A 57,671-nucleotide genomic window follows, 5' to 3' on the forward strand; every position below is an offset into this window, starting at 1 on the left:
ATCAACACGGCATTTAAATGACATGCCCTGTATCTGATGTCTACTTCACCGCCCCACGACCCGGCCAATTAAATGGTTTGCCGGTACCAGCCCCCAAATGCGGCTGTCCGAAGAGTTGTCACGGTTATCACCCAGCACAAAATAGTGACCCTTGGGCACTTTGACATCGGTGAATTTAAAATTCCTGAAATGGTCGGTGTTCATATACATAACCTGATATCGCCGGTCTCCCAGCACTTCTTCGTAGACCGTTGTTCTGCCCTGATCCTGGTGTACCTTCAGCCAAACCACTTTACCATTGATGAACAGCCGGTTATCGATGAACTGTACATGATCACCGGGCAAACCGACCACTCGTTTGACATACATATCTGATGGGTTGGGCGGGTACTGAAACACCACCACATCACCGGCTTGGACCTGACAATCATCAGTGGGTTGCTGTTGCTTGATGACAAACCCAAAGTATTGATGGTTTCCACATCCCCATTTATTGACCTTAAAAATATCACCGGTATGGATGGTTGGCATCATGCTTTCTGATGGCATTCTAAAATATTGCAGCACAAAAGTATTGATCAAAAAGTGAGGAATGAACAACAGTAAAAACAGCCCTGTTATGGCATACCAATGACTGTACCAGGGACGTTCACTTTTGGATTGACCACTCAGGTAATAGGCATGTATAGCCGCCATCAATGGCAACACCCAGGACAATGCCTTGATATCAGGTTGAAAGAAAATGCCAGGAAAGCTAAAAGCTGTTGAGATCAAGGCAGTTAAAAGTATCACATAAAATGTCAGCCAACGAAGTTTGCCTATATACATCATCCCCAAAGGAATAAACAAAAATGTCAGCAACACTGCCAGCCATCGCTTTGGTTGCCAGTCGCTCATCACTTCTTCCTTATCATTCATATTTGTCTTGGTTAATTGTATTGGTGCTTAAATCCATGTAGAAAACAGTCATCAGGCCATCTGTCACCAGAGACATTCAATCGATATCTTTATCTGCAAGACCAGATGTGTTCTTATCATAAACGCTAACGCTGGACTTGTGTGTTCCAAAATCCATTTGATTAAGTTTGTTGCTCGATACAACATGAAACTGCTACGCTATGGGACATGGCCAAACCCAACAAAAAAGCACCCACAGCCACAGTGGACGTTTATTGCAGCCAATGCAAAACCCAGCTGTACACCTACCGCAAAGGCGGTAAAGGGTCGCTGGTCAAATGTTTCAAAGAACGCATCAGCAAGGACTTCACCAACACACCTGGCGTGTGCCCGGGCTGTGAACAAAGCTTTGCCCGGGATACGCTGATACGTGGCACCCCGGCTTTTAAGATGATTGGTGGCAAAGTGTTTTGCAAATAACCGGTCAATTCATCTGGATTCAATCAGTTCCTCTCGAGAAACCACCCTGACACCATCAACAATCTGATTTCCAGGATTGAGGATGATGGTGTTATTGACTTGCAAACCGGCAGTCACTTCAGCTGATAATTGATTACTCAGCCCCAATTGTATGATCTGTTGCCTGGCGACTCCGGACTGGACCTGAAACACCGCCCATTGTTCACCCACCCTGAATAAAGCACCGATGGGTACAGTCAGGACATCATTGAGCTCAGCAATGATGATTTTCACATCAACCTGAAACCCATGACCCAGTTTATCCCAATCAGCTGGCGGGCTGAGAAAATCGGCAATCACATTGACCCGCTGTTCTTCAATACCCAACGCTGAGACTTTGGTGAAGCCGATGGGCTCAATGCGGGTCACCCGTGCCCTGAGCTGATGATCCCCGCCCCAGTTGTTGATCAGTACCAGCTGGCCAGGTTCAACCTGCACAGCATCAGAGGACAACAATTCAATGACCACTTCCAACTTACCGGTGTTACCGATTTCCATGATTGGCGTGCCCACATTCACCACCCCTTCACTTTTATGCAGGATACGCAGGATGTGACCATCCACGGGGGCTTTGATGTCCAGACAATCACATATTCCGTGTAAAATCTGGGTGGCTGTGGGCGACAGCAAGGCTGCATTGGCACGTTCTGCTTCAAAATTACGCATTTGTAGTGCGGCCTGTGCTGTGGCCACGGCAGCCCGCCTGGTTTTGTAGCCTTTTTCAGCCATTTCCAACTCCCGATCTGAAATCGCCCCGCTGATTGATAATTCACGCATTCGGGCCAGTTCATTGAAGGCAAAATCCAGTTCAGCCTGAGCCTGACTGACTTCCGCTTCAGCCAGTTGTCTGGCAGATTCTGCAGCCTGCACATCGGCTTTGGCCTGCGCTTCACTGCGGGGGTCCAGAAACCCAGGATCCAGGGGTTCAATCTGCGCCACAGTGGTTGCTGACATGGTCACAGCGTCACCCACATGTGCATCCACCCGTTTCAACCTTCCGGTTACCGGAGCTGACAGGGTATAAATGTCATGCACCTGAGTTTTACCTTCTTCACGGATGCTGATGATCAATTGTTCAGGTTCTACCACATGCCAGTCAACCATGACTGCACGGGGTTTGAAGGCATACACCAAACCAATCAGCAACACAGCTGATACGAAGCCCCAGAACAGGGTTTTACGGTTTATATTTTTCATCACATCATTCTCTTGTTTTGAGTACTTTGATCAAATCAAGCCGCCGCACGCGGCCAGAGATCAGGGTAAAAGACAACATCGCTGCCAACAGCACAATGATCATTGACCAGGCTATGGTGGCCTCACTGATAACCAGTGGTACGCGGAATAATTCGGTATCAAAGGCCGCCGCCATTGACCACACCAGCCCCCAGCCTACCAGGCTACCCAGCAACAGACCCAGCAGAATCAACAGCGTCACTTCTCCCAGCAACACATAACTGGTCTCACCGTGGGTAAAACCCAGCACCCGCAGGGTGGCCAGTTCCCTGCCCCGTTCTGACAAAGCAATTCGTGTGCTGTTGTAGGTGACCCCAAAGGCCACCATACCAGCCAGCACGATGAACATGGTGATGAACACCATCAAGTGTTCGACCAGGGTTTCATTGAAGGCATCCAGTGCTGCTTGTTTGACCATCACCGAACTGACCATGGGGGTGTTTTTCAGGGCATAAAACAAATCAGCGGCTTGCAGTGAATCGGTTTTCAAGTTGGCAAACTGAAACAGTTCGCCATCCATCAACAGGCGATTCATGGCTGTCAGGTTGGCATATGCAGCCATACCCAAATAGGTTTCCACTGTATCCACCACCGGGATCAACAGGCTTGGACGACGACCTTCCAGTACATCGATCCTCACCAGATCCCCCTTACTGACCTGTAGTTTTTCAGCCAGCCGCTCAGCCAGTATCAGCCCCTCATCCGGCACCGGTACCGATTGACGCGCTGCATCATCATAAATGCTTTGCAGCTGGTTATCCGCTGCCATCGCGGTGATGCTGCCCCGGTGGCTGCGGTGTTCAGAGCGCAGATCGGCACTGATGTAACGCACTGGCTCTGCCCGCATCACACCGGGTAAATGCTCCAGATCATGCAGGGCACGTAATTTTTTTGGTTCTGCCAGACCAACCATCAAATCCTGTTTTTGGGCCTCAAAGAAATTCACCTGAGCCAGCAAGCCCAGTGAGTCATTCCATTGCAGGGTCATCACGATCAATCCCATAGAAAAGGCCATGCCGGTGCTGGTCAGGAATGACCGCAACGGCCAGCGACCAATCTGTCTGAAGGCAATGCGGGTGGGCTGATCCAACCATTGGGTCACCCAGCTTTTGGAAAACAAACCATGTTGATAATTTGGCGGTGCTGGTGGCGACATGGCCACCGCGGGTGGCAGTTGCACCACTTTGCTGACCGCCCCCATGGCACCAGCCAAAGCCCCCGCCACGCTGATCAGACCACCGAGTAAAAAGGATTGCATGCCAGGTTGGTAAACCAGTAATGGAAAACGAAACAAATCGGCGTACATTTGGGTGTTGTAACGACCCAGCATCAGGCCAAGCAGGCTGCCAAGTGTGATGCCCAACAAACAAATGACCACCACCATTTTTAAATAATGCCAGCTGACCTGCAGCTGGGAATAACCAAAGGCTTTGAGTAAGCCGATTTCGGTGCGTTCAGTGGCGATCAGCCGCGACAGAATCATGTGAGTCAGAAAAACCGAAACCGCTAAAAAGATGGATGGCAAAATGGTCGCCATGGTTTTTTGCTGGGCGATCTCATTCATCACAAACCAATTGGAAATCTGATCTTTGCGTTCAATGGCACTGATGCCACCAAAGGGTGCCAGCAAAACATCCAGCTGGTCCAGGATCGGATTGATGCTGGCCTGATGTTCTACTGTCAGCGTCAGGTCATTGAAAGCAGATTCAAGGTCGAATGCCGACGCCATGGCTTTGCGTCCCATCCACATCACCGCAAAACGCTGATCATCGGGTAGCAACATACCGGGTCCCAGACTGTAAATGTGTTCCGGTGACAAGGCAATGGCCTTGATTCTGAATGGTTTTTTCCGACCATTGAGGATCAGACTGATGACGTCATCGATGGCCAGCCCATGGGCTTCAGCAAAAGGCTCATTGATGATCACTTCATCGGTGGCCTGTGATGACAACCAACTGCCCTTGCGCAAAACCAATTGATTGAGGTTCGGCTGACGATCCTCAGGTACCGAACTCAACAGACCAATCACCGGTTCAGAAAATCCGGTCACATCCACGGTGGTGTAGCGGGTGATGCGGGTTTGTATGGTTTGCACCCCGGGTATGTCCCGAATTTGTGCAGTCAGCTTTTCCGGTGCGCGCTTGACCTGCGCAAACACATCAGCAAACCGATAGCGTTCATAATAAGCTGCTGACGTCTCTTCGAGTGCCTCAATGGTTGATAAGGACATCACCAGCGTGGCGATGCCTGAGGCAATCACCATGGCAATGGCAATGACCTGGCCTTTGATGGTCCACAACACGCGAAACAGTTTGCGATCCAATACCTTCATCACCATTCCAGTTGGCTGGCCGGCAGGCGCTGTTGATTGACGTCAATGCCGGCAATTTGGCCATCAGACAAGTAAATGATGCGGTCTGCCATCTGACCGACCACCGCATTGTGAGTGATCACTGCAGTGGTGGTGCCTAATTCCTGATTGATGTTTTCAATGGCTTGCAACACCATGATCCCGGTTTGCATGTCCAAAGCACCGGTTGGTTCGTCGCACAACAGAATGTCCGGTTGTTTGGCGATCGCCCGGGCAATCGCAATGCGCTGTTGTTCGCCACCTGAGAGTTGAGCCGGAAAATGATTCATTCGCTCAGTGAGTCCCACCAGGTCCAGGGCTTTGGCCGGATCGAGTGCGTCAGGAGTGATCTCGGTGACCAGGGCCACATTTTCCAGTGCAGTCAGACTGGGAATCAAGTTGTAAAACTGAAACACAAAGCCGACATGATCCCGTCGAAAACGGGTCAGTGCTTTGTCATTGGCATGACTGATGTCGTGATCTGCGTAAATCACCTTACCTTCAGTAGGCACATCCAATCCGCCAAGGATGTTCAACAGAGTCGACTTACCACTGCCCGACGCACCTAATAACACCACCATTTCATTGGCATATAAATCAAAATCCACCCCGCGTAACGCCCAAACATCAATCGCACCTGTGTGGTAAACCTTGGTCAGCTTTCGTGCTGACAGCACAGTTTTTGTGGATTGTTTTTTTACAGTGGTCAAGGGTCAGCTCCAGCATGATCATTGCTTTCATTGTACCCTCCTGTACTGACAGAAAACTTGATATGGCTCAATTTAGCGGCTGAAAAACTTCAGCTTCAAGCATGGATCATGCATAAGTCCTGCCATTAACCAGTGGCCATATCCAGAATGATCAAATCACTCAAATGGCCAATATCAGCTGCTCAAGCCATCAATTGCTGAGATCAGCATCGATTCAATTGTGATTAAAACCATCTGCAAAAATGAATTCGGCAGGATTGATCTCAACCACTAATGTGCCATTCAAACCATTGGCTCCGGCATTACTCCAACGTATTTTCAAGGGGCTTAACGGGTCCAGCCTTGTAGCATTGAAAAACAGGTTTTGGGTACCGGATTCGGTGGCTGGAACATCAATCACAACTTGTTCGCCAGGAGCCAGCGAAGACAAATCGCCGGCACATCCTTCACTGGTGCAGACCGTAACCGGATACGGGCTATGGGCCACGCCGGTGTTTTCCACCGTTACGGCCAGGTGATCTGCATCCAGCCTGGCCGCTGCCCTGGCGGTGAATTTATAACCCATCAATTGAGATGCCGCGAGCAATTGTGCCGTTGAAAACTGACCGCTGGTAAAGGCCGGTGAACCCAACATGTAATTCAAGCCAATCCGCAAAGCCTGGTCATCCAGGGATTCTCCATTGCCACAGTCATGAGGTGGGGTGACCCAGGAACCATCACTGTTGCATCCCGTCCAGAAGGCTTCCCCTCCCCAACCATGCTGTTTATGCAAAGCCAACTGAGCAGTTGGTATCACTTCCTGTCGCCAGTTGAGCGCATCATTGTGGTTGGCGATCAACAGACTGTCGTCAAAGAAACTGAACCGTTCTCCATCCAATGAGGTATCACCACTGCCAAAAAAGCCATGCGCCTGGGTGGCATCCAGCGACAATGCCGTGAGCAGACTGTCCTGGGTATTGCCAAACCCATTGATGTATCGACTGATCATGGTTTCCTGAAAAGCTGAAGAAGGAAAACTGCTGGCAGTGTATGGCCCACCATCAAGGTGATGTTCTCCCCACAGTCCTGCCAGCCCCATTTGTATGTAAGCGATTCGCTGATCATCTTTATAGCGCACAGCAAAAGCATCAATGAATTTCAGGATACAGTTTTGCACCGTTATTTCTGCCCAATCGGGGTTTTGATATGTATCTGAGTCATAAAGAAAGTCATTGGTTAACATATCAGACGGGGCAAAATCACCGGATCCGTAACCTGGACCGAACACCACAGGACGCAAGATGGCCTGATGACCCCGGCCATCCACCCGGCTGAGGAAATCATCCACTGATGACCAGTCAAAGCCTCCTGAACACAACGGCAATACATCACTCAAACCAATAAAAGCCCACTCCATGGACAGCACATCACTGTTCTGGCTGGTTTCCCAGGCCACGCCACCGGTGAACGGATTGACGAAATCGTGGTCGGCGAAGACCCATGGAGGTCCACCCTGGTTTGCCAATATTGGGGTCGACGTTAAAAGACACGCGATGATAAATATGAATCGATTGTGTATGGTTTTCATGTCGCTCTGTTGCCGTTTAATGTTATGCATTGTCAATGAATCCTGTTGGTCGTCATATACCCAGTTTATTCTTCAGGTAATCACTGGTCAGGTGTTTGCTGATGTCCATTGGATCACATTGGGTTTTACCAGACTCCACCGGAATCGGGCCCATGCGCCTGGCCACTTTCAAAGCCGCCTGATTCAGGGACTTGTTGCATTTACCCATGCCCATCAAGGCGCTGCCCATGGACAGGTGCACCGATGGATCTTCGGTCTTAAAAGTGTCATCGATGTGATTGATATACCACATAAAATAATCCTCATCCGGAGCCGATTTTTTACTTGATTTGGACAACTCGTAAACAAACCCATAAGCACACCGACGCCGCACGGAATCTTCACTGAGGACCCACTGTCTGGCCACCTGATCCACCTCAGCCGTTTTCGCCACCGGTGCTCCACAGGCTGAATAGACATGTACCATCATACCAAAATCCACATCTTCGACCTGAGTTTCCATCTGTTCGCGGGTGATCAGTTTAGGGTCATCTGTCAACACCCCCAGCACCTTGGCATCATAATTGTCAGTATCCCAAAGCTGTTGTGCCAATGTATGGTCTTTGCCTACCTGCTTGGCCAGTTTACGCAACACCGTAAGACCAATGCCAAAACTGGAATAAGGGCTGTCAGGATACATCTCCTCCCAGTTTTTGATGCCTCGTTCATTTTGGTACTCTTGGAGTAATGCCATCACATCGGTTTTGTTCATCTTCAGCTTCCGGTTATCGAATATTTAAAAAGCTTATCTCAAAACACGCTGGAATGCGATGGATTGTGATTCCTGTTGTATTTTGAGTGACATCAGCCTTCTGAATGATGCCGTGGACTGAAGTCCACGCTCCCAAATCGACTGCAGCCAATATCGCTGTTAAACTCAAATAATTTGATCCAGGATAAGACGCTGATCATCCCTGACCACAAAAGCGCGCGATTCACCGGTCATCGGACAGGTGAAAGAAAGACTCACCGCCTGAAGATGTAAATCAATCCCATCCTGCTCACCTTCACCATAAAGGCGATCACCGATGATCGGGAAATCCAGCCCACGGAGGTGTTTGCGAATTTGGTGCTTGCGCCCGGTGAGCAGTTGCACATCCAGCAAGCAGGCATTCTCGGATTGTGATGCCAGCGAAAACACAGTTGTGGCTTCTTTGCCATCAACTGGTTTGTTGACCTGTAGAGGCGAGCCATGGACCGAAAAGTCACCACGAACAATGGCCTGATAGCGCTTGTCCACCTGACCTGCCGCAAACAACTCACTGAAGGCCCGGGCCGAACGCTTGGAGTGACACAGGATCATCAATCCGGTGGTCGCCCGATCCAAGCGATGGACCAGATGCACCGGACGTGGTGCATGATCGGTGATTTCAGGTAGGTTGACTTCAACCCAGCGGGCCATGGCAGAAAAATCCCCCCAACGGCTGCCCTGACAGGCCAGCCCAAACGGCTTAAACCAAATGCTGTAATCACCCAGGTCACTGACCAACTGAGGTTCAGGCACCCATTGATCCAAAATCCTGGGATTGTAATTCAGCAGTAATTCATCACCAACCCGCAAGGCCTTCCCTGCCCGACGCAGTCGCTTTTGTCCCTTGCCACGCCGCAACCAAACCGCTCCCTTGTGCATGGCTTCTTTGAGTTTTGCCTGAGGTAATCCTGAAGCAACTGCCAGAATTTTTGAAGCCTTCTGATCTTGTTGCCCATCGCAGATGGTGATTTGAACCTCAATAATGTCAGTCATCAATCATTCAACAGTCATCAATTCAGCACAAAATCATCCGCATCGAGATAAGCCGGAAAGCTTTCTTTGTAGCGTTCCAATTCTGAAAAATCCAGTTCAGCAACAACCACGCCGGCTTTGTCATCAACGGCTGTAGCGACCGGTTCACCCACATAATCCAGCACCACCGTTCCACCAGAATGTGCCACCCCAAGACCATCAGCACCAACCCGGTTCACACCAATCACAAAAGCCTGATTTTCCATCGCCCGGGCTTTGAGCAAGGTGTCCCAGACATGACGCCTGGCGGCCGGCCAATTGGCCACATTCACCAATAATTCGTAGTCCTGTTGGTTGCGTTGCCAGACTGGAAACCTGAGGTCATAACAAACTTGAGGAAATATTCTTATGCCTTTGATATCAAATACCTTTCTATCATTCCCCTGGACCACGTAATCGCCTTCATTACCCAGGCGAAACAGGTGGCGCTTGTCATAATACTCCACTGCACCATCCGGCCATACCCAGTAAAAACGGTTGGCTTTTTTATCAGCTTGTCTGACAAATACGGAACCGGCCACCACACATCCATATTGGCTGGCCATCTGTTTGAGCCAAAACAGATCTTCACCCCCGTCATCGGTGACCGACACCGCCGGATCAGTGGTACAGAATCCGGTGGAAAAAGTTTCTGGCAACAGCAGCAGGTCAATGTGCTGATGTTCATTGAACACAGCAGAAATCATGTGCTCGAGGGTGCTGAAGTTGGCTGACTTATCCCGCCAACTGATGTCATACTGGATGGCCGCGACTGTTAAAGTTGACACAACAGCTCCGCCGCTTTTTGTAGGGTTGCATCATCTTTGGCAAAACACAAACGAACCACTTGGTGTTTGCGGTGGTATGCATCCAGGGTTTCAGCCTGATAAAACGGGCTCAGCGGGATTGCCGCCACGCCAATTTCTTTGGTCAGCCAATGACAGAAATCTGTGTCTTTCAGGTCTGAAACGGCCGCATAATCCAGCAACACAAAGTAGGTACCTTTGGCCGGCAACACCTCAAATCGTGACGGTTCCAGGGCTTGAATCAGCACGTCTCGTTTGCGTTGATAAAACGGCCCCAGTTCATCGATATGCGTTGGATGGCTTTTGAGCATTTCCGTGATGGCAAATTGGGCCGGGGTGAACGAACAGAAGGTCACATATTGATGTATCTTCCTGAATTCTGCCGTCATGGCTTCGGGGGCCACACAATAACCCATTTTCCAGCCGGTACAATGAAAGGTTTTACCAAAGCTGGAGATCACAAACGCACGGGCAAACAACTCAGGATAAGCCAATACACTTTCATGCCGCTCGCCATCAAAAGTGATGTGTTCATACACTTCATCACTGATCACATAAAGATCATGGGCCAAAACAATGTTTTGTAAGCTTTCCATATCTGCCTTCGACAACAAGGTTCCTGTCGGGTTGTGTGGACTGTTGATCACAATCGCCCGGGTTCGGTCATTGATGATGGCCCTCACTTGCTGCCAATCAATCGCATAGTCCGGGGCATGCATCGCGATGTGCCGGCAATGACCCCCGGCCAGTTCCACCGCAGGTTCATAAGAGTCATAGGCCGGATCAAATACAATCACCTCATCACCAGGTCGCACCAGGGCCTGAAATGCCACCCACAGGGCTTCAGTGGCTCCTGATGTGACGGTCACTGTCTGCATGGGATTCAACGCTTCGGCGTCTGCCTGCCGGTACCTGCGCTCAATCAGGGCACCAATTTGCTGTAACAAGTCAGGCAAACCCATCGACGGACAATATTGATTTTTACCAGCCGCAATCGCCTCACTGATGGCTTGTTTCAAAAACTCAGGTGTATCAAACTCAGGAAAACCCTGTGATAGATTAATCGCCGCATGTTTTGCTGCCAGCAGCGACATTTCGGTGAAAATACTGGTTCCCACATGGGGTAATTTGGATTGAAATTCAGCCACGCATATATCCTGCAGAAAAGTGATCAATAGTTTAACTGATTTCCAACAGCCGTGGAATCTCTCCACACAAAGCATAAACACCCGCCACCCTTGAAGATTGTTTCACGCCGTCTGCTGGATTCTAAAGACACTGGGTTTTGGTTTTCGCCACAATGACAGGCAAAGGCCTGTTTGTGCGCTGAAAATCTATCCAACCACCGTCGGACCGAACCGGGTTCGGAAACCAGCGTCTTGCCATTCAACTCAACTCAGTGTACAAATCCCGCCAAAGCGGGTTCAACTGCTCAATCAAATGAACTTTCCATGAACGCTTCCAGTTTTTAAGCTGCTTTTCACGTCTGATGGCTTTTTCAATCGAAGCATGTGCTTCGTAATAGACCAACATGTGGGTTTTGGATTGACAGGTGAAACCACTGATCACTCCCATTTTGTGTTGACATACCCGCAAGTCTAACTGGTTCGTGACGCCGATACAGATCGTACCATTCCTTCTATTGGCCATGATATACACACAAGGCTGCTTCATTGATTACCTCCATTTTCAAAGACACTGGGTTGTGACTTTCACCACAATCACGAGGTTAGATTTTCCATGATCAAGGTGGCTGATCGCTATGGACAATCTGAACACCCCATGTCAGATAAATTCCATACCAACGAATAAACACACACATCGTCATCCAGGACATCACTGCCATCACTTCATGTTCATACTGCACCATGCCATCCCTGGCAAAAATCCGGGTCTCGGTGTGTTTTATTCTCAGCGGGGGTGTTCACGCCACTGATGATCAGGCATTCATCAACTCACTCAATGGACCACTGATAGGCCTTATCATACGGACTAAATACTGCAATTTTCCAGGCCCCATCCACCCGTACCAACACATATAAAGACAAGGTTTCATAAACCACCTCACCCTGGCTGTTGGTGGCCACTCCAACGTTATTGGCCAGGATTTTGTGTTCGCTCAACGGCATGAGGTTGACTTCCTGCCAGGTCAGTTTGACTGCACCTTTGGCTTCCAGTTGTTGTACAAAACCATCAAAGCCACGGGTTAGATCAGCCCTGGTTGGCAGTAAAAACGGCGGATTATTAACCGGTAACATGATGAATGGATCATGGATCAGTGTTGACAATGACTCAATGAATGCAGCAGTTTGTGCTGGTTTGCCAAACCGTTGATTGTAGGCATCAAGGTAATGATCAAAAAACACCCTGGCCTCCTCAATACCCGTCAGTGGTGAATCTGAACGACTGTTTGACTGAGCGTTGATACCTGGAACGGACATCAACAATGACATATATATAATTGATTTTAATGATTTAAATAACATGTTTTTTCCTGTAGAAATGTAAAAAGAACATCAAGCCTGCTGATCAGCAACTGCCTTGACGGTGTATCCGTTTGCCTGATTGGTTTGCTGGTGTTCAAAGCACCTGCCCAGGTAAATCCCGGCACCCGCCCAGATCGCCGCCAACATCGAACCAATCAGTGACATGCCCAATAAGCCCAGGCCCAAACCATCAGTCAACAGCGCAAACAAAGAGGCACTGACCGCATCACCACCCCGATAAACCACCACATCGATCACCGGTTTGGCTTTGTATCGTTCATCTTGAGTGACCTGGGTGAAGAGCATTTCTCTGCCCGGACGGGTGATGGCATAATTACCCACCCGTCTGGTAACCTGGATCGCCAACAACACCACCACTGCCGGTGCAATCGCCAGAATCAGTAAACCCAGGCACATCAACAGCGGCACACTGGCCAGGGTCAGGCCCATACCCAAACGACGGACCATGCGTCCGGTGAGGGCAAAGGCAAACACAAAGGTCAGTACATTGACCAACCAATCGATGCCGCCCAGAATCCGTGTCCGGTCAGCCCGGCTGAAATCAGCCAACAGGTTTTTCTGTTGAAAATACACAAAGCCATTGAGTAACACATACAACACAATAAAAACTGCGATCAGCAACAGATAACGGTTATTCAGCACAGCAGTAAAGCCACTCCACCAGGAATCGGTCATGCCAGGTTGATCCCGACCTTCATTGATGATCGCTCCCGTTTGTCTGGCTGAACCGGTTCGACTGAGATAAAGCACCAAAGGAATCACCATCAACAACCCCATCGCTGACAACAGCATCAGATTGGCTGCTCCCAGTGTCCCGGCAAATATGGTCGGAATCGCCGGACCGATGATGGCCCCGGCACTGGCCCCTGCCCCGATAAATGGAAACAAGCGCTTGCCTTGATTTTTGCTGAAGGTCTCACTCATGAAACTCCAGAACACCGATAAGTTCAGTAAGCTGAAAGCCGTCACCCAAAGGTAAAAAGCCTTCTCCACCAGGATGGGATCACTCATGGTCTGGGTGATCAGATAAAACATCAGAAATGACAACGCGAACAGACCGTATACCATCGGCACCACCTGCTTGAAGCTGATCCTGGAGATGCACCAGCAGTACAGCATCACAATTCCGCTGCTGATAAAGAACTGGATGTTCCACAACAGACTCACTTCCGTATCTGACCAGTCACTGGCCATGGCATCCCTGACCGGCCGCAACACAAAATACACCGCCATTAACAGAAACACCATGGCAAATGCGGCATAAGCAGACCGTTGTTCAGCTGGCTTCATGAGCGTCACCAAGGCAATCTTTTGTTTGATGGTTGAGCCCATCACTCTGCACCCAAAAACTGTTCGACGGTCTTGAGCAACACGTCTGAAGCCATTGGAAAGCGCTGGCCCTGGTTGATCTCGACCAACCGTTTGGCCAGTTGCCGGATGGTCATGTCCGCTTCGGCCTGGTTGGGCGTGACCAGATAGCGAAATTGCGGGCGCTCAGTGGTCATGAAATCCACCACTGCTTCAGCCACCGGTATAGGCGCCGCATGGTGTGAACGATCGCTTTGGGTGAATCCCGCAAAGCGCTCTATTTCATCACGAAACCGGGTCGGATGAGCCCCCTGATCGATCTGTTCCAATCGTTTGGCCATGTTCTTCATGATGTTGGAGCGAAAATTGCCGGGCTCCACCACACTGACCGCCACGTTGAATTTATGCAATTCACTGGCCAGGGCTTCTGAATAGGCCTCCACCGCAAATTTAGACATCCCATAGGGGCCGAACAACCGACCTGAAAACAAGCCAGCCACAGAACCAATGGTGGTGATCCGCCCTTGTCGTTCAATGATCATCGGGGCAAAGGCTTTGGTCACCCGGTAAGGACCCATGACATTGACATCCATGATGAATCGCATGTCCTGCTCACTGACTTCAATCAGTGGGTCAAACAGAAACACCCCGGCGTTGTTCACCAGCCCATACAAACCGCGACCGCCCTGCTCAATCAAAGTCAGAGCCGCATCAATGTCACTTTGCCGTGTCACATCCAAACGAATTCCCTGCACATTATCCAACTCACTCAATACTTCGATGTCATGGTCTTTTCTGGCACCGGCATAGACAAAAAAGCCCTGATCTGCCAGTGTCATGGTGATTTGTTTACCGATGCCTGAACTGGCCCCGGTGACCAAAACCGCCCTGCCTGCTCCAATGGGCTGGCCCTTGTGAGATGCCATATCCAATGTGTATCCATTGTCTGAATAGCTCAGCGAGAACAAAAATAATGCACACATAAACAGTTGCAGCTTGATTAAATGATTCATGATTAACTCCGGTTATGAACGAATGAGTGTCAGCATAGCCAGCCAAAGCCCGGCGAAAGCAGAAAGTCGACCAACCCATTGAAGTCTGCTATCAACCATGAAGTTGCGTAAAAATCCGGATTCATCGACAAAAAACAACGGTTGGTCGACTTGTCCAACCTATTGATTAATTTCAACGCAGTCCTGAGGAGTTTTTCAGCTATACTTGAGTCGGTTTAAACTCTTCAGCCTGGTAAATTGATAGCCGAATACAAACCCAAATTCATGCTGCAACTGCTGTTCTGGACAGCGGTCTTCATGATCAACCTCGGTCCGGAGTGGCAACGACTCTCCGGCATTCGGGAAGCCATAGAGGTTGGTGGCCTGACCACTGTGCTGCAGGGATTGCTGTATGTACTGGCACATAACCTGTGGGTACCCAGATTACTGAATAAAGAAAAAATCGCGCTGTTTTTCCTGGCTTTCTTGCTTTCAGCCTTGTTCGCCGCTGAACTGTATATCCTGGTCAGTTACCTGTACCTGGAACCAGCTTATCCGCTCACTTATGGCGCTTTTTATCTCGACAAACTGGCTGATTACTCACTGCTGGAAAGACTGGGCTTTTCATTTCTGATCAAATACATCCTGTTGTCCAAACTCCCCACATTGTCGTTTCCTGCAGTGATCCTTATTGCAGTCAGCTTTTATCAACAACAAAAACAGCTGCTGGCCCTGAAACAACAAAAACAAGAAGCCGAATTGAATGCCCTGAAAAACCAACTCAACCCACACTTCATCTTCAATACCCTGAACAACATCTATTCCATGGCCATTAATGGCTCAACACACACCGCCGAAGCCATTGCTAAACTATCCGGGATCTTTGATTATGTGCTTTACCAGTGCAATGAACGTTATGTGTCTCTGACGGCTGAAATAGACATGATCAACAACTACATTGCCCTGGAAAGCCTGCGCTATGGTGACCGGGTTCAGGTCAGCTTTCATCACAACACCAAAAACACCTCAGCCAAAGTGGCCCCCTTACTGTACTTGTCACTGGTAGAGAATGCTTTCAAACACGGTGCCAGCCAAGCGTTGAATCAGGCTGAGATCGACATCGACATCAACGCAGATGATCATTGTGTCACATTCAACATCCGCAACACCAAACCCAATCATCCGGGTATCTCCCAAGCCAAAACGGCCATTGGTTCAGACAACCTCAAAAAACAACTGGAACTGTTGTATCCCGGGGTGTATCAATTACACATCAATGAAACCGATACCGAATATTTCGTCTCCCTTGAACTCCCCAGCAGAGGTGGCGACGGTGGCTGAATCAACGATTAAGTGCCTGATTGTGGATGATGAAAAACTGGCCCGTGATTTGATCGAGGCCCATCTGCAGCAGCTCACTGACTTTGAACTGGTGGCTTCTTGTGCCAGTGCCATTGAAGCCAGTCTATATTTAACCGATCATGACATTGATCTGTTGTTTCTGGACATTGAAATGCCGGTGCTCAAAGGCACCGATTTTTACCACAGCCTGAGCCACAAACCCAGTGTCATATTCACCACCGCTTACCGCGAATACGCGATCGATGGATTTGAGCTGGAAGCCGTGGATTACTTGCTCAAACCCATCACCTTTGCCCGTTTTTTCAAAGCCATTGAGCGATTCAAAAACAGCAGAAAAGTCCATACATCCGTCACCCAACAAACCGAATCAACACCTGAATACATCTTTATCCGCAGCAACCGCAAGTCGATCAAAATTAATTACCATGACATCAGGTACATTCAGGGACTCAAAGACTACCTGCAAATCCACACCAACAGCGGTACCTGCATCACCAAAACCACCCTCAAAGCCCTGCTCAGCAGTTTGCCTTCACAATTCATTCAGGTGCACCGTTCCTATATCGTTAACCGAGACCACATCACTGCATACACCAACCATGACATTGAATTGGGAGAAACTGAAGTGCCCATTGGTGAGACCCATCAAAGCCGCATCAAACAATGGCTTCAGGATTTGGCATAACGAAGCGAATCACCTACAATGAAGCGTATGCTGCTGAATGAACCAACAAACACATTCATCGGTGACAATGCTGACTGTTAATCACATGGAAATTTTTATATGGAATCAATCATTAAAACATCTGCCTTTTTGCTGTTATCCTTCTTCACCACCCTGACCATCGCTGACAATCAAGGGGAAAGCTCATTGCTTTGGAAAATCAGTGGCCCGGATTTACCACAACCCTCATACATCCTGGGCACCATACACATCATGTGTGCAGCCGATCGCAAAGCTGATCCCAGGTTGGCATCAACCATGAACCAGGTGGAACAATTGATTGTTGAACTCACCGTTGACACCCCTGAAAAAAATGCTCGGATGATGTCGGCCATGGTTAACGACCAACCCCTTGTGGAGCGACTTTCATCAATTCAATATGCACAACTCAGTGAAATCATTGAAAAGCACACTGATTTTGACATCAAACTGTTCAATAACATGGAAATGTTTGCCATTTCAGCAGCCCTGTTGGTCAGCAGTTTTGACTGTCCGATCGTTGGTGTAGAGGAAGGATTGGAAGCCATGGCCAAAGAAAAAGATATGCCCATTGGTGAACTTGAATCAATCGAAGAACAAATTTCCGTGCTCAAAGCAATGGAGCCACCCAAACGTGATGGCGCCTGGACAGAACAAGAAATGAAAGCTTTTGGCATGTTACCGGACATGTTCCAGGCCATCCTCAGTGCATATTATTCAGAAGACATCGACGCCATTTACCAGTTAATCATTGAGCAGTTGCAAATGGCCGAAAACAGTGCCGAACTGAGTGACGCAGTACTGGACGCCAGAAATATGAAATGGGTGGCTAAAATGCCTGCCATCATGGAAAAAAAGCCCACTTTATTTGCTGTGGGTGCCGGCCACCTGGGTGGGCCAAACGGCGTAATTAATCTGCTCAAAAAAGCTGGGTTCGAAATCACTCCAGTTTACCAAGCCACTCCATGATTCCAGAATAAGCAAGGCCACAACTTGTTTGATCATGTGACCCAATGAAAAAAGGCCAGCAGTTAATATCACGGCTGGCCTTGTAAGGTTTAACCAATTCAATCAATCAGTTTGTGACAAATTCCAGTTGAGACTTGTACTCAGTTCCAGCACCATAGCTGTTGGTTCTTGATTCTGTTTTCATCACATAGAGGAATCCTGCCTCTGATGTGAATGTAACTGATGAAGTGCCTGGGTTATTCGCACTTCCAACATGTTGCATCGCATTGATGATGAACCTGTTTTGATTTGGGTAGTTGGGGTTTACCACTATGTCGGTGACTTTATAGACCGCCACTTTGGCATCAGAGTTGGCACCGATCATTTCTGCACTGAACCGATAGTCCCTGACCGTTGATGACCACACCATGGTCCAGTCCTGATCGCCATTGTCGTGGAAATTGTGCCATTGCGTTTGACCTGCAGATAAGGATTGTGCATCACCCTCGTAGTCATCCACATATCCTCTGACTGAAACGTCGTCATACTGATCTGCTGCGATAGGCACAGCATTCAAAAAGACTTCATAATCTGTATCATTACCAAAACTGTTGGTTCTAGACTGGGTTTTCATCACATACAGAAAGCCTGCTTCAGAGTTGAATATGACTGAAGAATGTCCGCTGCCGGTATCACTGCCAACCAACTGCATGTTGTTGATGATGAATCTGTTTTGCCCCGGGAAGTTAGGATTGACCTCAATATCCGTCACTTTATAAACTTCAGCAATGGTGTCTGCGTTGGCACCAATGAGCTGGGTACTGAATTCGTAGGCCCTGGCAGCAGATGACCACACCATGGTCCAATCCTCATCACCCGCATCATGGAAGTTATGCAACTGGGATTGTCCAATAGATAAGGATTCAGCGTTGCCCTCATAATCATCGGTATAGCCCCGTAAACCAACGTCATCATAATCATCTTCATCGATCGGTGTTGGCGGATTGAAGGCCGTGACAATTGCAGATGTAAAACTTGTGGCATTGTTGTTATCTGTTACCCACAAACTAACCCAATGGGTTCCACCCCAGGGCACCCGGAAGAATTGACTCGGACCAAACAAATGACCAATGGGGGTATCCCATCTGTAATTCACAATTTGTCCATCAGGGTCCCAACTAGCAAAGGCATTGGCGTGACAATCAAGATAGATGCAATTCAGGCCGCTGATGATTGCAATCGGCAATTGATTGAACTTGCTGCCTTTGGGGTTCAATGATTTGATACTTGTTGTCTCAAATGCTGAATCAATCTCCTGGATGGGCTGATAAGCCTGTAAATCATGGTTGTAGTCCAAAAACATGATTTTTTCGGTTCCTGCTTGTAAACCATACTCATACAAGTGTTCTTCACATATCCCGGAATCCAAATCACAACCTCCTTTGATACTGACCTGAAAGGTATTCAATTCATGCGAACCTTTGATCACTTCTTCCTTGGCAAATGTATATGTGGTGAAAATACTTTCAAAACCCTGATCTTTGATTGCCGCAGATTTTACAAAGTTCTGAACAGGCGTGTTTTGATGGCTGGTTTCGATGTTGAGCACAGTGCCTTTAATGATCAATGATGCATTCATCATATCCTCAGTCACTGGTTCAATTGTGGCTACGGTTGCCCACAATGGTGTACTGATCATCACCAGCAGTAATGCACCGAATGATCGGCATGATTCGATGCCGGTTAGGTTGGGTTTTAACATGTTGATATCTCCTTATCAGTCAATTTAATGGTTAAGTTTGAGCGGTGAGTCATATCACGCGCTACACGACATATGATCCTTCAACAGTGTCATTTTGAGTTATTAAATTCAGGGCAAAAATTCTTAAAAACAGGTAAAACCAATGATTCAGAAACATTGGTTTCAATAATTCATAAGGCAAGACTTACTGAGAAAAAGGTGTACTGATATCAGAAGGTAGATAATCCGCTGGCTTCCATCAACCGATAGCGCCAATACCTCAACCAACCCTCGTCCATGTAATATTCATATGGCTGGCTGAAGTTTTGATCCGGCCCATTGTTCCAGTACCGTTCGAAATACCCCATTGCGTTGACGATTGCCGGTAATTGGCCATCTCCGGTCAGCAACACATTGGTTTCCAGGTTCAAATCATCCAGGTTGCGGCGGGTGAAATTGGCTGACCCCAACAGCAATTGACTGGCTGCATGAGTCCGGTGAAAAAGCATCATTTTGCTGTGGCATTGCTCGCCATGGGTATCGCACCACCGAACCGGGATCCCTACCCTGTGCAATTCAGCAGCTACCTGACGATTCGGAATGCCATTTTTCTTTTTGCCAAATGCATCTTCATTTGGATCCAGTAACACCCGCAGACTGACGCCTCGTTCATGCGCCTGGATCAGGGCTTGAATGATGGGCCGGTGAGAAAGATAAAACATCTTCAAGTCCACACGATCACCCGCTCTACTTTGCTCCAGGAGCTTAATAACCACGTCTCGTATGTTGCTTTCGGTCAACACCTGAATCAAGGCTGATGAGTCTGTTGAATGACTCAATGAATCCGGCTCCACCAATGCAGCAGAATGAGCAGCAGAAAAGTCCATCACCGCCTGTTCTGCCGCCAATAAATCAGTCACCGCATCGCCCATGAATTCGAGGGCCACGTTTCCATGAGCACTGCTGGCATCATGTGGGTTACCGGATGTCACCAAACCAACCAATTCCTCACCAGAATCTGTCACCATTACTTTGCGGTGATTGGCTTTGAAATTAAGTAATCTGAGCCAGGTTCTGAGTGTTACCTGATCATTACCAACCGGATTGGGTAACCAGCCCCCTGAGTTCGAATTGCCAAACCATTGGCAACACAACCTCCAGAAGCCAGACCAGATTGGGTTTGAATCACGCAAGCGATTCAGGTCTGTCATCACCACTTCGACACCCGCTGTGGCCAGCCGGGTCAAGCGTGCAGACCTCAGACCGCCGTATAAATGGTTGATTGGATCGGTGATCAGCACAACCCGCAGATCTGGAACCTGTCTCTTGCGTTCTATCAATACAGCAGCGAGTTCATCAGATAAGGGCCTAATGTTTGGGTCATCACCATTCGGATCTCCGGCAAAATCATTGAACAAAAACATGTCAAGCACCACCAGGCGTTCCGCCTGACTGATTAACTGTATGATCCGCTTGAAAATTTGTTGATCTGTGTGCCGCACACGTTGCTCATCGACCCAGGTGTAATCAGCCAGAAAGCGAACATTCAATGCTGGCTGGGCAGCAGACATATAACGAATGCCTTTCGGTAGTGGCTTAAAACTGTGATATACGCCCATCACGATCCAGGCCAGTAAAAAAACCAGGATCAGCCAGCGAATGGTGCCACGTACAGTCATGCGATTCATCATTGATGATTGTAGCCTCAAATCATGCCATGCAGTATTTTTGATGGACAAAATGTGTAATTTATAATGGCTTCATTGTGTGTCAGTAAAGACAAGGTCATGCGACCTTGACCACTTGCCTCTTTTGAAGCTTGTTTTAACGACCCATTGATCATTCTTGCGACTGACCGGTCATGACACGCCAGTGCACATGAAAGAAGGAACTTAAATACCAGGATGGATGAACCTGAGCATCAGCTCATTGGCCAGGAGGTTTTTTCGGGTGATTCTTGCGAAACCGGGTGATGCGTCCCAGGAGAAAACCGATTAACAGCAACCCAATGACCATTACTGATCGGGACATGGACACATCCCAGGTCAGAAATCTGACCTGCACGACTTCGGTATTTTGGAAGGTGAATATAATGACAAGTATGGTGAACACAGCAACAATGGCCCACTTGATTTTACGTTTAGTGATGTGATTCATAGGTATTCTGCCGCAACAATAATTGAGGTATTCAATCTTCCACAACCATTGTACAACCATACATCATCACAATGTCACAACATTGACAGGTATTTTAATTCCAGGTACTGATTAAAAGCACCGCAAACTTCCAGCTTTATCTGGTTTGGCCAATGACCCTGATCATAAAACGCACTAACAAAGTCAGCAAAGCACCTGTTACTGCCATAAAAAGGTCTTTGTGGCTGTCCCAGACATCCCCCTGTATACCGATGTATTCAACACCCAGCTCTCCTCCAAATACAATGGCCACAGCCCACTCCAGCAATTCATAGAGAGCTGATACAGCCACGATGACATTGAACGCCACAAATGAAGTCCATGAACTGTGACTCTGGCTGATCTGAACACACAACTCACGAACAGGCAAAACGATCAATAAGCCAAAAAGAAAATGAACCCAGCGATCATAATGATTACGTTGCCAGGCAGCCGAACGGACGATATCATCACTGAAAATGGCTGCTGACCATTGTTGATAAGGGACATGAGAATATGTGTAATAAACCCCCAACTCATGAAACATCAGGAACACCAGTATCATCAACCATGCCGGTTCAGAAAAGCACAGTCTGCGATGGTATTTAATCACCAACAACACAAATACAAAGACCAGTAAGTTTTCTAAAAACCAGACACTTCTGCTCGCCGGATTGATTGCCAGGAGGGTGAACTCCACGACAAACAACATCGCAAAAAGCCAAATAAACCAGTGATGTTTAATGATTGAATGTGACATGAGTTCCTGTCGATAAACGATGCAGCAGCGAATAAGCCTCCAGCCAGACCAGGGCAATCATCAGCAGAGGTTCAACCGACAGGCGACGCATGCCCTCAGGATGTGGTTTGCAACAACGGCAAACCACCATGTCGGTCGATAACAACAGCAAGCCCGGACTGAACCAAACTATTGCTCGCCTGGAGAATGAAGTTTTCATGTCCATGATTGTATCCCCAAAACACATTACATATTGTCACCTCATGAGAAAATTTTATATGACTCTGTGTATATGGATCATGAACCACTGTATTGTATGTTGAACTGATAAAAGATGAGGTCACATGGCCATGGGTTTGATTCACCCCTTGCGATTGACTGAGCACCATGATACCTGGACTGAACAAGCCAGCCGGCAATCATGACACCCAGTTCACCGATAAAGTGAGATTGCCATACCTGCGGTTCGCACTGGAGCCCCGTACTGACGTCATTCCATCCCTGCCACTTCCGCAGCACCGACTTCAGCCGGCACAAATCACGTACCAACCATTTGATTCATGCGAGGGACACTGTGTTGCAGCAATCACGCCAGCAGCCATGCACAGCATCCAAATGAGCACAACATCATGAACTTCATTTGCTTGTCTCAGTCATCTGTGGTTAGATAATTTCGTTTTTATCACCTGTACAGAGTTTAACCCATGATCAACAATCGACTTGCCCTCACCTTACTGTTCATCCTTCCCTTGTTCTCCAGCCCCCCATTGAGCGCCAAAACCGACCACACAGCAGCCATCACCAAAGCCGCATCGGGCCTTCCCATGCGCAGCATCGGACCGGCGTTTATGGGTGGCCGGATAGCTGACATTGCAGTGAGCCACACCAATAAAAGTACCTGGTATGTGGCAGTGGGCTCCGGTGGTCTGTGGAAAACCACCAACCGGGGAACCACCTGGAGCCCCATCTTTGACGCCCAGAAATCTTATTCCATCGGTACGGTGACCATCGATCCCAATCATTCAGAGGTGATCTGGGTAGGTACCGGTGAAAACGTCAGTGGCCGGCATGTGGCATGGGGCGATGGCGTTTATAAAAGTAAAGACGGCGGCCATAGCTGGCAGCACATGGGGCTGGAACAATCCGAACACATCGGGAGAATCCTCATTGACCCACGTAACAGCGATGTGATCCTGGTCGCTGCTGAAGGCCCGTTGTGGTCGGCAGGTGGAGAACGAGGGGTGTACAAATCCACAGACGCTGGGGAAACCTGGTCACTGGTGCTGGACCTTGATGAAAACACCGGCATCACTGATCTTGAGTTTCAACCTGGCAACCCTGATGTGGTGTATGCCGCGGCCTATCAACGCCGCAGAAACACCTGGTCTTTCCTCGCTGGAGGTCCTGATTCAGGGATTTATAAATCCACCAATAACGGAACAGCCTGGCGTCAGGTCACCACTGGTCTGCCCAAAGGCCACATGGGCAAAATCGGCCTCGCAGTGACACCGGCCAACCCTGAGCTGGTGTACGCCACCATTGAAGCAGACGACAAGGAAAAAGGCTTTTACCGCTCCATCAACCAAGGCGAAAGCTGGGAAAAACGCAACAGTTACACGTCAGGGGGGACAGGGCCACATTACTACCAGGAAATTGAGGCTTCACCCGTGGACCCTGATCTGGTGTATCAGATGGACGTGTTCTATCACGTCACCCGTGATGGCGGCAAAACCTTCAACTACCTGGGCACCGGCCGGGAAAAACACAGCGACAACCATGCCCTGTGGATCGATCCGAAGGATGGCAAACACTTGATTTCCGGCACCGATGGCGGCCTGTATGAATCCTGGGACGAAGGCACCACCTGGCGCCACTTCCCCAACCTGCCCATCGCGCAATTCTATAAACTGGACCTGGACAACAGTGAACCGTTCTACAACATCATTGGCGGCACCCAGGATCTGGGCACCCTGCACGGCCCTTCCAGAACCATGAACACCGAAGGGGTGCGTAATCAGGACTGGTATGTGCCGTTGGGCGCAGATGGTTCAGACACCGTGTTTGACCCCCAAGACCCTTTCATTTCTTATCAGCAAATACAACAAGGCACCCTGCACCGCCATGATCGCCGCACTGAGGAAGTCATTTACATCCAACCTGCCGCTGGGCCCAATGACCCGCCTGAACGTTGGAACTGGGACAGTCCGATTGAAATCAGCCCGCACAACCACAAACGGATTTATTTTGGCTCACAGCGCGTCTGGCAAAGCGATGACCGCGGCAACTCATGGACCCCGATCAGCCCCGACCTGACCACCAATACCAATCGCTATGAACTGGAGACCATGGACAACCGGGTATGGAGTGTCGATTCACTGTATGACACCGGCGCCATGTCCAAATACGCCACCCTGACCGCGATTGATGAATCACCACTCAGCGAGGGCCTGCTGTATACCGGTTCAGACGATGGTCTGGTGCATGTCAGCACTGACGGCGGAGTCAACTGGAAAGCCAGTCAATTACCCAAAATCCCAGCCCGCTCATTCATCAACGATGTGGAAGCCTCATCCCATGACGCCAACACCGTTTTTGCCGTGGCTGACGCCCATAAATTCGGCAATTTCCAACCTTATATTTTCATCAGCACCAACCTGGGCAAAAGCTGGAAATCAATCAATGGTGACCTGCCCAAAGACACCCTGGTTTGGGTTTTGAAACAGGATCATGTCGATGAAAACCTGTTATTCATTGGCACCGAGTTTGGCATGTATTTTTCACCCAACCTGGGAGAAAACTGGATCAAACTGAGCGCCGGCGTGCCGACCATCTCATTCCGGGACATTGAAATTCACCACCGCGATCATGACCTGGTCGGGGCTACCTTTGGCCGTGGTTTTTATGTGCTCGATGACTACTCACCGTTGCGACACATCAACCGGGTCATCGAGGACAAAGAAAATACCCTGCTGCCGGTCAGAGATGCCTGGTGGTATGTGCCCAGTGTGCCGATGCAGGCCACCGGCATGCCCGGTCAAGGCACCACCCGCTTTGCCAGCGACAACCCGCCTTTTGGCGCGGTCTTCACTTACTACCTCAGTGACATTCCACAAACCGCCAAACAACAACGCGAGGACCGCGAAAAAGAACTGGCAGCAGAACAATCCAATGTGCCATTCCCAGGTTGGGAAGCCCTGGCCACTGAAAGCAAAGAAGACACACCACAGGTATTGTTACTGGTCAGTGATTCCCAGGGTCAGCCGGTACGCTGGCTCAAAGGTGCCAGCCGTGCCGGCCTGCACCGCACCAGTTGGGACCTCAAGCGTTCAGCACCCAATCCCATCAGTTTTTCACAACCCGCGTTCAAGCCACCCTGGGTGAGCGACCCTGAAGGACCTTTGGTCGCTCCGGGTGACTACCAGGTGGCACTGTACCTGGTCGACAATGGTCAACTCCAGACCCAGGGCGAGTCACAAGGCTTCACCGTTAAACCGGTGGTCGATACGGTACCACCAGCACAATACGCCGCCGCCACCGCTTTCCAACAGCAAACCAGCGAACTCTCACGTCAGGTGTCGGCTGCCGGCAGAAAACTTCAGGAAGCCCGAAATCGTCTGAAACATCTGCAAGCCGCGCTGCTGGAAACCCCACATGCCAAAGCCACACATTTTGCTGCATTGAAACAATTGGAGGACCAATTGTCCGACTTGATCCAACAACTGAATGGTGACGCCGCACGACAAAGCCTCAATGAAAGCACGGCTCCATCCATTCGATCCAGAATCGGTACCGTGGCATACGGCCATTGGCGAACCACCCAACCCCCTACCACCGACCAGCAAAACCACATCCGGATTGCTCAGGCAGACTTCACACAATTCCAGCAAGACCTGAATACCTATCTGGATGCCCTGGAATCGTATGAGTCCGAACTGGATGACGCCGGTGCTCCTTATACCCCTGGCAGGGATTTGGATTGATTGAAAGAAAAATGCACACCGGGGCCTCAACCAGAGGCCCCAGCCTGCAATACAGGTCTTTCTGAAGTGGACTGAAGTCCACGTTCCAATGAATTGGATCACCGGCTTCAGCCGTTGTCTGGCAGAAATTTCATATTGAACGCGTCAATCAGTCAATAACCCAATAAAATCACAACACGTCCAGGCGAAAGCCGGAAACCAGGGTCTTATAAACCAAAGACCACTGCCCCGGAACAACATCAACCACCAAATCGAACCAATACACCAAAACCATTGACTAATATCAACCAAATCACTGCTTATTTTTGCTTATAATAATGGCCTCTTCTGATGGTTAGGTAAAACTGATTCAATGTTTTCATTCAACAACACGATTTCGCTCAGGTATCTGGAATACAAGATGCGCCAGGCACAGAGTTATGCAGCCTGGAAGGAGTCTGCGCTCAAACACGATGCGATCTCCGGTTTCGAAGCCTGGAAACACAAAGAAGAATCCAACAGTTATGATTATAAGAACATCCGCACCAGGCTGGATATCCTGAGAACACTCAGACGCCAACAGGACGACGTTGGACTGTTGTTTGCATTGAATGAAGGTATCCATGGTAATCAAGGCGGCATGGGGGCATCCAAGCTCCATCAGCTGGCGAAGTTTGGCACCAAACAATTGATCACTGATTACGTCGATGAAATTGTCGAAGCCCTGGAATACATTTCCACCATTCCTGCCTCCAAAGAAATCACGCAGCAAGACAAACTGGACTTTTTCGAACGCGCCAGCCATTGTTTTGGGCGTTCAGCTCTGATGCTCAGTGGCGCGGGTTCGCTGGGTCACTTTCATCGCGGGGTGATCAAATCCCTGTTTGAACACAAGCTGATCCCCAACGTCATCTCAGGATCCAGCGCCGGCTCAATCTCAGCAGCTTTACTGGGGACCCGGACGGATGACGAATTAACCGCCTTGCTGCATGACACCACCACACTGGATCCGCTGCAGGGCGAAATTGATAAATACCGCAGGCGGCTGATCCGCAAACAAACTGACTCAGAGTCATTGAAACTCTTGCTGGAGGCTGTCATTCCGGACATGACCTTTCAGGAAGCTTATGAAAAAACCGGCCGCATGATCAGTATCACCATCGCCCCTTATGAGGAGCACCAGAAATCCAGGCTGATGAATGCCATCACCTCACCCAATGTGTTTGTGCGCTCGGCGGTCATGGCTTCATGTGCGGTACCGGGCATCTTTGAACCGGTGATGCTGATGGCGAAAAACGTCTACGGCGAGGCCCAACCCTATCTGCCCGACCGATTGTGGGTGGATGGCGCGGTGACCGATGACTTACCGGCCAAAAGACTGGCCAGACTCTATGGCGTCAATCATTACATCGTCAGCCAGGCCAATCCATTGTCTCTGGCCATCATGAAAGGTGAAGATTATTTACCGGTCCCCGATGGCGTCAAGAACGTGGTCCGGTTGTCCACCCATGAAATGCTCAAAAGCGGCGAATACTTCAGCCGTCGCTACCTGCGTAAAATGCCCAAGGTCGGTCAGGCCATGAGTATGTTTCATTCAGCCGTTGCACAGGAATACAAAGGCGACATCAACATCGTTCCCAGTTTCAGTTTCGTCAACCCACAAAAACTCCTGGGGCAACTCAGTACCGAGGAGATCAATGAACTGGTGTTCGAAGGCGAACGCTCAACCTGGCCGTGTCTGCAACAAATCAAAATCTGCACCAAAATCGGCCACAAACTCGACGACATCCTCGACCACCACCGGGACCATGACGTCCAACACCTCTACAAAAAACGTGGTTGAAAGACCTCCCCACGTCATCCGCGGGTTTAAAAGCTGGTAAGGCCTTTTGACTTCAGTCATGGCGAGTAACGAAGCGAAACCCAATTAGGTTGATTGCTGACTGAGGCAAACTCATGATCTCGTTAGACTGATGGAATATGCGTGCCTGCGGTCCGCCATGACAAATGAACGCTTAAACATTTATCCCACACATAAAGCCATAAGCTCAACCTACACGAGCACTGAAGTCCACGCTCCCAGTATTGAAGCGCCGGCATCAGCCGCTCTATGATGAACTGATGTCACACCCACCCGGGAATTCTATTCCGATCAACTTGCTTCATGCCTCATCCTCGGGCGTGGTTTGAATGGCTGCCAATTTTAAAATCGAGGCCCGGGTACCCAGGTCTCCCAAGAGCATAAGCAATTGCCAGCCAATGAATCTAAGCCACCACACCCTGCTCAACTAATTGCATGATCGCTTCATCAGACATACCCAGTTCCTCTGACAAAACCTCTCTGGTCGAACCACCCAATTGCGGTGGTGGTAACTGATAACACAATTCCGCATTGGAAAATTTCAGCGGATTGGCCAGTTGCGGAATGATTTGATCATGTTCACCGGTCGACTCAAAAACCATACCCCGGTGTTTCACCTGAGGCTGATTAAGGGCCTGTGCAATGTCATTCACAGGTCCACACGGCACTCCAGCCTGTTGTAAAGCATCCAGCCAATAATGAACAGGCTGCGATAAAATCGCTTGGGCCAGAACAGGGACCAAACGGTTCCGGTGTTCTACACGGCCACGATTGGTCCCAAACCGCTCATCAAGCATCAACTCATCCAGACCCAACACCACACAAGCCTTGCTGAACTGTTCATCGTTACCAACCGCCAACAACAGCTCGCCATCAGCGCAACTGAACGTCTGATAAGGAACAATGTTGGGATGGCCATTTCCATGGCGCTGGGGAATGTTTCCGCTGACCAGGTAATTCATGCCCTGATTAGCCAGCATGGCAATTTGGGTGTCTAGCAGGGACAAATCAATGTATTGACCCTGCCCTGTTATATGGCGGTGATTGAGGGCTGCCAGGATACCGGTGGTGGCATACATCCCGGTCATCAGATCAGTGACTGCCACTCCAACTTTCTGCGCCTGACCGCCCTGTTCCACCGGTTCGCCAGTGACACTCATCAATCCACCACTGGCCTGGATCATGGCATCATAACCCGCCTCATGGGCCTGCGGACCGGTCTGGCCAAACCCAGTGATGGAACAGTAAATCAAACCCGGATTAAGCAATTCCAAGCGTGGATAATCAAGGCCATACTTCTTCAACCCACCCACTTTATAATTTTCAATCAGCACATCGGCTTTTTGTGCCAGCTCCATGATCAGGCGCTGCCCCTCTTTTTGGGAGATGTCGATGCACACCGAATGCTTACCGCGATTGGCAGCCAGAAAATAAGCTGACATTGATTCCTCAGTGAGCTCACCATCCAGATAGGGAGGCCCCCAATGGCGAGTGTCATCGCCTACCCCGGGCTTTTCAATCTTCCATACCGTCGCCCCAAAATCCGCCAACACTTGACTGGCCCAGGGTCCCGCCAGAACCCGACTGAGGTCCAGTACTCTGATGCCGTCAAGCAAGGAAGGAGGGTTATTTTCGGCGTGCTTGGGTGGCTTGTTTATCATGCCATTATTATTCATTGATCGGACGCAGGAATCAATGACTCTGACCCCATTGATAACGCCATTGATAACGATCAATAAAAAGCAGGTACCAGCGCAAAAGCCAGTGTGAGTGCAGATAGCACCAACAAAGAAATGATCGCGGCTTGGGTGTTTTTACGTCCACTGAAAAGATAACAGTAGATGGCTTTAAGTAAATTATCACTGGCAGCAGCAATCAGAATCGCAGTGGTGATTTGATGCGCATTGATGCCTTGAAAATGCCCGGTAAGAACGGACAAGATAAAAGGATCAATGTCAGTAAAGCCAATAATGAAGGACAAGAAGTTCAAGCCAACATACCCATAATGCGTAATGACAAGTTGAGTAATGACTGTCATTGCGATGAATAACACAGAAAAAAGCACCGCAACCTGAAGCTCAAGCGGGTTACTTTTGGACGTCTCAACGACGCCTTGACTGGTTGATTTATCCACTTTATTATTAATTAAAAAAGCAGCCACAAAACTTAAAAAAGCCATGACCCCTAGGGGCAAACTGGCATGCATTAAGATCAGAGGGTTAAAAATACTGATTAACACCAATAATCGGATATACAACATGCCAGTGGCTGATACGACACCAGCATTGAGACTGAAGTTTGCGTTTTTTAATCTCCTGGCTTTCTTCGCCAACACCAGGGTTGTGGCGGTGCTGGAGTAAACACCGCCAATGATCCCCATCAGCAAATAACCCTGTTTTTTGAAAACATATCGTTTGAGGATATAGCCCAGATATGAAATGGCAGAGATGACCACCACCGTCAGCCAAATCTTAAACGGTGATGTGGGAATGTGTTCTGAAATTTGCGCTGTTGGCATCAAAGGCAAAATGACCCCCATTAACAACAGAAACTTAGCCAGGGTGAAAATCTCATTGGGCTCAATGGCATTAACAAGTTTGGTTTCTAATGGTTTGGCATTAAGGGTAAAAATTACCACAACAAAAACCAGGACCAGCATCCATAAAGGCATTAAAACAGTGATGGGTCCATAGGTGAAAACCATTAAAACCATGATGGGTTGAATGCTGTGGGTGTGATCAGACTGCAGTTTTTTATAATAAAACAGTGCCAGTAAAATCGAAACAACCGCTAAACCCACCACATACAGAAGCAAGGTGGGATCTATGATAAAAAACAAGTAACCCAGTACAGCAACAAATGTATAAGTTCGACTGGTGCCAAATTTCAGACCAGGTTTGATCTTTATTTCGGCAGCACGTTGTTGCAAATATTCACGCAACTCAAGACCGGTAATGAACCCAAAAACAGCAACAAGAATTAACTGAAACCAGTTTTGTTGAAGGACTGAATGCATATCTGTCAGCATAAATAATTGAACCCAATTCGTGGCATTTTCTGTATCCTCAAATGCGTCATTACACAATGGCTTCCTGTCCAAAATCCTTATCATGGCAATAAGCCCGGTTTAGAATCATCCCTTGATGCTCGCACTTGCCAAACAATGTACTGTGATTGGGTTTTATGACTTCAATCCAGAATGACACCCCAATCATGTTCCTATATGAACTCAATTTCAAGCTGAAAAACCACTGAAACCTAAAACAGTGTTATTTTCTGTTGCTAATCAAGTGATTGGTTTGGATTTACCAATTGAATTTCAATGTTCCTGTTTATTGAGTGTATGGAACCCCCAAAAAAATTGAACCACATAAAACCTCACACAATGACCACAAAAGTAATCCAATGACGCTGAAAGCATTGATGAAATGAAGGTCTTTTCCATGTTTGGGAAACAAGTCACTTTATGTTTTGTTTTCAGCAAAACATTCTATCCCATTGAATTTAAACAATATTACAGCCAGTAAGGTTTCAGTAAGACTATTCAATAAAAGGGTAAGGACTTCCATAATATATTGGCGCATTATGGACAGTGTCATTGTACTCATATGAGCATATTAACAGCCGTAAGCTGAGCGCAGAACTGATACAGGACATCCTGAACCATCAACCAATAAAAAAGAGGAGCTATTTATCATGCGAAGAAACAAAATCATCACCGGCCTTGGCGTCTTACTGACAGCCATATATTTTAATCCTGTGCTGGCCCAGGATTTACCAACTGGAATGGTGTTTTTTGTGGCATCATCCGAATGCCCAAGCGGTACCAATGCTGCCAAAGATGCAGCCGGTCGTATTGTCATTGTGACCACAGATACATCACAAATAGGCAAGACCTATGGTGACGCCATGGAAGACCAAAAAGACAACACCCATACCCACAAGGGTTCAATGACGGTCAATTTGCCAGAGCATCATGTCGCTGGTGCATCCAGTTGCTGTAATGGTCAGGCCACTACCAAGGGTAAGCACACAGCCAGCATCACCACCGGTCCATCAACCACCAACCTGCCATTCATTCAATTACTGGCTTGTACAACCAAATAAGGAGCACACATCATGAAAAACCAATACCTCAAACTGACTCTATTGACGGCTTTCATTACTTGCTTTTGGCAGCCACAATTGATCATCAACGACGCCATGGCAGATGACGTCATGCCCATGTTCACCATTGCCTATTTTGAAGGCGCCTGTCCTGATGGCTGGGACAACACCTCACTGGCCTCAGCCGCCGGTAGAACATTGTTACCAACGCCAAGAGGTGGTGGTGCGGGTGGCTTTATTGGCGATGCACTGTCATCACAACAAGCCCCTGAGCATGCCCATGCCACTGCCAGCGGTAGCATCGATTCCCCTTCCAAAGAATTCATTCTGGTCGATGGGTGTTGTAATGACAGCTTGGGACACAGTGGTACCCACAGCATGACTGGTTCAGCAGAGACCGGCAACAGTGGGTTACCGTATATTCAATACAACGCTTGTCTGAAAACTGCTTCACCTAAACAAGGCAGCATGCCTTCAGGACTGTTGACCTTCAGCCTGATGGAGTGCAGTGGCGATTATTCACCATATAACGCGGCATCAGGCAGGTACATCGTAGGTTTGAACCCCAACGGTCAGCCAGCAGCCACTTTTGGTGGTCCAAACTTACAACCCAGTGAGATCAGAACCCATTCACATGACATGGGTGGCACCCTGGATTTCCCAAGCCATGACATTGCCGGTGGTTCAGGATGTTGTGCCCATGACTATGCGGCTTCAGGCAATGTCAACTTCACCGGTAAAAGTGGTGTTGACACCTCTGTATCCAAATATGATGCCGCAGTTCAGGCACCTTATTACACTGCTTTCTTATGCCAGGCCAAGTAACCACCACAGTTCGATTGAACCTCACCCCGTACAGGTGAGGTTCAATTGACCCACCGTCAATATTCAATCAAATAAAGGGGATGATCATGCCAAACTCAATACCAAAAATACAATCAATTCAGTACCACACGAGGGCACTCGTGATGGGTCTTTTCATGTTTTTAACCACAGCCGTTTCGGCTGACGACCAGGGGACCACCAACCCCATAGAAAACCCCAAAAACCTCACGGTTTTTCCGGTTGATGACATCGCTACTTTTCGTTCTCAACAAACTGTATCAACTTCTGCGCTGATTGATTATGTCGCCACCAATGCTGAATTAACAGCCTGGTCACAAACCGGCCAAGCCATGAAAAGCAATGACCCATGCGTACAAAGCCTGGGAAGACGCTTAACTTCAGGTCGGGTCTCCACTCCCATGTTTGAACAGGCCATATGTTCAACACCTTTGGGTTTAAGCTTGTACTACCAAAGCAAACCACTGGCCCAGGGCGAATTCATCAGTTACCAATTCCCCAAACCCGGTATTGGTACCGATGCCAGAAATTTCGATGCCCAAACCGGATTGTTTAACCGCACAGCAGGCACAGATGATTTGTTGCACATGGACATTGCCACAGCGCACCGCGACCTCAACGGCGATCTCACCATCAGCATCATCGGCTACGTACCAGCCACCCAATCGCAGCCGCAATCGTTGACATTGCGCGATAGCTGGACAGATAACAGCGGACGCAAAGTCACCGGTGATGTCACATTGGCAGTGGGTGATTACAATGGTGATGGGGCACTGGATTTATTGGTCTGGTCAAACACCTCAACTGGCACCCCTTCCAGCACCACAGGCAGAATCGACATGTTGTCTTTTTCGTATGATCCGATCAAGCAAAGCCTGACCCATGTCGACACCCTGGAAATTCAAACCCAAGGCATCCCTCAATCCATCGTCTCAGCAGCCGGAGATTTCGCTACTTTAGGCCATGATCAGGCTGTGATGGCTTATTACCTGGCCAATGGAAGCAAACCGATTACCCTTTCCTATTTTCAGCTCAATAACAAATTACAACCCGTGGCTGCACAAATCAAAAAGAATTTGTCTGGTCAACCCGCCAAAGAATCCTATTTTGACATGAGTCCCGGACTGTTTGCCTTTGATCCCAGCCAAACCTCACCTGAAAATGGTGCGCCTGGATTCCATACCAGACAATTGGCCATCAGTTGGGTCAATGACGCCGGCAAAACCCAGGCATCCATTGTGGCTGTTGAGCAAGGAGGCAAACAACTGAGTGAATCAGGTAAAACCACTTTAGGCAGCAGTCAATACACCACCCGATCACAATCCATCGGCCCCAACATTGCGGCTGGAAATTTCATTGGCTTACAAGACAACAGCGTCACCCCCAACAGTCAGATCGCCGTGGCCATTCCCACGGTAAGCGCCAATAACAACCAAGCCATCACCACTGAGTTGGTGACCGCCAAAGTCACGCAAAATGCCAACACAGGCCAATTCACCATCAAGACCACTGACACCATCATGGATCCCATTTATGCGGTTCAGGGACTGGTTTATGGACCTGGCCTTGCCGCCATGGACAGTTTAGGCCGGGCTTTTTTCCTCGGTAACCCGGCACACATCCAGGTACCATCGCTGATTGACCCACAATATGTGGTGTACATGCCACCGCATCATGTGGACTGTTTGCCCAATGCCAATAAAACCGACTGTGACGTGATCAATATCTCTGCTTACAACAATTTCAATGTCACACTCAATGACTCCTCATCATCAACCATCAAACAAGAGTCTACTGATACCAGCTCAACAGACTTTGGCCTGGGTGGCTCCGTCAGTGTTTCAGAAACGGTTTCAGCCAACGTGCTGGAAATCGCTGAATTATCTGCAACTGCACAGGTAACCGATGCCTTTTCATACCAGTCTAACTCGACAAAAAAAGAGATGAACTCGAGCTACCAAACCATCACCACAGAGAAATCGGCGACCACCAACATCGATGATCAATTGGGCTATAACCAAAGGATATTGAACATTTGGCGCTACCCGGTTTACGGCAAGGACCTCAAACAGCCGAAGAACTATCCGTTTTATGAAATCACCATCCCCGGCCCGCTGTTGCCTTACCAAAGTGATGGCTTAACCGTCAGCTGGTTCAATCCCACCCACATCAACAACAACGCCTTAAGCTATCCCACCATCGGCGACCCCGGCTTTCCTTCAGACCTGGGCACCTTCACTTATGATGAACAAGGTAGTGAAGTATCCAAAACCACTCCCTTGAATGACAAGACCGTACGCAGCTTCGCTGGCAACAGCCAAACCTACAGCCTGACCTACACCACCGGGTCCGGGGGTTCCAGCGAACGCAGCTATAACTACAACCTGTCAAACAGCCTAGACATCAAAACCGGTTTTTCAGCCAAAGTAGGCATTGGCATCGCCAGTTCTGAAACCAAGGTGGATACCAGCTTCAACCTCACCAACAAATCCAGTTGGGGCAATTCCACCGTGGCTTCCCGGTCGATGTCAGAATCCAAGGGCATCACCCTCAACCAACCATCGGTATCCGGTATCCAAACCAAAGCCTATAACTACCAGACCCTGATCTACATCACCGGTAATGGCGGCATCAAAGTAGCCCATGCGGTGGACTTCGATGTCAGCACCGGCAAAGCCTGGTGGACAGAAACTTACACCGAGGCTGACCCGGCACTGAACTTACCCCTGAGAATGGTCCAACCACCGCAAAACAGCGATTGGGTACTGAATACCGATGAAAGCTACCACTGGATGAGAGGCATCAGTCTCACCACCAACACCATCAACAAACTGACCAACAGCTATCCGTACTTGTCAGGAGCCGTAGAACATGGTGATAAAGTGCGGGTTTTGATTGATGTGTATAACCTGTCTTTGGTGACACCCACCGCCGACACCCAGGTACAGTTTGCCTATCAGGCCCTGGATCCCAAAACCTTCAATCCGGTGGGTCAGGAAGTGGTATTTGATACCAGCGCCAAGCTGAAACTTGCCCCCAGAGCCACACAACAAATCGTTGGCTTATGGGACACCAGCCAACTGCCCGCCTCCACCAGTACGCCTTACCGTTTTGTGATTACCCTGCTCACCGATGACAATCACGATCTGCATGGCGACCAGGCGCATGTGGGTGGCAACAACCGCGGTGTCTGGCCTTATAACAACACCGGTGTATTCGTGTTTCCCAAAGACAACTCAAACCAGGCAGCCATGCCAGCCACCAGTCTGGTGGCCGAACAAGTCATGCGTGAACAATCGACCGCTTCATTCCGCCAGGCAGCTGATGGCCATGTCTCCGCCAGCGTCAGCCTGGCCCCCAGAGCCGTGCGCAAAGCGGCAAAATCAAACACCCATCTGACGCATGAAGCCACCGTTCATTTAACCAGCGATGAGGATCACCGTGGCCTGGTTCACGTGGTGGTATCCCAACCCAGCAAAGATCCGGATGGCCGTGAAACCGTGGTTGCCAGCACCATGATCTGGGGCTTACCCGCCGGTGAACGCACCCTGAAACTGGCCGTGCCACACACCTTGCCCAACGGCACCAGCACCAAAGCCGTGCTGCAAAAACACAACAAGGGCCACCAACCCCTGAAGGTCCGCATCTTCAGTCACCATCAGCAGAAGTAAAACCATGGCCTGCCCACCTCCTGACTCACCTCAGGATGTGGGCTTTAGCCATACCCATCTCATTTTCTGTTCTCGTCCTCCCAGGCCCGACCCGGGATCCAGCGACTTGTTAATCATCAACTTCACGTCCAACCAACCGTCATCAATCCACCGGGATGTGGTGAATGCAGATAGTGGCCTGGAGTAACTTCCAGCCCGGACTTGATCAGGGACTCAGCTTATAACAACAGAAAACGTTGACTGAGCCCACTGAAGCCCATTTAATGAAATTCAACGGCTCTGACCCCAGTGATTAATTATGGCCCTACTGATTAAACATTGAAGCAAAGACCCTCAGCTTCAAATCTCTGATAAGACAAAAAGCTCAGTTTGTTTCCTGCCCATATTTAAACACTTGTTGTATTTTATTTGACATGTGTTTAATTTCTGCTTATGCTGAATAAAAAAAGAGGTTTATATGAACAAAGTAATTGTACTGTTTATGTTGATGTTCTCATTCGCCGTATCCGCTAACTGTCGGGATGCTGTGGTTTTGGTTCATGGCAATGGTGGCAACTCATCGGATTGGAACAATACCTACAATGAACTGCTGAATCGTGGGTATTCAAGCTCAGAAATACATCGACCCAATTGGGGCAGTACCTGTGTGGCCTGTAACAACCATTCAGGCAGTGAAGAAGTCCCGGTGGGTAATGCCTTATTAGATGCCCATGAAAATTCTTGCACCGGAAAAATTGATGTCATAGGTCATTCAATGGGCGTCACGTTAGCCATCAAACAGATCATTGATTTGGGCTTGGCCAACGACGTGGATGATTTTGTCGGTGTGGCAGGTGCTGTCAGGGGCTTGCGCAGTTGTGGCTATTACCCATTCAATGTGTACACCTCAACATGCGGCTACTGGGGCTTATCCATCAACAGCCCATTCTTAAACAGCATCAACAACCAATACATAGCTAACCAGGTTTATTCAATCAAGAGCTGGTACGATCAAGTGGTTTGTGCCGGCGGCTGCACAGTCAACGGCGTGCATTCATCAACCATCTGGGGCGAAGATGCCAGTTTCAATTATTACCTGGGACACTTTGGCTTACAAACCAACACCGCTGTTCAACAAGTTGATTTAGTCGAGTAAAACCAATCAATGAGGTCCAATCAATGGGGTCAGAGACGTTGATTTTTATACGCTTTCTACTTCCTGTCTCCCCCTTTGTGTCTAGGACTGGCCCTCCTGCCTGTTTGTTCTTCGGTTTGTGAAGTGGCCTGAAAACCATGTTTTGTTGATCGAATCACGAATTTCAGCCAATATAAAATCATATACTCTGACTCCATAGATTTTGACACCATTGATTTTGTACAGCATCAAAAACCCTGATTAAATCAGTTACTCTTACCCTGCTCATCCCTTTTGCTTTTCTATCACCAGGTGGATCTGTGTTTTTCAGGAAATTTTCAAAAGATATTCAGGTATAAAAACTGATGTTTACATACGATGAGTTTTTTAATTTGAGAATGTAGCCATGACAGAAAAGTCTTTCAAACAACTGTTAATCCTGCTCTTCCTGTTGAGCTTTTGTGTAACAGCTCATTCTTCAGAGTCAGTGATTACCAAAACAATTTTAAAAGCTGATTTCAATGACCTCACTCCAGGTGATTCTCTGGGAGAAGGTGGTGCGATTGTTGGCGAACCCATTGACTTCGATTTGTTGGATAATGAAGTTATTGAAGACATGCCTGGTGAAAATTACTTACGCATTTCTAACGCCAGCGGTCTCACCACTCCGATGAATGTGGTATGGCAGTTTTTAGACGACGAAGAAGTCACCAATCACTTACTAACCATTGCTTTCAAATTCACACCGACCACTTTAGATAAGTACAGTTTCCAGGTCAGGGAAAATGGCGATACGAACAAAGATTTTTTAACAGTTATCTATGATGAATCAGGAACCTTCAGCGCATCTGATGCGGCAGGAAATATATCATTAACCAACAACAGCTTTACGGCAAACACTGAACAAGACATTTCCATTGAATTTAATATGGAATCTGGAACCAGCCATATGATGATTAATGGTGAGTTACTCTTTACCGGTCGAAATCACGGTATCAGTGACCGTGGCGTGGGCAGTTTATTGACTGGGTATGCCGATTTTAATAACACCACACCCTTCTTGCTGGATGATATTTCTGTGATCAAGACTATACCTTTGTCATTGGTTTTAGATGCAGATTTAGAAGATAAACCATTGGGTAATGCTTTGGGCAATGGAGGCGCTGTCATCAATGAACCGGAGTTAATTAGCGATGATTTAATGACTGAAATAATTGAGTTTGGCACGGACAACAAAGCTGTCTTAGTAGATAACCCTACCTCAGGCGTTGGGGTGATACGTTGGGAGTTTTTAGATAACATCGAGATCCAAGAAGGCTTCATATCAATTGAGACTGATCTTTATTTTAATCAGCTTGATGATTATCGTTTGTATATCCGCGAATCATCGACCTCAGCTTCTTCATTTTCAACCGTCCGCTTTTTCAGCAATGGGAATATAACCCTAACTGATAGTACAGGATTTGCTGGAACCATAGGCACATACCAGGCAGAGCAACTCCACAAGTTTAAAACAATTTATCATTTAGACAATGACAGTTACAGTGTCTGGTTAGATGATGAGTTATTGATTGAAGACAGACTTCATGGGGTAACATCAGGTGACGGAATTGGTGCGTTTTTAATGGGTTTTCAGCCCAGCGCTTCAGCTGATGCGAGTTTTGTAGCTGATGATATAAAAGTGGGTGTGAGCAATAATCCGTTCATCATTTTTAACAACGGGTTTGAATAGTACATCACTACCAGATCGTCGGAGGACAATGAAAGTGTATCAATGAGGTCATATCAGATTCGATATCAATTTGATCTGACCCCATTGATTATTACCGCTGCCCCATAACAGATAAGAGTCAGGCAGACACTTTTTCACGAAGAAACACCCAATTTGACAACATTTGCAGTGTCAATGTGATGGCGGTGGCAGACACAATCCCGATGGCAGTCACACACATGATTTTGTTCGTCCCCGATAAAAAACCAAGGGTAAAAAAGCATCCAGCGGTAACCAGTGCTGACATTAGTCCGGCGTTCATATAGTTCAGATGGCTGAGCGGGTATTTTTGGAACCTGGAAAGGTCAACAAATAAACAAACGTGTTGGGTAAACAATAAAGCATAAATAAAAACCACAATTGCATTGGTGGCGTTAAAGGTGTTGAGTTGGTTGAGCATATTAATCTCCGTTGTGTTGTCATTCTGGGGTCAGCTTCTTTATGACCCTTCATTATTCGACGATTTTTTCGCTGTCAGCAATTGCCTCATAAGCATTGCTGACTTGGTTTAAATTGAATGAGGCAGGTTCGAATAACGAGTCTGTAATCAACCAGGAATAACTAAGGAATAATGAAGTCCCAAGCGGTTTCTTAATTTTCATATGGCCACCCAGCAGCAGATGGTTTAAACCTGCCTGCGGGCAATCATTATTGAGGGTACAGAATCGTTTTAAGAAACTTGATTACACAAGCGGAGGTGCACGGGCCGATTGACGGAGGTGATTGGAATAGAAGTGGTTTGAGTGGTGAAAAGCATACTGAGCTTGAACATATTTCGGTGATATCTTCCTGACTGGGTTGACCAAACACAGTTCCAGATCATCATCGGTATTCCCCTGACTTTGGACAGTGACCGTTTGAACACCAGCAACATGATCTGACAGAAAAACCAGCTCTTCAGATAAGACCGTGAAAGTTAAAACAACCAGGTACAGCAGAACATTGAATTTCTTAGCAGCGATCATGTTTATAATACCAAGTGTTCAAAAGGTCTAAGCGTACCGTTGTTCATAAAAATCAATGTTCCTAGCCATTGAGCCACAATCCAAATCATCAATCTATCCAGCATTAAAACGAAAAGCATAAGTGCTTGCGACAGTCGTATCACTGCTGTTGTTCCCATCATATATTCACAACACAAAAAATCAATAGCCATGACCCCATTGATTTCAAGACTTCACCGTCCCCGCGACAGGTTCATTCATAACACACGTCATCCTCAGGCTTGGCTTACATGGATGTAAGTCTTAGAATCGAGTCGGGAACAGAGATCGAGACCCGGGGATCCATATTAAACCATCTGAAAAAATCAAAGTCTCTGACCCCATTGATTCTAAGACAAAGGCCACAATCAGGTTTTTTTGAGTGTACAGCGTGACCTGCGCCAATGGTAATAACGCAACCAAAGCGAATATGCCAGGCTTCCAGCCCAGGACAGCGGTGGATAGGATAACAATTGAGCCCAGAACGCATATCGGGTGTGTTGCCAAGCCATTAGGTTGGCCTGATAACCAATCACCTCTTTTCCCTCAGAGGTCACCAGGTGCAAAGCAGCAAGCAGCTCTTGCTTCCTGGCATCAGACACAGGCAATTGATGAATATCAAGTAACTGCAAACTGTCATCTTTCAATGTCTTCAAATGGGTCATTTCTTTGGTACAAATCGGACAATTGCCATCAAAATACAAGGTATCAATGCCGTCAGGTTTTATTTTTATCATGCCGCCGAGTCAAAACAATTGAGTTGTGATCAATGACCCATGAATGGGTAAATTGAAAGTAAAATTTAAACAAAATCAATTCGATTCTAACTTGGTTGACGTGAAAAAATAGAAAGTTTTTCAATGATTTTAATGACCACTGTTTCATGGTCATAGTCAATCAAATCAATGTGGGCAGAGACATTGAATGACTGACCCCATTGATTCTGACCTCATTGATTGATTCTCTGATTTATGACCCTGCTAATTTCGCCGAAGCCCATTTAAAAAAATTTTACAGCTCTGAATCTATAAATACCAACCAGTAAAAACAAACCAGCCAATAACAGCATCAATTCAAAACCTAAAACTGGTACTTCAGCCAACTGCACAACTCGAAATTCCAAAAGTTCACCAATGGTCAATCGCTCAGAAGGGTCGCCCACTGGTAAGGCAGTCGAGCTACCAGCCCAATACATCTGCACCGTGTATTCTCCAATCGGCAAACGCCCTAAGCTGTAATACTGATATGGTGGATTATCTACTCCGATATTCAGGCAAGGCGATGTACCCAGGGCAACTATTGTGATGTCGATGAAATTGTCTTCATCCATCACAATGTATTCAGTCAAACCCTGAAAATTGGGCAATGCTCGAAGACACGGTGTTTGCAAAGGGTCATACCCAACAAACACTTCCTGCCCCTCATACACAACATCAGGTTGCACATCCGTGAATGGAGGGAAGCCTGCGTAGGAATCAAGCGAACAAAACATTGCAATAACCATAAGCGCTTTAATCGACATCACAAACCATCGGTTTTTGCATTATTTTGCACGGCTAATTCCAGCTCTATTTCCGGCTTAAACCTTGCCATTTAACTGTTTCCGGTCGAATCAATGGGGTCAGAGCCGATGATTCACTTGGCTGAAACATACATCTGAGAATTGTTCTTACGCATTTCAATTTCGAACAAATCACAAGTCCTCACAATATCACTTAATTTTTTATAGCCATAGTTCACCGGTGAGAAAGAACTGTTGTTTGATATATATTGTCCAACTTGGCTTAAGTGAGCCCATCCATCATCTTCGACGGACTGTTCAACCGCAGTCCTTAATAACTTGATTAGCTTATTATCTTTCCTCAATTGTGCTCTGGATTGTTTGACATTTCCGCTTTGACTGGATTCGGTTTTATTCTCAGCTTCTGATACATCTACTTCAACTAAATTTTCAGTAAAAATAAACTGTGAACAAGCATCGACAAATGGGCTGGGTGTTTTTTTCTCACCAAAACCATAAACCTTCATTCCATTGGCCAAAATTCTCGTTACCAGTGGCGTAAAGTCACTGTCACTGGTCATTAAGGCAAATGCATCAACTTGTTGGCTATAAAGGATATCCATTGCATCAATAATCATCGCTGCATCGGTGGCATTTTTTCCTTTGGTATAGGCAAATTGCTGAATGGGTACAATGGCAAAAGGGTGCAATTTTTCTTCCCACCCTTTCAATTGAGGGTTTTTCCAATCACCATAAGCCTTGCGAATATTAACCACACCATATTTTGCCAACTCACTAATCACCCCATCAACTGATTTTGAACTGACATTATCGCAGTCAATGAGCAGCGCAATTTTATTTTCTCTTGTCATTTTGTTGCCTCAATAATTCATCCATTAATGTATCATTTTTACCATTAAAAAAACCAATTCTATAGTCCATTAAATGAATTACCTCGTTAGCCCTAACCCTTTAATAATTGAATGGTTTGAACGTGAAGTCGATGGCTATAAATATCGGACAATTTCAAAGGACAATATGAATACAACTGGGAGAATCACTGTGGGATAAACACTATTCAGTCACTTCATTCGTTGAAGATTCCATCAATTTTACAGGAGAAAATTATGACATTATTCAACCTTGTTCAGGCCTTCATCAGAACACATCAGCGGGACAACAGCAAAGTTTTAACTTGTCAGGAAGTAAAAAAAGATCCGAATGACATCTATAAAAAAATCGCCGTCACCCATGAGGTTCCGGTTGGCGAGCACATTGCTGCTGGAGACGCCTTGTATTTTGAAAAAGGTAAAACCACCAGAAGTGTAGTCATGGTCATGAAGCCAAATGGACAAGACCCAGTTACCACAGAATTGTTTTATGTTGATCATGCTGACGTTTACTTAGGCCAACGGGACATTCATGGGGTGAATTATCAGTTAACGTTGAAGCTGTTTGAAACTGGTTTAGAGGATTATCTGTTACAAATCAGCTACCACAATTCTAATGACTTTGGTCACCACCACGCCTCACATGACGGCACCATTCACCCTTTACCTTGAGAGCAATCATGATAACTATAATTCTCTTATTTTTAACAAACCATCTTTCTCACGACATTCTTGGCGCAGAACAAGCAGCAGTTACTGCAGCAGTGACTGAGGTAGCCGCAGTGATCCCTGATCATGAAAAACAATGGCTGGGCTCCATTCACTGGCTTAACGATCCCAAGTGCACGGTCAGTCTGATACACCCCAGCTTCGTGTTAACCGCAGACCATTGCAACGCAGCAACCGGATCATCCATCCATTACAAACACCTTGAAGAACCCATGACAGTTGAACAAGTCTGTAAAATATGTCGTGATCAATCATGTGACATCATGATATTAAAACTAAATCAGCCTGTTACGACTGTGGATCCGATCGATATTGCCGCCTGGAGCGATTTTGAGTTCTTACCGAATGGGAAGCTCTACTCAACAGGCAGTCCTGACTACAGCAGAACAATGATGATGATAGAAAACAGTGAACCAAGCTCAGATATGACCTGTGGTGACGGTTACCAGGACGCCAATCAATTGATCAATACAAACCAAGGTTGTATGTGCCCCAAAGACAGTGGTGGAGCCGTCACTGTAACTGAAAACGACAAGGAAGTTCAAGTGGGCTTACTGAGTCATTTGTGCAAACGATCCGACCAATCACCCAATTGCACCTTGCAGGATGTTGGTGACTTCGCACGGAATCCTGGTGTAATTTCCAAGTGCTCTACCACAGGACGTGCCCAATCTTTCACTCAGGAGCACGTAGACAAAATTCGCTCAACCATTGAACGACTCATGTCAGGTGATAAATCCAACTTTCCAGATTACTGTCACTGAATTGAACACAACACACACCTTAACCACATAAGCTCATGTGGTTTTTTTGTGTAAATGAGAAAAGCTGCGACTGCAGGTGACACATTATTGGGATGTACAAAGTCCTTTTTAAACACCTTTACTTATTGGAGAGCTGATGATCAGCCCTCCGGTGAATAATTGACTATTAACAAGGACTTATTTGTTTTTAATATGGAAAGAAGCTGCTTTGATGTATGGCAATAACTCAGGCGGGAAATCATCGGGATTTGCATCTGGTGTGATGCGTCCATCGTTCAGTCCCAACACCAAATCCTTGAACTTTCCGTCTATGTTGTGGGCATCAGTTAAATCGATGTCGAGCACACGACTGTTGTGCCCATCCAAGATTCTTTGAATTGAATCTGCTAACTCTTGTAGTTGCTTGTGCGCGTGTTCCAAAGTGACCCCAGTGGCACTGCTATTGATCATTAATTCTGTCATTTTATTTCTCCTGGAAATTGTAAAAAACTCAGATGCTGTGTGTATCCAGCATTGATACAAAAAACATCAATCAACAGGTCAAACGCCTCTTCAAGCCCACATTCGAACCCATCCATTGATGCCCTTGATAACCCAGTGTTTTGAGGAGCAAAAAACTCGCAGCTTTTTTTCAAATTGGTGAGGGGTTTGTCTCATATGCTCAAAGGGCTGATCAGACATCTCCCATGACATAAAAAAGGCCACCTCATGGCAGCCTTTCTGAGCGTTTATTTATCATCAACATCACAATGCATCGAACGGCTTCGTGATGAACAATGATGCTGAAAAATCATCGTCCTCACTGTTCCAATCAAATTGAATGCCACCAGTCAATGCTTTATTGTCATCACGCACAAGCCAAACCGGCAGTTCAACACCTGTGACATCATTTTTGAAATCTCTGGATATTTTCACTCTCATTGCTGCTTTTTGTTTATTGAACAATCTTCCGTAGTCAAAATATAAAATATTCTTTTCTGTTTTATCAGGAGCTCCAATGCGCTTGGGGCCACAAATCAAATCAGTGCCCCCAGCTTGAAATACAGAACAAATTGTGACCTCTTGTGATTCATTGTAAGATTCTTCAAAAGTCAACCCAACAGTCCAACTTGAGTAGGCAATCGCCCCAAAGGTTTTTCGATAAAACACATCAATGCTGTAACTGGTCTCATCCAGCTCTTTTTTATCTGAAAGCGAATCGGCCACATAAAAAGTATAATTTTCAGGTGACAATGAAGCCTCTATCCCAAATACACCAAAAGAAATTTTACTTTTATCGACCAACACATCGATGAATGCATTGGCCAAGTCAGGATCTTCTTCAATGTTAGCTAATATGCATATTTGATCTACCGGAACTTCTTCTGCTTCAGAAGTGCCTGTTTTTTCTCTGTATTCATTTTCTGCCTGTATCTTTTTATCGGGGTATTGAGCCCAATAAGCGACACAAATGGATCGCTTCTCTTCAAAGTCAATGGAAGACCGCCATGGATTTTTATCTGAAGTATCTCTCTTGATATTCCAAAAAAAACTGTACTTGTTCTTATCCACCAGACCATCTAAATTTCCCAAAACAGCACCTGGATCATCTTTGTCAAACGGACTGGTCGCGGTGATGCCCCAGTTATGATTTTTGTATTTTCTCGCCAATTTTGCTGTCACGTACTTATTGTCGTTTCCGAAACTGACCTCCACTGTTTCCTCTTCTCTGAGCACAGAAGTCGGTTTTTTTGAAGCTTCATCGATTTTCTCAATGTTTTTCTTTTTTTTCTCCGCCAACTGCTGAACTGCTGATTCATTAAATTGAACCCCTGTACTATCTTCAGAATTAGTTAATGTCTCTTTGACTGCTGATTTCTCAGCTGTCAGGTCGAAATCATCACTGGCCGTTGCCTGCTGACCGAACAGGACAATCATAATCATTAGAACAAAGGCAGTTGTAGGGCTGATCGTTTCTGACTCATTTGGTTTATTGATTTTCATGATCACCCCCTTAGTTAAGAATAATTAAATTTCTGGCATTGATATCCACTGCTCTTCCTGGTGATACTTGGGTAGATTTGGGAATTTTGCCAAAAATAAAGTTTTTCTTGCCACTGGCAGTGATCGCCCCTTCAAGATGAATCAGGTAAGTATCGCCAATGGGCCCTTCTATTCTGTACATGATTTTGCCTGGCCCGGGATCCAAGCCTTCCACTTTTCCTTTGTTATTCGTGTTGGTGTCCCAAAATTTAGCCTGTTTCAGATCAGAAACCACGATGGCATGCTCACCTGAGGCTGAAACATTATCATCTACTGTTATGGTGATTGTAGTCACTTTTATTCTCCTCTCATCCAACAGCCATTGAACATGGCCATATGTAAAAAAATGTGTGTTGAGATAAGAAGTGTAGAAAACAGGGATTAACTCCCACTATTGGGAAGTATTTATCACTGGTGTTGACCTTTCCCCCAATTTTAGCGCCATGATAGGGATGAGATTTCCAAATAAACTAATCAAGCAATGGGGTCAGAGACGTTGATTTTTATACACATCAGCTTTCCAGTCTTTCAACAGTGAGGTATGTCAGAATTCATTCTTGATCGTTTTGGCCCAATTGCTGGCAACACTTATGTGAGGTTATTAGTTTGATTGGGATGCCAAGCGCATTATGTCGAAAACTTGACCATGCATATTCTGAGGGATGTCAGGAAGATTTAATCTGGGTAAACGTGCCATGGCCCCATCATATAGTCAATAAATCAATAGAAATAGCTGTCTTTTCGCATGATCGTATTAGAAGACATCAACAGACACTCGGGATCAAAGTAAAATCAACGACTCTGACCCCATTGATTGCCATTAATTTAAAGCAATATCAACGACTCAGACCCCTTTGATTGTAACAGCTAACCAAAAATTCTGGCTTCATTGATTCGATTGATTCATGAAGTAACGTCTGATGGCCTCATCTAACACATACAATTGCTGTTGTTGGTATTTAGAATGTCTTTGTATGTGTTGGTGCTGTTCATCTAGCTTTTCAATCAATGCTTTACAGTTCTTTTCTGATTCAGGATTGAATCGAATTAAAAGCTCATGCACCAACTTATTCCGGTGCCTTATCAGAAAATCATAATCCCTTTTATGAATGGCGAGGGCCTCTGTTTCAGTCGTGAATGAAAAAGACACCCAAGCCTCCTTTCTGTCATCAGGGTATTGATGTATCTGCTCAAGGTCAGAGTTGTAAGTTCTTAAGTAATCCTTTATCACCTGTCCCAATGTCATCTTTTCATATCTTTTCTTTTTCGCTTCCAGTGTGCTTTGTAGTTCATTGATTGGGCATTGAAAATTAACCCTGCTCAGAAACAGTTTAAGCATGCCTTCAATCTTGGAAAGATTAACCAGATTTCGGCCAATTTTTCGTAGTGCTTCATTCTTCCAATCAGACATAATCACTTCATAATCACAACTGGCCTTTGAACCAAATCACCCATCTATTCACCCAGTTCTACCCGGCTCCTGAAGTCCCATCTGAAGGGAGCCAAGTCCATGTTTTCAACATCACTCATGTGTCAGACTGCTCATCTTGCTGCTCCCTCCTCTCCCTGGCTTTTTGTCGCTCCAACTCCTTCAATCTTTTCTGAAGTTTATTGAGCTTTTTATTTCTGGCACTCTTTTTGGTGAAAATTTCGATCACCACATAAACCAAAGGCAAGCCAAAAACCAACCATATCAACCAAATTAATATAAACCACTCCTTTTGCTTATCATTGTCCTAAACTCGACACGGTCCATCTTAAATCAGAATTGAAAGTAAATTTGATTCCCTTAGAATCTTTCCTGCCCAATTCTTCTAAACCACATGGAGAAGTATAGAATTCATCTGGAATGCCACCATCTTGATTGTTTTGATAACCCCAAATGATTTCACATGTACCGATCAGCCTGGAATCCATATTAAGGCTGTGCGCGAAAACACCTTTGGAAAGATAGCCCACAGGTGGGTTGTGGTTAAACCCATTGACTTCTGAGACATAAATATCTCTTTCACTCATGTTGATGAACTGAAATTCATCGATGCTTGATTGACAGCCCACACAAAAGGCTGTGATTAAAACTAAAGTAACTATTTTCCACTCGTTTCCCATCAACTACTCCAATTTGAATCAAATAACGAGTGCTCATGTTGTGGCATGAAATCATAAGGGACTTTGGCGTTATTATTTTGGTGATTCATTTCCTGGAATAAAATCACCATCACAAATCCCTGGTTTTTTCTCTGATCTTTTGATGCATGGCATGCTCTTGTCCGTGTCTCACTTCCTCTTGTTGTTTGATCCTATGCTGTTCAATCGAATCATTAGACCTCTTCATCAATAAATACAGCCCATACGTGATTACCAAATAGATCAATAAAATGAATGTAGACTTACCCAACCGAGATAAGTCCATTGGAAATAGCTCAAAAACAAATGGCCAATAAACCTGAACGGAATCATTGGGTACCGGAGCCATCACCAACACAAATGGTAAGGCCATTAAGAACTTTACTTTGAGCGATATTTCATTCTTTTTATGATACGCATAAATAAATGTAGCGATGATCAAAGGTGGAACCAAAATAGCCAGATAAGCAAAGAAAAACAGTCCGGAAAAATCTGAGGCATATGCAACTTGCGGAAGAAAGCTGAAAATCAAAACAACAACCAAACTAATCAACCGTATGTTCATTCCATTCATATCTTATCTTTTTGGTTCAACACTGTGCGATTTCATTGCCGACCGAATTTCCATCTGCAATTGCACCATCTTATGACCAACAGTCACTTGGTGTATCGTATTCCAAAAGAATTCAAGACTATTGGCACTTTGATTGAAGTCTTCAGCATATTTCATCAAACTCTTGATTGCTTGAGAAACTTTTTTGTTGGCAATTTGATCATGGATCAGTTGGTATGACTCCTGATCAATTTCATTCAAAGAATGCAGGGATTCAAGACAGCTCAACAATCTGTTCTTTGATCGTCTGTTGAGTGTTATGAAATGAATGAGCTCTCTGATCAAAACAAATCATCCACCACTTTTGCCTGCATGAGTTTATTAAAACTGGTGTATCTGGGACTTTGCATAGTTCCTTGTTTGGCATTGCCATAATGAATGGGACCTACTTTGATGGCTTTGCCTTTGAAATTAAGCTTATATTTGTCGCCTTCTCCGTATGGCTCAATGGAATCCACTTCAGCATAATGGGTCACAGCTGATATAGGCGAGGTTTGATACGCGGCGATGTATTTAATCTTATCCAGCTTTCCGCCACCAATCCGAATGGCATACCAACAATCTTCCCCCAAAAACACTTCATTAAAACCATCTTCCTGAGCTGGGACCACTATGGTATTGAGTGGATCTGTGATGCCTTTGGGCTGAGCTTCGTCAAGCACAATTTTTTCAGGCTTTTCAAATACTTTTAGCTCGATTAATGGCAGGATAGATAAGATTTCCCGCAGAAATTGGTTTATATCAGCTTTCTCAAATTCGGACAAATTGGGTTCTTTCGGATTGTTACCGTTTTCCACCACCGATCTTTGGGCTTCATTGGCAATCTGCACCAATTTATATTCCAACCAGGTGATGTGTGCCCGATTCAGTTCATTGTTACTGGAAACAAACACAATGGCCCGGTCCCAAAAGTCTTTCTCAAGCACATGCTTATCAAACCGATCTTTGAAATTATCCGACTGACCAATATAAACCTTTGGCTTATCCTCTCCTTCTTCATAACCCACCAGGATATAAACGCCGGCATTCTTAAATTCCGGACGAGAACGGTGCAGTTTCCAATCCCGGCGTGCAAACTCCACACCCACTCCAGTCCAATTCATCTTCTCGATGATTTTCAAAGAACTGGGACTGCCTGTGGGCATGAAAAGTCGGATTGTGTAGGGGTTGGTTTGCATATCTGCCTAGAAACTGTGGAAATTTAGTATATTTTACAACTGGGCTTGATAATTAATCTGCTAAATCACTCGCTGGTAAAAAATATGAATGACACTTTTTCATACCTGGTTTAACTTTAAAACTTGGGACAATATAAGTGAAAATATTCATATGATCAGCTAAATGCTGAAGCATATCTTCCATGGGGTGTTCTTTTCCTATACACAAATCCGAATAAAATTCTTTTTTTGTATCTTTGATAACTAGAATCAAAAAAACAAATCTGTATTGAAGTCTATACATATACCCTTGACCAATGGCATCTTTCAGACCTGAATAATCCGTAAACTTCAATTCGATAGCAATTCCATTTTCATCCAGAGTCATATCTGGCCTGTGGTTCTTGCCAAAACAATATACGCTACTTACTTTTGTTTCCTTGTTAATCTGAGACATCACTGTGCAGTTAAACCTGTTCTTTCTGGCATCTAAAACTGCAGATAATCCATTCTCAAAATCTCTTTCGTTCTTGCCAGTGGTATTAAAATTATATTCTTTGATCATTTGATCCAACGTGATAGCGTCATCCCAATACCTTCCTGCTCTTCTTGATGCTTCAAAAGCCATTACATTCTCCTCTATTAATTACTAACTACTCCAACTCTGACTCAATGCCTCAGCTTGCTTTAAACACAACTCGATCGCTTCCTCTGCTTTATCAGGTGGATACTTCCATTTTCTCAGCGCGCGTCTCACCAGATTTCTTAATCTGGCTCTGACACTGTCCCTTACTTGCCAGTCTACGGTTGTACTTTTCCTTAGTTTTTTGGTGATGAAAATAGCCAGTTCTCTGAGGTTGTTATCCCCCAACTCCCTGACCGCAGACTCATTTTGTATCAGTGCCCGATAAAATGCGATTTCATCTGAATTGAGGCCAGAGTTCTTGGCCATCTCAGCATCCTTGACCATGTCCATGGCCATTTGAATGAGTTCTTCGATCACTTGCGCTGTTTCAATGGCCCTGTTGTGATATTTTCTTAAGGTTTCCATGATGCGGTCTGAGTATTTTTTTTCTGAGACCACGTCTGACTTCATTTTGTGTTTGACTTCATCACGCAGCAGTTTCTCTAACAGATTCACAGCCAAGTTTTTTTCTTCCATGTTGGCTACATCTTCTAAAAATTCTATCGACAACAGTCCTATATTGGGCTTATCTAAACCGACAAGTTTAAAAATATCATCCACGCCATCTGAATAAACGGCGTTATCAATGATTTGCTTCAGGGCTGAATTTTTTTCTTCCTCAGACAATCGTTTATCAACTGAGGTGTATTTAGTAAGTGATTTTTTAACCTCTTCAAAAAATGCGATTTCTTTGTGCAGAGTTTTGACCTCATCCATCGTGCCACACAAAGTATGGGCTGATCGGATCTTGGCCATGATGTCTAGAAAACGCTTTTTACCGTCTAATTCACCATCATTATTAACTGAAGACAAAATGTGACCCAAAACTTTAGGCAATAACTTCAAAGCTTTGGTTTCATACTCTCTGTAATCACACCCATGCATCAAGCCATGCAACTTATCCATGTTTTCCAGCAGAATGGCATAAGCCTCGCTTGTGCTGTGGGTGGGTTTGCCTTTGCCATTTGAGTTGGTATAGGTTTTGAGGGCTTCTTTCAGTTCATTGGCGATACCAATGTAATCCACGACCAAGCCACCTGGCTTATCTTTGAACACACGATTTACCCTAGCGATAGCCTGCATCAGATTATGTCCCCTCATGGGCTTGTCAATGTACATGGTGTGACAGTTGGGTGCATCGAAACCTGTCAACCACATATCGCGAACAATCACCAGTTGGAGCGGATCATTGACGTCCTTAAATCGCCGCTCAAACAGTTTCTTGGATTCTTTGTTGTATATGTGCGGTTGCATTTTGGCCTTGTCAGAAGCAGAGCCTGTCATGACAATTTTGATGGCCCCTTTCATGGGATCCTCATCATGCCACTCAGGCTTAAGGGCAATGATCGCATCATAATAGTCGACACAAATTTCCCGGCTCATACAAACGATCATACCTTTACCCTGAATCGAAGCCTGACGTTGTTCAAAGTGATTGACTAAATCGTTAGCCACCTGATCAATTCTGGCCTGACTGCCAACTATTTTTTCTAAAGCAGACCAGTTGGATTTGGTTTTTTCCCTTTGTGCAATGTCTTCTTCATCCTCAATCACCTCTTCCACATCATCATTCAATGCTTCAATGTCATCCACATTGATATCGAGCTTAGCCAATCGTGACTCATAAAATATAGGCACGGTGGATCCATCATCAACGGCATCCTGAATGTCATAAATCGACACATAATCACCAAACACCGCACGGGTGTCTTTATCTACTTGATCTATGGGCGTGCCAGTGAAGCCGATGAATGAGGCTTGAGGTAAGGCGTCACGTAAATGTTTAGAGTAGCCATAGGTATATTGTCCCGTTTCAGGATTCAACCTGGCTTTGTCGCCGTATTGGCTACGATGGGCTTCATCACTGATCACCACAATGTTGTTTCTTTCGCTTAACACAGGATGCGATGTCTCATCCTTCAACAGTGCAAACTTTTGAATGGTGGTAAATACAATCCCACCTGCTTGCCTAGAAGACAAAATTTCTCGAAGATCATCACGATCACCTGCTTGTATCGGTGTTTGTTTGAGCGTTTCCCTCGCCATTTTAAATGTATTGAACAGTTGCCCATCCAAATCATTGCGATCGGTCACCACCACCAAAGTCGGGTTGTTCATTTCTGGTTGAGCCAGTAACTTTCCGGCATAACAAACCATTGAAATCGATTTACCTGAACCTTGGGTGTGCCACACCACACCCGCCTTTCCAGAACCAGGTACCACATCATCACCATATGTGGCCCTTTTTTCCTGTATTTCTGTTTCCTTCTGAGCAGCGATGACCGTGGCTTTAACAGCCTCTCTGACTGCATGAAACTGATGATAGGCTGCTATTTTTTTGATGATGGTATCGCCATCGGATTCAAACAATATAAAATGCTTGATGTAATCCAGGAATAGATCCGGACGAAAAAATCCCTTAACCAAAGTTTCCAATGCGTATTTGAACAGCGGTTTGTCATCCTCATGACTGATGGTTCGCCAAGGCATAAAACGTTCTTTGTTGGCGGTCAATGAACCCACTCTGGCATTCAAACCATCGCTGATGACCAAAGCTTCATTGAATGCGAACAGATCTGACAATTCATCTTTATAGGTTTGTAATTGCTGAAAAGACTGCCAAATGTCTTCTTTCTCTCCGGTTGGGTTTTTTAACTCCAAAACCGCCAATGGCAAGCCATTAACGAACACAATCACATCAGGACGACGGTTGCCTTTTGAACCAGTGATGGTGAATTGATTGACCACCAAAAATTGATTATTACTGACATGCTCAAAGTCAACCAGCTGAATATATTTAGTTTTGGATTTATCGTTTTGCTTGAACTCAACTTTCACCCCATGTAACAACATCTGGTGAAATGCTTTGTTGTTCTTTATCAAAATGGGAGTTTCAGCTTTGCTTAATTGGAGAACAACTTGTTCCAGAGTGGCTAATGGAATCTGAGGGTTTAAAGCCTGTAAGCGATCAAACAACCGATCATTCAAAATAATTTGCCGATAATCAGTCCTTTCAGTGGCTATGCCGTTTGGGGATATGTCAATGCCACTGATGTAATCATATCCAATATCTTCAAACCATGACAGACACATTTGCTCTAATTTATCTTCATTGATTAAACTCATTAAAAGTCTCTCAATCTTTCTGAAGCCATATCTAGAGCCAATGCTAAATATTTTTCTACATAACTGTGATCATCATCTGGATACCACAGTGTTCTGATTTTCAATTCATTCAGCCTTGCTTCTTTTTGATTTTTGGTTTCTCCATCATTAGGCTGAGGAAGTAAACTAAAATGGTCAGGAACATCAAAGTCAGAATCTAAAATCACCTCAGAAAACAGCTCTAATGTCTTATCATGACTCATGCTACAACCCAAAAATAGCAATGAGCTTGTCACATAGATTTGCCTCAAAGCTTTAGATAAAGGCTTTGTAAAGTCCAATGGGTTCCCATATGCTTTATCATATTGTTCAGCAGTAAAAACATATGTCTCGTGATCTTCTGCATCACCATGAAGTTTAAGCAAGCATCTTTCACCTTGAACTAGCTTAGTAGAAAATTTATTCCCTTCTTGAAGACCATGCATATATCCAGTAATGTGACCTTTTCCAATTACTTTCTCTATCATTCCATCGAAATTAGTAGTGACTATGCACCCATCACACAATTCAGGCAGAAAATTTACTGCACCTACTGGACCTTCCATTGGCATTTGGCCATCAGAAAACTTGTTTCTTATATAACTCTTAACTTGGGCATTTTCAGCGTTCCATAGTATTTGCGCCACTTCAAAGTACTCGCATGCTAATAATTGTTCTTCAATTTTAAGCACATCTAATCCATCTATTCTTTCTGATATTTCATGTAAAGCCTTACCCCATAAAGGATAATTTGACGAACATGAAATTCCTGCACCTATGAAAGGAACAATCCTCTTTCTCTTAATGGATGCTACAAGATCTAGAAAAACTGGCTTAAGGTCATTTTGTTTGATAAATTCAATTGCAGACTCGTGGTGCTTTAACAAACAAAACTCCATTTCTTCGTAATAGGTATCCCTATCTATCCAAAATAAGGCCTCACTTCGTTCATAGGAATATGGAGCTCTTTCTGGAATCAGACTTGGTATTTTTATTGGTTCTTCGCCATTTAAATTGTTATGAATATCATTATTTTCTAAGTAGGCACTTTGTAAAGTCTCCTCAACACTTCTGATAACTTTTTCACTAATTAGAATCCACTCTTTACTCATAAGGCTTTTCCAATTTTTATTTCCCCATTTAGAAGATTTGGCAATAAGGCATCACGTAACTCAGCCAGAACTCTAGTTTCTATATCCAATGAAGAGCATTTTTCATACATCGGCCCCACTGTATATCTAAATTCTGCGAGTACATTTTCATCTGGGTAGGTCACTAATAATCTTTTCAAGTCTGCGACTGTAATGTGACCTAAACCTGTTGTTTGTTTATTCTCTGCTGTGGCAATTAGTGTAGGTTTCATATGCCTTAAAAGATAGTAGGTGAAGTATTTCTGATATTCAGATTCAAAGTTCAATTTGAAAATGTGTTGGTTCAACCACGCATCCCCTCCAAACCATTTAAAAACCTCTAAAGAAGTTTTAGGGCTGCCTGACCATGAATACAATACATCATCATTTTTAATTGAATACTTTTCTCGAAATTCTCCAATTGTAAATTTTGTTCCTTCACTCAAACCATTCTTCAGCTCTACAATTTTAACGATAGGTAAACCACTTCTATCACTTGAGAAGTCTTTTGCCTTGAAGGCATATCCATTCACAAATTCAGCTGTTTCGTACAAAGCTTTCTCAGACCAACCCTCAGGCACCTCTCCCAACTCTGAATCAACCAACGCATCAGGAAATAAAGCAGCGGTGGTTTTGAGTTGTACTTGTTGCTCTTGGCTGAGTTGGTCGAGTTCGTCTAAAGACTTACCACTGATGGCAGCCATGGCTGCACGTTCAGGGTCTTGGCCTTCTTTTTGGGCAGCTATTTTGGCCATGGTGGGTTCGAAATCGACAAACCAGCTTTTAAAGATGGCTTGGGCGATGTGTTCGAGGGTTTGGTTGGCTTGGCGGTTGATTTCGATTTTGTTATCAAATTGGTCTAACACATTTGCAATTTCATTCTGAATTTCGATATCAATATCAGGCACTAATACTTTTGCTAAATCTGAGCCACGAACTCCTGCTGCTCCCGCCCCCTGCTCTACAATTGCAGATATAGCCTGCTTACCGTGTCGACTAGAGAAGTAATAATAAAAGAAAAGAGGATTAGCTATTTTTTTATTTAATCGACATCTAATCAGATGAGATTCAAAACATACTTTTTCTTTATCTTCGATAAAAATTGAACATTGACCAGCACCTTCAACAACAAGTGACTGTCTAGCAAATAATAAATCACCTGGTTCGACCAATGAGTTCGCATATTCTTTTGCATTCAGAGGTACACGGTCCATTGGGATATTTTTAATTCGAGGGAATTTAAACAGTTCCCCCATGTTTATCATCTTGTACCCTTCACCACGAATTCTCTTGGGCTTGGTTAAGCCATTACGCAGAGGAATCTCAAACAACTCCTCAAAAAATTTAAACGTCATAACCTAACCCCAACAAGTTCTTTTTAATCTCGGCTTCTAATCGGTCAGATTCTTTAAACTGTGTTTTTAGTTGTGTGGTTAGGTTCGCCATTTTTTCAGCAAATGGTTCGCCGTCCTCTTCTTCGGCAGCTGCACCGACATAACGGCCTGGGGTGAGTACGTGGTCGTGTTTTTGGATTTCAGGGAGTTTGACGGATTTACAGAAGCCAGGGATGTCTTGGTATCTGTTTTCGTCAGGAGATCCCTCGGCTTCGCTCGGGATGACAGGTTCTTTAGTTTGCCAGTTGTGGTAGGTATCAGTGACTTGGTTGAGGTCTTCATCAGTGAAGTCGCGCAAGACACGGTCTTTCATGTAGCCGAGGTTACGGGCATCAATAAATAACACTTCACCTTTGCGATCGCGGAATTTTCTTCCTGCGGCGTTGGTGCGTTCACCCTTGTTTTTGGTCAAAAACCAGATACAGGCTGGGATTTGGGTGTTGGTGAACAGTTGTCCTGGTAAGGCGACCATACATTCGACCAAGTCGTTTTCAATGAGGGCTTTTCTGATGTCTCCCTCACCTTTGGTGTTGGAGCTCATCGAACCGTTGGCTAGCAATAAACCCATGCTGCCATTGGGTGCCAGGTGGTAAAGCATGTGTTGCAACCAAGCGAAGTTGGCATTTCCCGAAGGAGGTCTTCCATATACCCAGCGCGGATCATCATCTTTGACACCTGCATCCCACTCTTTCATGTTGAAAGGAGGGTTGGCCATGACAAAATCTGCACGCAAATCCGGATGTTGGTCATTGGTGTAAGTACTGGCAGGCTCTTTCCCAAAATTAAAGTCAATACCCCGAATCACCATGTTCATGGCGGCCAACTGCCAGGTGGTGTGGTTGTAT

General features: G+C 46.1%; 48 protein-coding genes (1 of these 48 cut by a window edge). 13 read left to right on the top strand and 35 right to left on the bottom strand.

Features of this window, described 5'->3' with window-relative positions; translation table 11 throughout:
• Positions 1 to 45: 45 nt before the first annotated feature.
• Positions 46 to 918, bottom strand: coding sequence for a signal peptidase I (gene lepB / locus B0475_RS03275; protein WP_077410007.1), 873 nt, complete (start codon positions 916 to 918; stop codon positions 46 to 48).
• Positions 919 to 1,125: 207 nt separating this feature from the next.
• Between lepB and B0475_RS03280 the strand changes: the two genes are divergently transcribed.
• Entirely contained in the window at positions 1,126 to 1,377 is a 252-nt protein-coding gene (locus tag B0475_RS03280) for a hypothetical protein (RefSeq protein WP_077410008.1), read from the top strand.
• 9 nt (positions 1,378 to 1,386) lie between these two features.
• Here B0475_RS03280 and B0475_RS03285 read toward each other — a convergent pair whose 3' ends face one another.
• The 12 genes from B0475_RS03285 to B0475_RS03340 all read right to left on the bottom strand — a co-directional run bounded on the left by B0475_RS03285 (position 1,387) and on the right by B0475_RS03340 (position 14,714).
• Positions 1,387 to 2,613 (bottom strand): efflux RND transporter periplasmic adaptor subunit, encoded by a 1,227-nt coding sequence (locus tag B0475_RS03285; protein WP_077410009.1) that lies wholly within the window; start codon positions 2,611 to 2,613, stop codon positions 1,387 to 1,389.
• A 4-nt stretch (positions 2,614 to 2,617) separates the two neighbouring features.
• Positions 2,618 to 4,984: an ABC transporter permease gene (locus B0475_RS03290; RefSeq protein ID WP_077410620.1), complete on the bottom strand. Its 2,367-nt coding sequence runs from the start codon at positions 4,982 to 4,984 to the stop codon at positions 2,618 to 2,620.
• Positions 4,984 to 5,712, bottom strand: a complete 729-nt coding sequence (locus tag B0475_RS03295; protein ID WP_077410010.1) for an ABC transporter ATP-binding protein — start codon at positions 5,710 to 5,712, stop codon at positions 4,984 to 4,986. Before B0475_RS03295 ends, B0475_RS03290 begins: the two co-directional genes overlap by 1 nt.
• A 214-nt stretch (positions 5,713 to 5,926) precedes the next feature.
• Positions 5,927 to 7,279 carry a hypothetical protein gene (locus B0475_RS03300; protein WP_157892669.1) on the bottom strand — a complete coding sequence of 451 codons (1,353 nt, stop codon included), beginning with the start codon at positions 7,277 to 7,279 and terminating at the stop codon, positions 5,927 to 5,929.
• A 52-nt stretch (positions 7,280 to 7,331) separates the two neighbouring features.
• Positions 7,332 to 8,030: a DNA alkylation repair protein gene (locus B0475_RS03305; protein ID WP_077410012.1), complete on the bottom strand. Its 699-nt coding sequence runs from the start codon at positions 8,028 to 8,030 to the stop codon at positions 7,332 to 7,334.
• A 165-nt stretch (positions 8,031 to 8,195) separates the two neighbouring features.
• The gene (locus B0475_RS03310; RefSeq protein WP_077410013.1) at positions 8,196 to 9,062 is read right to left on the bottom strand and encodes an RluA family pseudouridine synthase; all 867 of its coding nucleotides are present in this window, start codon (positions 9,060 to 9,062) and stop codon (positions 8,196 to 8,198) included.
• 17 nt (positions 9,063 to 9,079) lie between these two features.
• A complete protein-coding gene (locus B0475_RS03315; RefSeq protein WP_077410014.1) occupies positions 9,080 to 9,868 on the bottom strand; it encodes an amidohydrolase in 789 nt (262 codons plus the stop codon).
• Positions 9,856 to 10,980 (bottom strand): methionine aminotransferase, encoded by a 1,125-nt coding sequence (locus tag B0475_RS03320; protein ID WP_232781838.1) that lies wholly within the window; start codon positions 10,978 to 10,980, stop codon positions 9,856 to 9,858. Before B0475_RS03320 ends, B0475_RS03315 begins: the two co-directional genes overlap by 13 nt.
• Positions 10,981 to 11,272: 292 nt before the next feature.
• Positions 11,273 to 11,560 carry a GIY-YIG nuclease family protein gene (locus B0475_RS03325; protein WP_077410016.1) on the bottom strand — a complete coding sequence of 96 codons (288 nt, stop codon included), beginning with the start codon at positions 11,558 to 11,560 and terminating at the stop codon, positions 11,273 to 11,275.
• Between the two features lie 281 nt (positions 11,561 to 11,841).
• The gene (locus tag B0475_RS03330) at positions 11,842 to 12,372 is read right to left on the bottom strand and encodes a hypothetical protein (RefSeq protein WP_198538092.1); all 531 of its coding nucleotides are present in this window, start codon (positions 12,370 to 12,372) and stop codon (positions 11,842 to 11,844) included.
• A 30-nt stretch (positions 12,373 to 12,402) separates the two neighbouring features.
• Positions 12,403 to 13,683: an NTP/NDP exchange transporter gene (locus B0475_RS03335; RefSeq protein ID WP_157892671.1), complete on the bottom strand. Its 1,281-nt coding sequence runs from the start codon at positions 13,681 to 13,683 to the stop codon at positions 12,403 to 12,405.
• 41 nt (positions 13,684 to 13,724) lie between these two features.
• Entirely contained in the window at positions 13,725 to 14,714 is a 990-nt protein-coding gene (locus tag B0475_RS03340) for an SDR family oxidoreductase (RefSeq protein WP_198538093.1), read from the bottom strand.
• A 237-nt stretch (positions 14,715 to 14,951) separates the two neighbouring features.
• Between B0475_RS03340 and B0475_RS03345 the strand changes: the two genes are divergently transcribed.
• From B0475_RS03345 to B0475_RS03355, 3 genes are all read left to right on the top strand, one after another.
• Positions 14,952 to 16,034, top strand: coding sequence for a sensor histidine kinase (locus B0475_RS03345; protein WP_198538094.1), 1,083 nt, complete (start codon positions 14,952 to 14,954; stop codon positions 16,032 to 16,034).
• Complete coding sequence (locus B0475_RS03350; protein WP_198538095.1) at positions 16,027 to 16,740, top strand: LytR/AlgR family response regulator transcription factor; 714 nt, start codon at positions 16,027 to 16,029, stop codon at positions 16,738 to 16,740. The genes B0475_RS03345 and B0475_RS03350 overlap by 8 nt, the downstream gene beginning before the upstream one ends.
• Positions 16,741 to 16,839: 99 nt before the next feature.
• Entirely contained in the window at positions 16,840 to 17,727 is an 888-nt protein-coding gene (locus B0475_RS03355; RefSeq protein ID WP_077410021.1) for a TraB/GumN family protein, read from the top strand.
• Positions 17,728 to 17,833: 106 nt separating this feature from the next.
• On the opposite strand, the gene B0475_RS03360 is transcribed toward B0475_RS03355, so the two are convergent.
• The 5 genes from B0475_RS03360 to B0475_RS17600 all read right to left on the bottom strand — a co-directional run bounded on the left by B0475_RS03360 (position 17,834) and on the right by B0475_RS17600 (position 22,587).
• Positions 17,834 to 19,468 (bottom strand): hypothetical protein, encoded by a 1,635-nt coding sequence (locus tag B0475_RS03360; RefSeq protein WP_077410022.1) that lies wholly within the window; start codon positions 19,466 to 19,468, stop codon positions 17,834 to 17,836.
• 209 nt (positions 19,469 to 19,677) lie between these two features.
• Positions 19,678 to 21,126, bottom strand: a complete 1,449-nt coding sequence (locus B0475_RS03365) for a phospholipase D family protein (protein WP_232781833.1) — start codon at positions 21,124 to 21,126, stop codon at positions 19,678 to 19,680.
• Between the two features lie 247 nt (positions 21,127 to 21,373).
• Positions 21,374 to 21,604: a lipopolysaccharide assembly protein LapA domain-containing protein gene (locus tag B0475_RS03370; RefSeq protein ID WP_157892672.1), complete on the bottom strand. Its 231-nt coding sequence runs from the start codon at positions 21,602 to 21,604 to the stop codon at positions 21,374 to 21,376.
• A gap of 136 nt (positions 21,605 to 21,740) precedes the next feature.
• Positions 21,741 to 22,382, bottom strand: coding sequence for a DUF2238 domain-containing protein (locus tag B0475_RS03375; RefSeq protein ID WP_077410024.1), 642 nt, complete (start codon positions 22,380 to 22,382; stop codon positions 21,741 to 21,743).
• The gene (locus B0475_RS17600; protein WP_198538096.1) at positions 22,363 to 22,587 is read right to left on the bottom strand and encodes a hypothetical protein; all 225 of its coding nucleotides are present in this window, start codon (positions 22,585 to 22,587) and stop codon (positions 22,363 to 22,365) included. The genes B0475_RS03375 and B0475_RS17600 overlap by 20 nt, the downstream gene beginning before the upstream one ends.
• Before the next feature lie 478 nt (positions 22,588 to 23,065).
• On the opposite strand from B0475_RS17600, the gene B0475_RS03390 reads away from it, so the two are divergent.
• Together B0475_RS03390 and B0475_RS03395 are read left to right on the top strand one after the other, a co-directional pair.
• Complete coding sequence (locus tag B0475_RS03390; RefSeq protein WP_077410027.1) at positions 23,066 to 26,341, top strand: VPS10 domain-containing protein; 3,276 nt, start codon at positions 23,066 to 23,068, stop codon at positions 26,339 to 26,341.
• A gap of 352 nt (positions 26,342 to 26,693) precedes the next feature.
• Positions 26,694 to 28,163 carry a DUF3336 domain-containing protein gene (locus B0475_RS03395; RefSeq protein ID WP_077410028.1) on the top strand — a complete coding sequence of 490 codons (1,470 nt, stop codon included), beginning with the start codon at positions 26,694 to 26,696 and terminating at the stop codon, positions 28,161 to 28,163.
• 422 nt (positions 28,164 to 28,585) lie between these two features.
• Here the strand turns inward: B0475_RS03395 and B0475_RS03400 are convergent, their stop codons facing one another.
• Both B0475_RS03400 and B0475_RS03405 read right to left on the bottom strand, forming a co-directional pair.
• On the bottom strand, positions 28,586 to 29,842 hold the full coding sequence (locus B0475_RS03400; RefSeq protein ID WP_077410626.1) for a CaiB/BaiF CoA transferase family protein: 1,257 nt from the start codon (positions 29,840 to 29,842) through the stop codon (positions 28,586 to 28,588).
• 71 nt (positions 29,843 to 29,913) lie between these two features.
• Positions 29,914 to 31,197, bottom strand: coding sequence for an MgtC/SapB family protein (locus B0475_RS03405; protein WP_157892674.1), 1,284 nt, complete (start codon positions 31,195 to 31,197; stop codon positions 29,914 to 29,916).
• A gap of 680 nt (positions 31,198 to 31,877) precedes the next feature.
• Between B0475_RS03405 and B0475_RS03410 the strand changes: the two genes are divergently transcribed.
• The 5 genes from B0475_RS03410 (at position 31,878) to B0475_RS03430 (ending at position 39,648) form a co-directional block, all read left to right on the top strand.
• Entirely contained in the window at positions 31,878 to 32,288 is a 411-nt protein-coding gene (locus B0475_RS03410) for a hypothetical protein (protein ID WP_077410030.1), read from the top strand.
• A gap of 12 nt (positions 32,289 to 32,300) precedes the next feature.
• Complete coding sequence (locus B0475_RS03415; RefSeq protein WP_077410031.1) at positions 32,301 to 33,113, top strand: hypothetical protein; 813 nt, start codon at positions 32,301 to 32,303, stop codon at positions 33,111 to 33,113.
• A gap of 155 nt (positions 33,114 to 33,268) precedes the next feature.
• Complete coding sequence (locus tag B0475_RS03420) at positions 33,269 to 36,802, top strand: hypothetical protein (protein WP_157892675.1); 3,534 nt, start codon at positions 33,269 to 33,271, stop codon at positions 36,800 to 36,802.
• A 457-nt stretch (positions 36,803 to 37,259) separates the two neighbouring features.
• The gene (locus B0475_RS03425; protein WP_077410033.1) at positions 37,260 to 37,937 is read left to right on the top strand and encodes an alpha/beta fold hydrolase; all 678 of its coding nucleotides are present in this window, start codon (positions 37,260 to 37,262) and stop codon (positions 37,935 to 37,937) included.
• Positions 37,938 to 38,322: 385 nt separating this feature from the next.
• Positions 38,323 to 39,648 (top strand): hypothetical protein, encoded by a 1,326-nt coding sequence (locus B0475_RS03430; protein WP_077410034.1) that lies wholly within the window; start codon positions 38,323 to 38,325, stop codon positions 39,646 to 39,648.
• Positions 39,649 to 41,038: 1,390 nt separating this feature from the next.
• On the opposite strand, the gene B0475_RS03445 is transcribed toward B0475_RS03430, so the two are convergent.
• From B0475_RS03445 to B0475_RS03455, 3 genes are all read right to left on the bottom strand, one after another.
• Complete coding sequence (locus B0475_RS03445) at positions 41,039 to 41,407, bottom strand: thiol-disulfide oxidoreductase DCC family protein (protein WP_077410037.1); 369 nt, start codon at positions 41,405 to 41,407, stop codon at positions 41,039 to 41,041.
• Positions 41,408 to 41,670: 263 nt separating this feature from the next.
• The gene (locus tag B0475_RS03450; protein ID WP_157892676.1) at positions 41,671 to 42,192 is read right to left on the bottom strand and encodes a hypothetical protein; all 522 of its coding nucleotides are present in this window, start codon (positions 42,190 to 42,192) and stop codon (positions 41,671 to 41,673) included.
• Positions 42,193 to 42,305: 113 nt separating this feature from the next.
• Positions 42,306 to 43,043, bottom strand: a complete 738-nt coding sequence (locus B0475_RS03455; protein ID WP_077410039.1) for an NYN domain-containing protein — start codon at positions 43,041 to 43,043, stop codon at positions 42,306 to 42,308.
• 255 nt (positions 43,044 to 43,298) lie between these two features.
• Here B0475_RS03455 and B0475_RS03460 point away from each other — a divergent pair, with 255 nt between their 5' ends.
• Positions 43,299 to 43,733, top strand: a complete 435-nt coding sequence (locus tag B0475_RS03460; protein WP_077410040.1) for a hypothetical protein — start codon at positions 43,299 to 43,301, stop codon at positions 43,731 to 43,733.
• A 92-nt stretch (positions 43,734 to 43,825) separates the two neighbouring features.
• Complete coding sequence (locus B0475_RS03465; protein ID WP_198538098.1) at positions 43,826 to 44,554, top strand: trypsin-like serine protease; 729 nt, start codon at positions 43,826 to 43,828, stop codon at positions 44,552 to 44,554.
• Between the two features lie 177 nt (positions 44,555 to 44,731).
• Here the strand turns inward: B0475_RS03465 and B0475_RS03470 are convergent, their stop codons facing one another.
• From B0475_RS03470 to B0475_RS03530, 12 genes are all read right to left on the bottom strand, one after another.
• Positions 44,732 to 45,016 carry a hypothetical protein gene (locus tag B0475_RS03470; RefSeq protein WP_077410042.1) on the bottom strand — a complete coding sequence of 95 codons (285 nt, stop codon included), beginning with the start codon at positions 45,014 to 45,016 and terminating at the stop codon, positions 44,732 to 44,734.
• 282 nt (positions 45,017 to 45,298) lie between these two features.
• Complete coding sequence (locus B0475_RS03475; protein WP_157892677.1) at positions 45,299 to 46,537, bottom strand: hypothetical protein; 1,239 nt, start codon at positions 46,535 to 46,537, stop codon at positions 45,299 to 45,301.
• A 10-nt stretch (positions 46,538 to 46,547) separates the two neighbouring features.
• On the bottom strand, positions 46,548 to 46,871 hold the full coding sequence (locus B0475_RS03480) for a hypothetical protein (RefSeq protein WP_077410044.1): 324 nt from the start codon (positions 46,869 to 46,871) through the stop codon (positions 46,548 to 46,550).
• A 591-nt stretch (positions 46,872 to 47,462) separates the two neighbouring features.
• A complete protein-coding gene (locus B0475_RS03485) occupies positions 47,463 to 47,993 on the bottom strand; it encodes a hypothetical protein (RefSeq protein ID WP_198538099.1) in 531 nt (176 codons plus the stop codon).
• Between the two features lie 311 nt (positions 47,994 to 48,304).
• Positions 48,305 to 48,685, bottom strand: coding sequence for a hypothetical protein (locus B0475_RS03490; RefSeq protein WP_077410046.1), 381 nt, complete (start codon positions 48,683 to 48,685; stop codon positions 48,305 to 48,307).
• 109 nt (positions 48,686 to 48,794) lie between these two features.
• Complete coding sequence (locus tag B0475_RS03495) at positions 48,795 to 49,277, bottom strand: hypothetical protein (RefSeq protein WP_157892678.1); 483 nt, start codon at positions 49,275 to 49,277, stop codon at positions 48,795 to 48,797.
• 320 nt (positions 49,278 to 49,597) lie between these two features.
• Complete coding sequence (locus B0475_RS03505) at positions 49,598 to 50,419, bottom strand: GIY-YIG nuclease family protein (protein WP_198538100.1); 822 nt, start codon at positions 50,417 to 50,419, stop codon at positions 49,598 to 49,600.
• Positions 50,420 to 50,546: 127 nt separating this feature from the next.
• Complete coding sequence (locus B0475_RS03510) at positions 50,547 to 51,101, bottom strand: hypothetical protein (protein ID WP_077410054.1); 555 nt, start codon at positions 51,099 to 51,101, stop codon at positions 50,547 to 50,549.
• 21 nt (positions 51,102 to 51,122) lie between these two features.
• On the bottom strand, positions 51,123 to 54,284 hold the full coding sequence (locus tag B0475_RS03515) for a type I restriction endonuclease subunit R (RefSeq protein WP_077410056.1): 3,162 nt from the start codon (positions 54,282 to 54,284) through the stop codon (positions 51,123 to 51,125).
• On the bottom strand, positions 54,284 to 55,414 hold the full coding sequence (locus B0475_RS03520) for an SIR2 family protein (RefSeq protein ID WP_077410058.1): 1,131 nt from the start codon (positions 55,412 to 55,414) through the stop codon (positions 54,284 to 54,286). The genes B0475_RS03515 and B0475_RS03520 overlap by 1 nt, the downstream gene beginning before the upstream one ends.
• Positions 55,411 to 56,787, bottom strand: a complete 1,377-nt coding sequence (locus B0475_RS03525) for a restriction endonuclease subunit S (protein ID WP_077410060.1) — start codon at positions 56,785 to 56,787, stop codon at positions 55,411 to 55,413. The genes B0475_RS03520 and B0475_RS03525 overlap by 4 nt, the downstream gene beginning before the upstream one ends.
• A protein-coding gene (locus B0475_RS03530; RefSeq protein WP_077410062.1) for a class I SAM-dependent DNA methyltransferase crosses the window boundary here: on the bottom strand, positions 56,777 to 57,671 show its 3' portion. The gene runs 830 nt beyond the window's last position; only the last 895 of its 1,725 coding nucleotides appear in the window; its start codon lies off the right edge, out of view; the stop codon is at positions 56,777 to 56,779. Before B0475_RS03530 ends, B0475_RS03525 begins: the two co-directional genes overlap by 11 nt.

This window comes from Marinicella sediminis (assembly GCF_002000055.1).
GTDB classification, from domain to species: Bacteria; Pseudomonadota; Gammaproteobacteria; order Xanthomonadales; family Marinicellaceae; genus Marinicella; species Marinicella sediminis.

What these genes read in the sequence shown, in the direction of transcription:
- lepB (WP_077410007.1), bottom strand. Translation starts at nt 918, where the DNA reads ATGAATGATAAGGAAGAAGTGATGAGCGACTGGCAACCAAAGCGATGG.
- B0475_RS03280 (WP_077410008.1), top strand. Translation starts at nt 1,126, where the DNA reads ATGGCCAAACCCAACAAAAAAGCACCCACAGCCACAGTGGACGTTTAT.
- B0475_RS03285 (WP_077410009.1), bottom strand. Translation starts at nt 2,613, where the DNA reads ATGAAAAATATAAACCGTAAAACCCTGTTCTGGGGCTTCGTATCAGCT.
- B0475_RS03290 (WP_077410620.1), bottom strand. Translation starts at nt 4,984, where the DNA reads ATGAAGGTATTGGATCGCAAACTGTTTCGCGTGTTGTGGACCATCAAA.
- B0475_RS03300 (WP_157892669.1), bottom strand. Translation starts at nt 7,279, where the DNA reads ATGAAAACCATACACAATCGATTCATATTTATCATCGCGTGTCTTTTA.
- B0475_RS03305 (WP_077410012.1), bottom strand. Translation starts at nt 8,030, where the DNA reads ATGAACAAAACCGATGTGATGGCATTACTCCAAGAGTACCAAAATGAA.
- B0475_RS03310 (WP_077410013.1), bottom strand. Translation starts at nt 9,062, where the DNA reads ATGACTGACATTATTGAGGTTCAAATCACCATCTGCGATGGGCAACAA.
- B0475_RS03320 (WP_232781838.1), bottom strand. Translation starts at nt 10,980, where the DNA reads ATGTCGCTGCTGGCAGCAAAACATGCGGCGATTAATCTATCACAGGGT.
- B0475_RS03325 (WP_077410016.1), bottom strand. Translation starts at nt 11,560, where the DNA reads ATGAAGCAGCCTTGTGTGTATATCATGGCCAATAGAAGGAATGGTACG.
- B0475_RS03330 (WP_198538092.1), bottom strand. Translation starts at nt 12,372, where the DNA reads ATGTTATTTAAATCATTAAAATCAATTATATATATGTCATTGTTGATG.
- B0475_RS03335 (WP_157892671.1), bottom strand. Translation starts at nt 13,683, where the DNA reads ATGAAGCCAGCTGAACAACGGTCTGCTTATGCCGCATTTGCCATGGTG.
- B0475_RS03340 (WP_198538093.1), bottom strand. Translation starts at nt 14,714, where the DNA reads ATGAATCATTTAATCAAGCTGCAACTGTTTATGTGTGCATTATTTTTG.
- B0475_RS03355 (WP_077410021.1), top strand. Translation starts at nt 16,840, where the DNA reads ATGGAATCAATCATTAAAACATCTGCCTTTTTGCTGTTATCCTTCTTC.
- B0475_RS03360 (WP_077410022.1), bottom strand. Translation starts at nt 19,468, where the DNA reads ATGTTAAAACCCAACCTAACCGGCATCGAATCATGCCGATCATTCGGT.
- B0475_RS03365 (WP_232781833.1), bottom strand. Translation starts at nt 21,126, where the DNA reads ATGACTGTACGTGGCACCATTCGCTGGCTGATCCTGGTTTTTTTACTG.
- B0475_RS03370 (WP_157892672.1), bottom strand. Translation starts at nt 21,604, where the DNA reads ATGAATCACATCACTAAACGTAAAATCAAGTGGGCCATTGTTGCTGTG.
- B0475_RS03375 (WP_077410024.1), bottom strand. Translation starts at nt 22,382, where the DNA reads ATGTCACATTCAATCATTAAACATCACTGGTTTATTTGGCTTTTTGCG.
- B0475_RS17600 (WP_198538096.1), bottom strand. Translation starts at nt 22,587, where the DNA reads ATGGACATGAAAACTTCATTCTCCAGGCGAGCAATAGTTTGGTTCAGT.
- B0475_RS03390 (WP_077410027.1), top strand. Translation starts at nt 23,066, where the DNA reads ATGATCAACAATCGACTTGCCCTCACCTTACTGTTCATCCTTCCCTTG.
- B0475_RS03395 (WP_077410028.1), top strand. Translation starts at nt 26,694, where the DNA reads ATGTTTTCATTCAACAACACGATTTCGCTCAGGTATCTGGAATACAAG.
- B0475_RS03400 (WP_077410626.1), bottom strand. Translation starts at nt 29,842, where the DNA reads ATGATAAACAAGCCACCCAAGCACGCCGAAAATAACCCTCCTTCCTTG.
- B0475_RS03405 (WP_157892674.1), bottom strand. Translation starts at nt 31,197, where the DNA reads ATGCATTCAGTCCTTCAACAAAACTGGTTTCAGTTAATTCTTGTTGCT.
- B0475_RS03410 (WP_077410030.1), top strand. Translation starts at nt 31,878, where the DNA reads ATGCGAAGAAACAAAATCATCACCGGCCTTGGCGTCTTACTGACAGCC.
- B0475_RS03415 (WP_077410031.1), top strand. Translation starts at nt 32,301, where the DNA reads ATGAAAAACCAATACCTCAAACTGACTCTATTGACGGCTTTCATTACT.
- B0475_RS03420 (WP_157892675.1), top strand. Translation starts at nt 33,269, where the DNA reads ATGTTTTTAACCACAGCCGTTTCGGCTGACGACCAGGGGACCACCAAC.
- B0475_RS03425 (WP_077410033.1), top strand. Translation starts at nt 37,260, where the DNA reads ATGAACAAAGTAATTGTACTGTTTATGTTGATGTTCTCATTCGCCGTA.
- B0475_RS03430 (WP_077410034.1), top strand. Translation starts at nt 38,323, where the DNA reads ATGACAGAAAAGTCTTTCAAACAACTGTTAATCCTGCTCTTCCTGTTG.
- B0475_RS03445 (WP_077410037.1), bottom strand. Translation starts at nt 41,407, where the DNA reads ATGATAAAAATAAAACCTGACGGCATTGATACCTTGTATTTTGATGGC.
- B0475_RS03450 (WP_157892676.1), bottom strand. Translation starts at nt 42,192, where the DNA reads ATGTCGATTAAAGCGCTTATGGTTATTGCAATGTTTTGTTCGCTTGAT.
- B0475_RS03455 (WP_077410039.1), bottom strand. Translation starts at nt 43,043, where the DNA reads ATGACAAGAGAAAATAAAATTGCGCTGCTCATTGACTGCGATAATGTC.
- B0475_RS03460 (WP_077410040.1), top strand. Translation starts at nt 43,299, where the DNA reads ATGACATTATTCAACCTTGTTCAGGCCTTCATCAGAACACATCAGCGG.
- B0475_RS03470 (WP_077410042.1), bottom strand. Translation starts at nt 45,016, where the DNA reads ATGACAGAATTAATGATCAATAGCAGTGCCACTGGGGTCACTTTGGAA.
- B0475_RS03475 (WP_157892677.1), bottom strand. Translation starts at nt 46,537, where the DNA reads ATGAAAATCAATAAACCAAATGAGTCAGAAACGATCAGCCCTACAACT.
- B0475_RS03490 (WP_077410046.1), bottom strand. Translation starts at nt 48,685, where the DNA reads ATGGGAAACGAGTGGAAAATAGTTACTTTAGTTTTAATCACAGCCTTT.
- B0475_RS03495 (WP_157892678.1), bottom strand. Translation starts at nt 49,277, where the DNA reads ATGAATGGAATGAACATACGGTTGATTAGTTTGGTTGTTGTTTTGATT.
- B0475_RS03505 (WP_198538100.1), bottom strand. Translation starts at nt 50,419, where the DNA reads ATGAATTGGACTGGAGTGGGTGTGGAGTTTGCACGCCGGGATTGGAAA.
- B0475_RS03510 (WP_077410054.1), bottom strand. Translation starts at nt 51,101, where the DNA reads ATGGCTTTTGAAGCATCAAGAAGAGCAGGAAGGTATTGGGATGACGCT.
- B0475_RS03515 (WP_077410056.1), bottom strand. Translation starts at nt 54,284, where the DNA reads ATGAGTTTAATCAATGAAGATAAATTAGAGCAAATGTGTCTGTCATGG.
- B0475_RS03520 (WP_077410058.1), bottom strand. Translation starts at nt 55,414, where the DNA reads ATGAGTAAAGAGTGGATTCTAATTAGTGAAAAAGTTATCAGAAGTGTT.
- B0475_RS03525 (WP_077410060.1), bottom strand. Translation starts at nt 56,787, where the DNA reads ATGACGTTTAAATTTTTTGAGGAGTTGTTTGAGATTCCTCTGCGTAAT.